This window comes from Aquitalea sp. FJL05, from assembly GCF_003852595.1.
Classification (GTDB): domain Bacteria; phylum Pseudomonadota; class Gammaproteobacteria; order Burkholderiales; family Chromobacteriaceae; genus Aquitalea; species Aquitalea aquatilis.
In genome coordinates, this window is record NZ_QAJS01000009.1 from 120,979 (window position 1) to 176,382 (window position 55,404).

A 55,404-nucleotide genomic window follows, 5' to 3' on the forward strand; every position below is an offset into this window, starting at 1 on the left:
CGCCAGCACCGATCCCCAGGCTGCGGAACAAAAATCCTCCCAGATAGGCACCAATGATGCCGACCACCATGTCACCGAGCAGGCCAAGCCCTTCGCCTTTTACCAGCAAGCTGCCCAGCCAGCCGGCGACGATGCCGACCAGTAGAAACCAGATGAGATGCATTGTTGTTCTCCCTGTGTGTTTGGGCCAGTGTGACCCGACGGCATCAGCCTAGCAGGCTGCTGGTTTAGTGGCAATGTTTGAAAACAGTTAATGTTATTTGTTTAATGTCGGAATGTAAAAAAACCGGGTAAACCCGGTTTCTCATGGCCGCAGCTATGCGCTAACAGCTTACAGTGCCGGCATGCTATAGCCTTCGATCTTGGCGGCTTGTACCAGCCCGGCCAGATACTCGTGCATGGCCTTGTTGCCGGCCATCTGGGTCAGGTACTGCTGCAGGCGTTCCTTGATGTCGTCAAAGCCGATCTGGCCGCCCTGGGTCCGTTCGTTGACCTGGATGATGTGGAAGCCAAACTGGGTTTGCACCAGGCTGGGGGTGATCTGGCCGGCTTCGGTGCTGAATACGGCTTGTTCGAATTCCGGCACCATCTGGCCACGGCCAAACTGGCCGAGGCTGCCGCCTTGCTGGCCGGACGGGCAGGTGGAGTGCTCGCGGGCCAGGTCGGCAAAGCGGGCCGGGTTGGCTTGCACTTCGGCCAGCACGCCTTCGGCCTTGGATTTGGCCAGCATATTGCCCAGCTCGTCGCCAGCGCCCAGCGGGAACAGGATGTGGCTGGCCACGGCGGATTCGCCGCTGGCAAAGCGTTCCGGGAACTCGTCGTAGAAGGCGCGGCAGGTGGCTTCGTCCACCGGCTCAACCTGGATTTCTTTTTCCAGCAGCGCACCGATGGCAGCGTTCGGATTGGCACCATCCAGGCCTTCGGCCTTGGCTTTTTGCAGCAGCAGTTCGCGCAGGATCAGTTCTTGTACGGTGGCATCGCGCGGATTGGGCGCGTCTGCGTGGTTTTCCTGTTCAGCCTGCACCATGGCTTCGGTGATTTCGACGCCGTTTACGATAATGGCCATGTGATTTTCCTGTGTGGAGGGTAAGTGAGACGCTGCAAAATGTACGGCGTAGTGAAGTAGGGCATTAAATGGGGCTGCAGGGGCGGATGTCAATAGTGGCTCGTGATTCCGGCTGCGTTTACCGCAAATTGCTAATCATTGTTAATGTTGCCGCCGGCTTATTACAAAAACACATTTAGCCCTGCTGGCTTAAGCAGCGGTTCATCTGCGGGCGTTTCAATGTCGGGTATCAATAAAAAGAAGGATACCGGGCATGAAAACATTCAGTTGGAAAACCCATCCTGTTGCCTCTGCCATGCTGCTGATGGCGCTGGCCTTTCTGTTTTGTCACGGCTTGTATATTGCCTGGCCGGACAATTACTTCGCCTGGCGGCACGAGCTGATGCTGCTCAGTGGTGTCGAGCTGATCATGCTGATGTCGCTGGGCATGCTGCTGGGCATGCGCCCGCTGTGGCTGGAAAAACTGTGGGGCGGGCTGGACAAGCTCTACGGATTGCATCGCCGCCTGGGCATTGCCGCCGGGCTGATGCTGTCGGCACACTGGCTGCTGGACCTGTCGCCGCGCTGGCTGATCCAGCTGGGGCTGATTGCCCCCAAGGTACGCCATGGCGGCCCGCATCTGTTTTCCTGGACGAGCCTGGCAAAGCAGGTGGGCGAGTGGGCGGCCTGGGCTGTGCTGGGCCTGGTCATCATCGCCTTGCTGCGCATGGTGCCATATGGCTTCTGGCGCAAGCTGCACAAGCTGTTTGCCCCGGTTTACCTGATGGGGGCCTTTCATAGCGTCATTCTGACTCCGTCTGCTTTCTGGTGGACGCCACTGGGCTGGCTGCTGGCGCTGCTGCTGCTGGCGGGTAGCTATGCCGCGATGGTTTCCCTGCGGCGCAAGGTGGGCAGCCTGCAGCGGCATGTTGGCACCATTACTGCCGTTGAGGCCTTGCCGGGCAATATGCTGGAGTTGCGTTGTGACGTGCCGCGCTGGCCCGGTCACCTGGCTGGCCAGTTTGCCTTGCTGCGACTTGATGCAGCGGAAGGCGCACATCCCTTTACCATTGCATCAGCCTGGCAGGGGCAGGGTGAGTTACGTTTTGTCATCAAGGCACTGGGCGATTACACCCGCAGCTTGCCCGGCCGCCTGCAGCCGGGAGGCGAGGTGGTCGTCGAGGGGCCGTATGGCGGTTTTACCGGTGGGCAGGAAGGGCTGGCTCCGCAAGGCTCACAAGTATGGGTGGCTGGTGGGGTGGGCGTGACGCCCTTTCTTGCCTGGCTGCAGGCGCAGTGGCAGCCACTGCGTGCGCCGGTGGATTTCTTTTATTGCGTGCGCCATGCCGGTGAGGCGGTCAGGCTGGATGAGTTACGCCATGCGTGTGAGCGTCTGGGGGTAAGGCTGCATCTGCTGGAGAGTGATCATGGCCAGCGGCTGACTGCACAGGCCTTGCCGTCGACTGCTGCGGATGTGTGGTTTTGCGGGCCGGAGGGATTGGGGCAGAGCCTGCAGCGCCAGTTGGCCAGTCGCTCGCAGCCGCCGCGTTTTCACCACGAGGCTTTCTCGCTGCGCTAAGCGTGGTGGTAGCGGCTAGAACAGGTCGATATCGCCGCTGGCGACTGCTACCTCGTTGACGAAGCCTTGCTGTTGCAGGGCTTCAAACTGGTTGACCTGATTGCGGCCATTGGTTTTCGAGTGGTACAGCGCCTTGTCGGCCCGGTCGATGACCTGGGAGGGCACAAAACTCTGGTCGAGCCGGGTAAAGCCTATGCTGACCGTGACCTGACCTACCTGCGGGAAGGGCTGATTGGAGATGCGTTCACAAAAGCCCTCCAGGATGGCCTGGGCCTTTTCTGCGCTGACCGCACGGAACAGGATGGCGAACTCCTCGCCACCATAGCGGTACAGGCCGTCTTCTTCACCAAAAAACTGCTGCATGCGCTGAGCCAGCATCAGCAGTACCTCGTCGCCGATGATATGGCCGTAGTTATCGTTGACCCGTTTGAAATGATCGATATCCAGCAGGGCGAGAAAGGGTAGCCGGGGTAGTTCGGCATGCTGGCTGGCGACCAGGGTATAGAGCTGGGAGTCGAACTTGCGGCGGTTGTTAAGCCCGGTCAGGGTGTCACTATCCGAGGCGTGCAGCAGGTTGAGGAAGTTTTCGTGAATGCGTGCCAGTGCCAGCAGCAGGGTGTGGTCGATGTCGGTATCGTGGTTCGGCGTCACCATCAGCACCGCCACCACCTGGTTGATCTGATAGAGCGGTACGCACAGGCCGGTTTCGGTTTGGTAAACCGGCTGGCGCTCATCCTGCTGCTGCAGAATGCGCAGTATTTTTCTGTTGGGTAATGTCCAGGGCTGGTTCGGGAGTGGTTCTTGGTCGGGATGATCAAGCTGGATGCGCCACCAGGGATGGCCATCGATCCAGCGGCAGTTGTATAGCGCCACGGTGCAGTTGGGCATCAATTCGCGCAGCGTGGTCAGCAGACTGATTTCCAGTGTCTTGCGTTCGCGCTGGGCAGTCAGCTCGACCAGGCTGTCCAGTATTTCCGGGAGAGGATAGTCTGGGGGCATGGTATCCGGGGTGGTCCTGCTTATTTCCATGGTGGTGATGTCCAGCGCGGATGCTGCATTCATGACAAGGTGATGAATGCAGTATATGCAGCACGGATGGGTTTTTCCACGTCGGGACGGACCAGGCTTTCAGCCTGGCCGTCCCGGTTTGCTTCAACTGCGGCCGGTGCTGCCGAAGCCGCCTTCGCCCCGTTCCGACTGGCTGAAATCATCGACCAGATTGAACTGCACCTGTACCACCGGCACGATGATCATCTGGGCGATGCGTTCCAGCGGTGCCAGCCGGAAGGCGGTATGGCCACGGTTCCACACCGAAACAAACAGCTGTCCCTGGTAGTCGGAATCGATCAGCCCCACCAGATTGCCCAGCACGATGCCGTGCTTGTGACCCAGGCCGGAGCGCGGCAGGATCATGGCGGCCAGTTTGGGGTCGGCAATGTGGATGGCCATGCCGGTGGGGACCAGCTGGGTTTCACCCGGGGCAATCAGCAGGTCCTTGTCGATGGCGGCGCGCAGGTCCAGGCCGGCAGAGCCGGGCGTGGCGTAGTCGGGGAGGTTGTCGTGCAGGCGCGGGTCCAGCACTTTGACGTCTACAACAGGTTTCATGATGGTTTTCCTGCAATAAGGAGTGGGCAGGCAGGCGCGCTGGCCTGCCTTGTCTAGGCATGTCGTCTGGAGGTTGCGACTCAGCGGTTGAGCATGGCGGCCAGGTGCTCAACGATGGCCTTGGCCACGGCGGGCTTGGGCATTTCCGGTAGCGCGTGCTCACCGGCATCGTCCAGCAGTACCACCTGGTTGCTATCCGCACCCATGGCGTGTTGCGCCAGATTGGCCACCAGCAGCGGCAGCCGTTTTTTCTTGCGTTTGCGCTCGGCAAACTCCAGCAGATTCTGGCTTTCGGCGGCAAAACCGACACAGAAGGGCGCTGCCGGCAGGCTGGCGACGCTGGCCAGGATGTCCGGGTTTTCTTCCAGTTCGATCACCGGCAGGCCGGCTTCTTTCTTGATCTTGTGTGCGGAGCGGTTTTTCACCCGGTAGTCCGCCACGGCGGCCACCGCGATGAAGATATCGGCCCGGCCCACTTCCAGCATCACGCTATCGTGCATCTGGCGTGCGCTGTCAACATTGATGCGCGTCATGCCGATGGGGGCTGGCATGCCGGTCGGGCCGGAAATCAGCGTGACTTCGGCACCGGCATCACGACAGGCACGCGCCAGGGCATAGCCCATCTTGCCGGAGCTGATATTGGTGATGCCGCGTACGGTATCGATGGCTTCATAAGTGGGGCCGGCGGTCAGCACCACTTTTTTGCCGGCCAGGTTTTTGGCCGCGAAGAAACCTTCCAGCATTTCGGCGAGGTCTTCCGGCTCCAGCATGCGGCCTTCGCCCACTTCACCACAGGCCTGTTCGCCGGAGGCCGGCCCCCAAACCGCTACGCCGTCGGCCCGCAGTTGGGCGACATTGCGCTGGGTGGGCGGGTTCTGCCACATCTGGCGGTTCATGGCCGGGGCTACGATCAGCGGACAGGTACGGGCGGCCGCCAGGGTGGAAATGAGGTCGTCGCTGACGCCATGCGCCAGCTTGTAGAGCAGATTGGTACTGGCCGGGGCGATCAGAAACACATCGGCGCGGCGGGACAGTTCGATGTGCGCCATGGCGTTGTCCGGGCGCGGGTCCCACAAATCGCTGTAGACGGCATGGCCGGACAGGGCCTGAAAGGTAAGCGGGGTAACGAAACGGGTGGCTACATCGGTCATCACCACCTCGACCTTGTGGCCGGCCTTGACCAGCAGGCGGGTCAGTTCGGCGGCCTTGTAGGCGGCAATGCCACCGCTCACGCCAAGCAGGATGCGTCTGGCTGTCATGGGGCTTCTCAACGTGCTGTGCAGTAAAGGCGAAAGTGTACCGGATTTTGTCCAGCGTCGTGCTGCGGCTTGCAACTGGCCCTTGGCAAGGCGGGTGGTGCACAGGGCGGTGGATATGATGATTGCCGACTGCCTGCAAACAGGCTATAGCCAGAGTAAGGGTGACACATTCATGTCCATCAATGATTGGCCGCTGGCGGAGCGGCCACGCGAAAAACTGTTGGCACAGGGTGCTGCCGCCCTGTCAGATGCCGAGTTGCTGGCCATTTTCCTGCGTACCGGCATCCGCGGTATGACAGCGGTGGATATGGCACGGCAGTTGCTAGGGCAGTTTGGTTCGCTGGCGGCGCTGCTGGGCTGTCGGCTGGACGATTTCGAACGCTGTCCGGGGCTGGGTGCGGCGAAATACGCCCAACTGATGGCATGCAAGGAGCTGGCGCGGCGCGCACTGGCTGAGGAGATGAATCTCAGCGATGCGCTGCAAAACCCGGCGGCAGTGAAGGATTACCTGCGCTGGGTGATTGGGCGGCGCGATGTCGAGGTGTTCGTGGTGCTGTTCCTGACCGCACAGCACCGGGTGATTACGGTGGAAGAGGTATTCAGCGGCACCCTGACCGAAACCAGGGTCTATCCACGGGAAGTGGCGCGGCGCTGTTTGCAGCACAATGCCGCTGGGGTGATCGTGGCGCACAACCACCCCTCGGGCGTGGCAGAGCCGTCGGCGGCGGACCGCAGTCTCACCGACAGCCTGCGGGCGACGCTGGCGCTGGTGGATTGCCGCCTGCTGGATCATTTTGTGGTGACGGGCAGCCAGGCGGTGTCGTTTGCCGAACTGGGCTGGTTGTGAAGGAGGGTGCGGATCGGTGTTGCGGCGGCCTGACAGTGCTGCGGTAGCTGACGGGCGCATCGGGTGGATGACTGTCGGCTGTGATCTTGTCTCTCAACTGCATCACAAGGAGCTTGCCATGAACATCCTGCGCTTGCTGAATGAGTCGGATTACATTCAGGTCAACAACCAGTTTATCAAGCCGGACCAGCACGGTGCCTCGGAAGAATTCGCCGATGAGGACGATGTCGTGCTGGAGGCCCATGTCGATGGCCAGGATCTGGTGCTGACGCTGGGCGATCTGGAAGACGCCACGCCGCTGGCCGATGGCGGCTTCTGGCTGGAGGGGGTGGGCTATCTACGCTTTCTGTCGCGCCAGAGCCTGCATTGAAGCCAGCCGCTCAGCCATGGCTGCCTGCCATTCCAACCCGGACTGTTCCGGGTTTTTTGTTGCCTGCCGCCCGGTTTGGCTGCGGTATTTTGCCCTGGGCCGGGTGCTGGCTGCATGCAGTTTGATTTGTCTCAAATCTGCGCAGGCTGGTGGCTGTTAGAGTGTCGGATCTTATTCTAAAGGCATAATCTGCCGCATCGAGGGTGACATGGAAAAATTCAGGATCGGCATGATAGGCGCGGGTGTAACTGGTGCCCCGCTGCTCCGGCAACTGCTGGATGCCCCGTTTGTCGAGATGGTTGGGGTGGCTGATCTGGATTTGCGTCTGCCCGGCATCGAACTGGCCCGCGAACGCGGTGTGCCGGTGACCAGCAACTTCATCGAGATCGCCGAGCAGGGCGACCAGGTCGACATCATCATCGACGTGACCGGCTCGCGCAAGGTGCGCGAAGACCTGCGCCGTTTCATGCAGTTTTCCGGCAACAGCCACACTGTGATCGTGCATGAGCGCATCGCCTTGCTGATGATGTCGCTGGGTGCGGGGGCGCAGGTGGAGACCCAGCACGAGGAATTGGGCTACTAAGACCCGCAGACAAAAGCCCCGCGCCTGCGTTGCGCCTCCTTGCCGTACGCCTTGTACTGCTTGTGTCGGCGCGCCTTGGCCCGGGTTCTCAGCGAGATTCTGTTAGCGGCCGCAGTGTGTAGTAAACCGAAAACCCGGCCGCGGCCGGGTTTTTGCATGGCATGACCAGCTAGTGCCTCAGCCGAACCCGCGCTGTTGCAGGCTCAGGTACAGCATGCCGGCGGTGATGGCATCGTTGAGTGCATCATGGCGCGGCAAGGCGGGGATGTGCAGGTCTTCGTTCAGCACTGACAGCCGCAGGTCGATGTAGGCACCGGGGTTCTGCTTGAACTTGTAATCGTAATAGCGGCCGGAGATTTCGATCTGGCGATTGGGCAGGCCAATACCGGTGATGGCGCGCACGTATTTGTTGAGCACCGCGACATCGTATTCCAGGTAATAACCGACCAGTGGCCGGCCGCCGATGAAATCCAGCAGCTGTCGTACTGCCTCGTCGGCATCCAGTCCCTCGGACACGTCCATCGGGCGCAGGCCGTGGATGCTGATATTGCGGCTTTCCAGCTTGCGCGTGGGCTTGACCAGCACATAAAAGGCCTGGCTGGACAGGATGCGGTTGCCACGCAGCCGCACGGCACCGATGGAAAGCAGCTCTGCTTCCTGCACTTTCAGGCTGGTGGTTTCACAGTCCACGCTGACTACTTCTTCATCCAGCTCTTCGAACAGCGCTGCATAGCGCGGGTCTTTCAACTGGCGCTGCTGCCATTGCCGCTTTAACCGGGCCAGCATCAGAAGCTCCCCAGGCGGAAGTGATGGCGTAGCTGGGCGCGGAATTTCTTCACTACCCCCAGTGCATCTTTCAGCAAGTCACGTTCCAGCGTGGAGAGCTGGTCCGGTTCTATCTGGTTGCCCGGCAGCTTGCCCAGCGACAATTGCTGCAGGCCCTGACTGAGCTTGAGGGTGAGCAGGAAGGACAGCGATTCGGCAATTTCGTTGGCCAGTTCCTTGTCCAGATGACCGGCTTCGGCCAGAGCGTGCAGGCGGTCGAAGGTGTTGCACTGGGTCAGGCCATGTTCCAGCGCCAGCGAGCGCACGCCATGGACCAGCGGGAAAATGCCGCCTTTTTTCAGGTCGAGCACGGCCTTGCCATTGCGCTCCTTGGTGAGCAGGTGGGAGAACAGCCCCAGCGGGGTGTCGAACTGCTCGATGGCGCGGGCGAAGCGGGAAAAGAAGCTGGCATCGTCACGCAACTGGCGCATGAGGTAGTCGTGGCTGCTCTGCAGCAGGCTGCTGTCGCCGGCCACGGCCTCGGCATCCACGTAAATGGCCAGATTCATCAGCGCGTGGCCATCCGGCTGATAGACCCATTGGTGAATCTGTTGCTGCAGCTGGCTTTCGGTCAGCCGCCATGCAGCATTGTTGACCATGATCTGCCCCTGGCAGGGCGGGTAGCCAAAGCGGGCCAGCGCGGCGGAAAAGGCCTCGCAGATGGCGGGCAATTCGGGGTGGTTGAAGCCGTTGCGCAGGATGAGGGCGTTGTCCTGATCGGTTTTCAGTATCTGCTCGCCACGGCCTTCTGAGCCCATGACCAGCAGGCAGCTGTTCTGTTGCAGCGCGGGCGGAGCCAGTAATTGCCAGGTGCGGGCGAACAGCCGCGCGTTGAGGGTTTGCACCAGCCGGCCCAGTTGCGGGGCCTTGACGCCGTGGCTGGACAGGATTTGTACCAGCCGGGTGATCTGACCCGCGATGTCGGCCAGTTCGTCCAGGGTGTCGGCCCGTTCCAGGCGTTGGGCAATCAGGTGCGAGTGGTTGGAGAAGTAAGACAGGATGTCCACTTGCGACAGTATGCCGATGGCCTCGCTATTCTCGGTCACCACCAGGCGGCGGATATTGCGCCGGGTCATGATCAACAGGGCGTTGAACAGGAAGTCGCCTACATCCACGGTTAGGAGTTCGAAGCGGCACAGCGTGGCCAGCGCCGTGCTGCCCGGTATCTCGTTGAGTACGATGTCGCGAAAATCGGTGGTGGTGAAAATGCCCAGCTTGCCGTCGTGCCGCACCAGCACCGATTTGACCTTTTTTTCCTTCATCACACGCGCGGCGTCACGCACGCTGGTGTGGCCATCGACAAACACCGGGGTGCGGCTGCCCACGTCGCGCACGGTGGCGGTGAGCAGGGTTTGCAGCTCGCGGTTGCCGGCACGCTGCGCCATGCTGCCGAATTTTTCCGACACGCTGGCATAAAAATACGCCCCAAAGCGCGGATTCTGCTCGGTCAGTGCCAGTACTACATCACGCGGCAGGGTGTAGACCAGCGCTTCCTCGTGTACCACGAAGCGGTGTGGGGTCTGGCCCGCCACCATGGCGCGGGCGTCGAAGGTATCGCGCTCGCGGTACAGGGTGATGACTTCGTCGCCGGCCATTTCACGCACGCTGCCTTTGAGCACCACATAGAGCGCTTCCACCCGCTCGCTGGGGCTGAGCAGGCATTCTTCGTCAGCAAAAAACTGGATGTCGGCGTTTTTTTCCAGCGTTTGCTGCTCGCTGGGGCTGAGGGTGTCGAATGGCGGATGGCTGAAATCGAATCGGCTCATGTGGTCTTCCTGTGGCGCTATTGTTATCCATGGCTGCGAGAGGGGCTTTGCCAGCAGCATAACGCGGAAGTGGCGGGGCGCAAATGTGAAAAAGCCGTTTCTGCTGAGAAACGGCGATGACGGTGTGGCGCGTGGTTGCGGGCGCGGCTCAGCTGTTGCCGGAGCTGACCAGCAAAGGCGCACCGTCGCGGAACAGCAGCAACTGGCCGGCTTCCAGCTGGGTCCAGCTTTCATTGTCGGTCAGCGGCTGGGTGGCCACCACGGCCACGCGGTCGTGGGGTGTGGTGACGGTGGAGAAATCCACGGTGACGTCGTCGTCCACCAGATGGGCCTTGTTGAACGGTGCCTGGCGAATGATGTAGTGCAGATGGGTGGCGCAATGGGCAAACAGCACCTCGCCATTGCTCAGCATGAAGTTGAACACGCCATGCTGGCGGATCTCGGCGGCCAGGCGGTCGACCTCGGCAAACAGCTCGTCCAGCTGCGGTGCGCTGCACCATTTGCGGCGCAGCTGTTCCAGCAGGTAGCAGAAAGCGCGTTCCGAATCGGTGCTGCCTACCGGATTGAAGTGGCAGCCGGCTTCCGGCTGGAAGGTTTTCAGATCGCCGTTGTGGGCAAAAATCCAGTACTGGCCCCACATCTCGCGCATGAAGGGGTGGGTATTGGCCAGATTGACCTCGCCCTGGGTGGCTTTACGGATGTGGGCGATGACGTTTTGCGACTTGATCGGGTAGTTGCGCACCAGATGGGCGACCGCGGATTCTACGGACGGTTTGTCGTCCAGAAAGATGCGGCAGCCCTTGCCCTCGAAAAAGGCGATGCCCCAGCCATCGGCGTGGTGATCGGTCAGGCCGCCACGGCGGTGAAAGCCTTCGAAGGAAAACAGGATGTCGGTCGGGGTATTGCAGTTCATGCCTAGTAGCTGGCACATGAGGTCATTGCTCGCAAATAGGGGTGTATCGGGTGTGACAGCCAGTCTGGGCGCGCCATCTGGCCTGATCCGAGCATAGTCGATTCGGGCAGGTGCGACAATTGGCGGGCGCGAAATCAATGCGTGCACATTTGATAGAAAATATTAATTCACAATTTAAAACTTGATTATGCGGTGACCGGGATATACGATTTTACTAAATACTATTTAAATAAATTATTTAATATAGAGCGTGGCGACAATGAAGCGATACTGCATGTCCAGCCTGCTGCTTGGCCTGTGTGTGGCCAGCAGCAGCCTGATGGCGGAAACTCCCCTGTGGCAGCAAGCTGACTATGCGGCTGCCATTCTCAAGGCCCGTGCTGGCGAACCGGCCCCGGCGCTGGCGATGCTGGAAAGCCAGCGCGCCCGCGCTCCCCTGCAAGGCAGCCTGCTCGACGATTACCTGACCCTGTTGTGCTGGAGTGGCCGGCCGGATGATGCCTTGGCCAGCCTGCCATCGGCGCGCGCTGGCTTGCGTAGCGACACCCTGGCCTTGCTGGCCCGTGCTGCCCGCGACACCAAGCACTATCCACTGGCGGTCGAGCTTTACCAGACGCTGTTGCAGCGTGAGGCCCGTGCCGACTGGACCGCCGGCTTGGCCATGGCCCAGGCCGAGGCCGGGCTGCTGGCTGATGCGCGCCATACGCTGGACCAGGCTGAGCTGACCGCGCCGGCCGGCGACGTGCGCGAACTGCTGCGGGCGCGGGGCTATGTGCTGATTCAGGCCGGCCAGTTGACCGAGGCGCTGGCTTATCTGCAGCGCCGGCAAGCCGAGTATCCGGACGATGTGCCGCTGCAAAGCCTGCTGGTGGAGGTGCAACTGCGGCTGAGCATGCCACAGCAAGCGCTGGCCACGGCGCGGCGCGGCGGTGCGGCAGATGCTGTTTTGCTGCGGCAGGCCGAGTTTGACCGTATCGCCACCCTGAGCCGCTGGGGCCGGGTGCAGGAGAGTTTGCAAAACGGCATGGAGCGGCATGCGCAAACCGATGCTGCTCTGGCACAGAACCAGCAATGGCTGGATGCGCTGCCCGCCACGGAAACCCGCTTTACCACACTGGCACTGGATGACCGCTTGCAGATGCTGACCCAGCGCGGCCGCTTTGCCGACACGCTGCAGCTCTACCAGGCGCATCCCGGGCTGCCCTGGTCTCCCTATGCGCGTGCCGCCGTGGCCGATGCCTATCTGGCACAGCGCCAGCCTGAGTTGGCCGCTGCTTTGTATCGTGCGGCGCTGCAGGCGAAGCCGGCAGCGGATGAAGCGCTGGATTGGCGCAGCGGGCTGGTGTACGCCTTGCTGGAGAGCAACGACTTTGCCGGCGTCTGCGCCGAGCTGGCCGCCATGCGCGCGACCACGCCGCGTGTGCGCAGCAATGCCGCCGGCCAGCGCAGTTTTAATCCGGACTATCAGCGGGTGATGTTGCTGGATGCCATGCTGGCGGCCTATCAAGACCAGACCCGTGCCGCCTGGCTGCAAGTGGAACAGCTGCTGCGCGATGCCCCCTTCAATGCCGAACTACGCCAGAACCAGGCCGCGCTGGCCTTGCTGCGCGGCTGGCCGCGTCGTGCCGGTGACATTTACCGCCGCTTGCAGGTGGACGATCCGGCCTCGCTCGAGGCCCGGGCCGGGCTGGCCAGTGTGGCGCTGGATACCTGGGAATATCCGCAGGCAGCAGCCCTGCTGGGCGAACTGCGGCAACAGCGACCGGACTGGAAAGAGCTGGACAGGTTGCAGCGCAGCTATGACTGGTCGCAACGGCCGGAGCTGACCGTGGAGGCCGGGCGTGACTTGTCCGGTGGCCAGGGCAGCAGCGAGCAAAATGCCTGGGATACGCTGTCCCGGCTCTATTCCGCAGCTGTCGGCCACTGGCGGCTGTTTGCCCAGCATCAGCTGCAGCGTGCCAGTTATGTGGATCAGCCTGAACCGGCCCGTTATGAAAGTGGCGGCTTGGGGCTGCAATACCGCAGCGTGCAGGGCAGTGGCGAGTTTGGCGTGCTGGCCGGTCTGGATGGCCAGAGTCAGGCTGGCGCTTTTGCTGGCTACAACTGGACGCCGGATGACCAGTGGAGTCTGGGTGCGCGCTACGAGCAGAACAGTGCCGACACTCCGCTCAAGGCGCGGCTGAGCCAGATCCGTGGCAACAAGGCCGAGCTGCATGCCGGCTACCGGGTGGACGACTACCGCCAGTTTTCCCTGCAACTGAGCCAACTGTCGTTGTCCGACGGCAATCTGCGCCAGTCGCTGGGCGGCGGCTGGACCGAACGCTGGTATAGCGGCCCGCTCTACAAGCTGGACAGCACGCTGTGGCTGGCTGCCAGCCACAATCGCGATACCCCTTCCGCACTGTATTTCAATCCGCAGAGCGATAGCGAAGCCGATCTCACCATCACCCAGGACTGGCGCTTGTGGGGTCGTTACGACAACAGCCTGCATCAGCGGCTGGGGCTGACGGTTGGCACATACCAGCAGCAAGGCTATGGCAGCGGTGGAGTGTGGGGGCTGATGCTGGAGCAGGAGTGGCGCTGGGGTGAGCGTGCCAGCCTGCGCTATGGCTATAGCCGGGTGCGTCACCCTTATGACGGCAAGGCTGATTTTGGCAGCAAGGTCTATCTGAATATCGATTGGCGGTTCTGATGAAAACGAAACAATGGTTTTTGGTCGTGTGGCTGGCCCTGTGCACACTGTTTGCGCTGGCCGCACCGGTGCAGGCCGGTTCCGGGCTGATCATCCTGTGTTACCACGAAGTGGGGCAGCCGGATGCGCGCAGCAACGACCCCTTTGCCGTGGATGCCCGCAGCCTGGTGCGGCAGATGGAATGGATGCGCGGGCAGGGCTATCAGTTTGTCAGCGTGGAGGATGTGCTGGCCGACCGCGCCGGCAAGAAGCCGCTGCCGGACAAGGCCGTGCTGCTGACCTTTGATGATGGCTACCGCAGCGTCTACACCCAGGTCTACCCGGTACTGCGCAGCTTGCATGCGCCGGCGCTGATCGCGCTGGTGGGCAGTTGGCTGGAACAGCCGGATAACGGCCAGGTGCGTTATGGCGACGGCCTGGTTCCGCGTAGCACCTTTCTGAGCTGGGAGCAGATCCGCGAAATGCAGGCCAGCGGCCTGGTGGAAGTGGCCAGCCATAGCTATGCCGAGCATTTTGGCCAGCTCGCCAATCCGCAGGGCAATAGCGAACCGGCCTTCACCTCGCTGGCCTGGAAGTCCGGCAGCTATGAAACCCCGGAAGCCTACCGGGCACGTGTCCGTGCCGATTTGCTGCGCAACAGCGAACTGCTCAAGGCCAGGCTGGGACAGGCCCCGCGTGTGATGGTCTGGCCCTATGGCAGCTATACCCGCGAAACGGCGGCCATCGCCGGTGAAGTGGGCATGCCGCTGGCCATGAGCCTGGACGAGGGCATCAACACGCGCCAGACCCCCCTGGCAGGGCTGCGCCGGCTGCTGCTGGACGCCAATATGAGCCTGCCTGATCTGGCCTGGCAGTTCCAGCAACTGGAAACCTGGCCGGACGGCATACGGCCGGAGCCCAGCCGCATCATGCATGTCGACCTCGACTATATCTACGACCCCGATCCGGCGCGGCAGGAGGAAAACCTGGGCCGTCTGCTGGACCGGGTCAAGGCCATGGGGGCCAGCACGGTCTATCTGCAAGCCTTTGCCAATCCCGAGGGCGATGGCGTGGCGCGCTCACTGTATTTCCCCAACCGCCACCTGCCGATGCGGGCCGATCTGTTCAACCGCGCCGTCTGGCAATTGCGCACCCGCGCCGGCGTGCGCGTCTACGCCTGGATGCCGCTGCTGGCTTTCGACTTGCCGCGTGAAAACCCGCTGCGTCAGCAAAGAGTGCTGGCACTGGGGCGGCAGGGGCTGCCGGAGCAGCAGGGCTATATCCGGCTGACGCCGTATTCGGCCGAGGCGCGCCAGACCATACGCGAGATTTACCAGGACCTGGCGCGCACGGTGCAGTTCGACGGCCTGCTATTCCATGACGACGCCACCCTGTCGGATGTGGAAGACATCAGTGGTGCCGCCATGGCGGCCAACCGTGCCATGGGCCTGCCGGATTCGCTGCCGGCCTTGCAACAGGACGAGGCAGCCCTGCAGCGCTGGAACGACAGCAAGACCAAGCTGCTGGACGACTTCACGCTCGAGCTGGCGCAAGTGGTGCGTACCTGGCAGCCCACGTTGAAAACCGCCCGCAATCTCTATGCCGGCGTGGTGATGAATCCGGCGACGGAAAGCTGGTTTGCCCAGTCCTATGTCACGGCACTGCAGCACTACGACCGGGTGGCCATCATGGCCATGCCCTATATGGAGAACGCCGCGCAGCCACGGCAATGGCTGCACCAGCTGTTTGACAAGGTAAAGGCCGTGCCCGGTGCGCTGGATCGCACGGTGTTCGAACTGCAGGCGCGGGACTGGCGCAACGGCAAGCCGATTCCCACCCGGGAAATGGCCGAAGTGGTGGATGAGCTGCATACCCGTGGTGCGCGCCATATCGCCTACTACCCGGACGACCTGTTCCAGGATCAGCCACGGCTGGCCGATTTCAAGGCGGCCTTTTCCATGCGCAGCCGCCCCGAACAGTAATTAAGTGCTACCGGCCGCGTGCCGGCTACCTGTCCCCAGCCCGGCGGCTGCATTTGCCGCCGTCGCTGCACTCATGCAAGGAGTCAGATCATGACCACCGCTCTGGCACTGCTATTGGGCTATGCTTTTTTCTACCCGCTGTTCATGGCGTATTTATGGATGGTGGGGGCCGTGCATTACTATTTTCATTACGAACGCAAAGACCCGCCGCTGGATCAACCCCCGTCGCTGGCCTACCCGCCCATCAGCGTGGTGGTGCCCTGTTACAACGAAGAAGACAATGTGCGCGAAACCCTGCACTACGCGCTGTCGCTGGACTACCCGGAATACGAGGTGATTGCCGTCAACGATGGCAGCAAGGATGCCACCGCCGCCATCCTGGATGAGCTGGCCGCCGTGCATCCGCAGTTGCGCGTGCTGCATCAGGCCAGCAACCAGGGCAAGGCGGTGGGGCTGAACACGGCGCTGACCATGGCCCGCCACGAATACCTGCTGTGCATAGACGGCGATGCGCTGCTCGATCCCTATTCGGCCAAATGGCTGATGCGCCACTTTCATGGTTCGCCCCGGGTGGGGGCGGTCACCGGCAATCCGCGCATCCGCAACCGCACCACCTTGCTGGGGCGGCTGCAGGTGGGCGAGTTCACCGCCATCATCGGGCTGATCAAGCGCGCCCAGCGCACTTATGGCCGGCTGTTTACCGTGTCCGGGGTGATTACCGCCTTTCGCAAGACCGCAGTGGTGCAGGCTGGCTACTGGAGCGACGACATGCTGACCGAAGACATCGACATCAGCTGGAAAATCCAGCTGCAGCACTGGGATGTGCGCTTCGAGCCGCGGGCGCTGGTATGGATACTGATGCCGGAAACCCTGCGCGGCCTGTGGAAGCAGCGGCTGCGCTGGGCCAAGGGCGGCACCCAGGCGCTGATGCGCAATGCCTGGATTGTCGGCCACTGGAAGCACCGCCGCATGTGGCCGGTATATGCCGAGTATTTCCTCAGCGTGGTGTGGTCGTACGTGATGGCCTTCATCATCGTCAGCTGGCTGCTCAGCCTGTTGTTGCCTGGCATCGTGCCGCCGATGGAGTCGCCCTTCCTGCCCGGCTGGCACGGCGTGGTACTGGGCGTGACCTGCATGCTGCAGTTTGCCACCAGCAAGCTGATGGACAGTCAGTATGACGTTGATCTGGGCAAGAACTATTTCTGGATGATCTGGTATCCGCTGGCCTACTGGCTGCTGAATATCGGCACCACCGTGGTGGCCTTTCCACAGGGCGTGCTGCGGCGCAAGGGCAAGCGGGCGCGCTGGGTCAGTCCGGACCGGGGAGTACGCGCATGAAAAAACTGGCTGATGTCCTGATCATCCGTGCCGCCCACAATATGAGCTGGCTGCAGCGGCTGGTGTCACGCTTGCTGACCGTGCTGTGGTGGCTGTTGTGGGTGTATCTGTGGCTGCCGGCGCTGGCCTTTGCCTGCCTGCTGATCTGGGGCGAACAGCTGCTGCCGGTGACGGTACGGATCGACCAACTGCCCGATCACCTGGCGGTGCTGGGGCGCTATGCCTTGCTGGTCTGCCTGTTTGGTGGCGGGCTGCTGCTGTGGTCGCGCATCAACTACTGGCGTTTTTCCGGTGAGGAGCAGCGCGGCGAAATCGACAATGTCACGCTGGAAGAGATGGCGGCCGATCTGGGGCTGGCACCACAGCTGCTGCGCGCAGGCCAGGCCGGCAAGGTGGTGGTGGTGCATCACAATCCGGAAGGCGGAATTCATCATCTGGATATCCTGCTGCCCTTGCCGGCCAGCACGGTGGCTCTGACTGAGCCTGCCGTGGCCATGCCGGCGAGCTTGCCGCTGTCAGTCGGTCAGCCCGGCAAGACCTGAGTCACCCATGCCCGAGGCCAGCTCGCCCACCCGCACCAGCGCCCGCTCGTAGGCCTCGTTCCAGGGGTAACAGCAGGACAGTCGCAGGCAGTTGCGATAACGGCCACGCGCCGAGTACATCACCCCCGGTACCACGGTGATGCGCTCGGCCAGGGCGGCGTGAAACAGCTCCAGCGTGTCCACGCCGGAAGGCAGCTCCACCCACAGCAGGCAGCCGCCAGAGGGCAGGGTGGCACGGGTGCCCTGCGGAAAACGGCTGGCCACCGTGCCGCGCAGCCGCTCCATCTGGCTCATGAAATGGCGGCGGATCAGCCGCAGGTGGTGGTCGTAGCCGCCGCTTTCCAGATACTCGGCCAGGGTTTCCTCCAGCAGCCGGGGTTGGCCCAGCGAGCTGGCACACTTCAGTTGCAATACTTCGCGGGCAAAGCGGCCGGCGGCAATCCAGCCTATACGGAATCCCGGCGCCAACGTCTTGCTGTAGCTGGAGCACAGCAGCACCCAGCCATCGCGGTCGAAGGCCTTGACCGCATCCGGCGTTTGCACGCCGTAGTGCAGGTCGGCATGCGGGGCGTCCTCAATCAGCGGGATGCGGTAGTCGTTGACCAGCTGTGCCAGCCTGCGCTTGGCCTCGGGCGGCATGGTGCTGCCCAGCGGATTGTGCACCGTGGGCATGGCCACGATGGCTTGCAGCCGTTTTTCCGACAGCAGCAGTTCCAGCGCATCCAGCGACAGCCCGCTATTGGGGTGGGTGGGGATTTCGATCACCGACAAGCCCAGGCTTTTCAGCAGCGGCAGCAGGTAGAAATAAGTCGGCGATTCCAGCCCTACCGTGTCACCCGGCTTGCATACGGCACGCAAGGCCAGCTGCAGTGCTTCGGAGCAGCCATTGGTGATGACGATATCGTCCATGGCCAGCACACAGCCCCAGCTGACGGCGCGCTGGGCAATCTGCCGGCGTAGTCGCTCGGAACCGGGCGGGAAGGGGTAGTCGGTGGTCAGCTCGGGATGCTGGCGCAGCAGCCGGCCCATGATGTGCTTGAAACGGGTGGTGGGGTAGAAATCGCTGCCGCGCGGGCTGGCCAGCGACAGGTCGATGAAATCGGCGGCGGTCTGCACCCGCATCACCGTTTCGATATGGTCCACCACCTCGCCGGTGGGTGCGGCTTCGCTCTGGCGCCGCATGCGCGGCAGCGGCAGGCTGGCGGCGGCTTTTACATAGAAGCCGGATTGCGGCCGGGCCTCGATAAAACCACGGTCTTCCAGCGTGCGATAAGTCAGCAGGATGGTGGAGGGGCTGACCTTGTGCATGGTGCAGGCCTTGCGCACCGAGGGCAGGCGTTCGCCAGCACGCACCACACCGTTCTGGATCAGGGTGATCCACTCGTTGACCAGCTGTTGATACAGCGGCTCCTGGCTCATTGCACGTCTCCTGCAGGCAGTTGGATGGCCCGCCCGGCACAATTTTGCCTGGATCAGACCATAACAGTTTTGTATATTGCCAACTGTTACGGTCTCAATTGTATTTTTCTGAATCTGTTATTGTCCAGCCCCTTTGCGTACCATGAGCACATCAAAAACCGATAGTGCTGCCGCGTCTGTCCGGCTGGCCACAAGCCGGTCGCTGCAGGTGCTGCCGCCTCAGCCCTACCCTGGAGTTGTCATGAATCTTGTTGCACTGGTCACCTATCTGTTGGTGATGTCCATCACCCCCGGTCCCAATAATCTGGTGCTGGCCTCGTCCGGCGTCAATTACGGCTTTAGCCGCACCATGCCGGCGATGATGGGCATGGCGCTGGGGCTGGCGGTGCAGGTGGGGGTGCTGACGGTGTTTCTGGGTAATCTGGTGGGGCTGATCAGCAGCGTGCAGCTGTATCTGGCGCTGGCCGGCTGCAGCTATCTGCTGTGGCTGTCCTGGGGCATGGCCCGCGCCGGTGCTGCCGGTGAGCAGGCCGATCAAGGCCAGCCCATGGGCTTTGTCGGCGGCCTGCTGTTCAACTGGCTTAACCCCAAGGTGTGGCTGATGGGCTTCAATATTGCCGTGGTGTTCCTGCCGCAGCACATGCCGCCGCTGACTGCCGGCCTGCTGTTTGCCGCCATTACCTTTGTGGTTGGCCTGCCCTGCATTGCCCTGTGGGCGGGCAGTGGCGTGGCCATCCGCCGCTGGCTGGCCTCGCCGCGCCGGCTGCGTGCCTTCAACTGCGGCATGGCGGCCATGCTGGCCGGCACGGCGTTCTGGCTGCTGGCGCAGATGTTGCCGGCTGATGTGCTGCCAGCCGTTGGCGGGCTGATTTGAGCCAAGATAATTCTGCTGGTGGATGAGGCGTACCAGGCCCGCATTTGCGGGCTGTTTTGTTGGCGGCGTACAATAGCGCCTTTCTTCATCCGGCTGGACCCATCCCATCATGATCCGTACCCGTTTTGCCCCCAGCCCCACCGGCTATCTGCATATCGGTGGCGTGCGCACCGCTCTCTTTTCCTGGGCCTATGCCCGCAAGAACAATGGCGTTTTCGTGCTGCGTATCGAAGACACCGACCTTGAGCGCTCCACGCCGGAGTCGGTCAAGGCCATCATGGACGGCATGCACTGGGTAGGTCTGGATTATGACGAAGGCCCCTTCTATCAGACCCAGCGTTTCGACCGCTACAAGGAAGTGATCCAGCAACTGCTGGAGTCCGGCCATGCCTATCGCTGCTACTGCAGCAAGGACGAGCTGGAAGCCATGCGTGCCGAGCAGGAAGCCAATGGCGAAAAGCCGCGCTACGACCGCCGCTGGCGTCCGGAAGAGGGCAAGACCCTGCCGGCCATTCCGGCCAACGTGGAGCCGGTGATCCGCTTCCGCACCCCGCTGGACGGCACGGTGGCCTGGGACGACGCGGTCAAGGGCCGTATCGAATTCTCCAACACCGAGCTGGACGACCTGATCATCGCCCGCCCGGACGGCAGCCCCACCTACAACTTCTGCGTGGTGGTGGACGACTGGGACATGCAGATCACCCATGTGATTCGCGGTGACGACCATGTCAACAATACCCCGCGCCAGATCAACATCCTGCAGGCGCTGAACGCACCGTTGCCGGTGTACGGCCACCTGCCGATGATCCTGAATGAAGACGGCCAGAAAATGTCCAAGCGCCGCGATGCGGTGAGCGTGGTGGACTACGCCGACAAGGGCATTCTGCCGGAAGCGCTGCTCAACTATCTGGCCCGTCTGGGCTGGGGCCATGGAGATGACGAATTCTTCGACATGAAGCAGTTTGTCGAATGGTTCAGCCTGGAAGCGGTCAGCGCCTCGGCCAGCCGTTTCAACCAGGAAAAATTCCTGTGGCTGAACGCCCAGCACATCAAGGCCGCCGACAACAGCCGCCTGGCTGCGCTGATTGCGCCGCGTCTGGCGACTGCCGGAGTGGATGCCAGCACCGGTCCGGCCATCGAAGACGTGATTGCCCTGGTCAAGGAGCGTGTGCAAGACCTGAACGCGCTGGCGGTGGAAGTGGATTACTTCTACAAGAAACGTGAAGCCGCCGCTGCCGACGTGGAAAAGCACCTGGCTGGCGACGCCGTCGCCCGCATGGGCCGCTTTGCCGACAAGCTGGCCGCACTGGACAGCTGGACCGCAGAAAGCATCCATGAGCTGTTCAAGCCCTTCTGCGCCGAAGAAGGCATCAAGATGGGCCAGCTGGGCATGCCGCTGCGCGTGCTGGTGTGCGGCACCACCCAGACCCCGTCGGTAGACGCGGTCCTGGCCGTGATCGGCAAGGAAGAAGTGCTGCGCCGCCTGCGCGGCTGATTTTGCCTGTCTGACCAGACAAAGCCACCCCGCGGGGTGGCTTTTTGCATTCTGCTGTGGCGGCCTTGCGATTTAGCCCGGCCGACAAGATGGCGTAGCGTCGCTGGGGCAAGGCGCTACGCCGCAGCAGGGTTTTGCTTAGCGGCTCTTATGACGGGCTGGCTGGTCTGCGCGGCCGGACAAAGCGGTACAGCACAATCAGCAGCAGCAGGAAGGGCAGGCCGAAGGCCAGCGTCAGACGGAAGACATCGGTCAGCGCCGTGGTCAGCAGGATGGCCAGCATCAGCCCCAGGCCCAGCAGGGTGGAAACGGGGAAAAAGGGCAGGCGGAAAGCCAGCGGTTTGGTGCCGTGGCGCTGGTGATGACGGCGGAAATACCAGTGGGTGAGGAAGATCATCATCCAGGTAAACAGCGCGCCAAACATCGACAGCGACATCATCAGCGTGAAGGCCTGGCCGGGGAACAGCACAAACAGCAGGGTAGCCAGCGCAATGCCGCTGGTGGACAGCAGCAGGGCGTTGAGCGGAATGCCGTTGTGGTTGAGCTTGCCCAGGCTGGCCGGGGCATCGCCGGCGCGCGACAGGCTGAACATCATGCGGGTGGTGATGTAGAGCTGGCTGTTCATGGCCGACAGCGCCGCGATGATGACGACGAAGTTGAGGATGCCGGCCGCGTAGGGAATGCCCAGCACCTGCATCACGGTGACAAAGGGGCTGCTGCCCTTGCCCAGACCATCCCAGGGCACGATGGCCAGAATCAGGGTCAGCGACAAGACGTAAAACACCAGCAGGCGCACGATGGTGGCGCGAAAGGCGTGGCGCACCGCCTGTTCCGGGTGTTCTGCTTCACCCGCTGCCACCGCGATCATTTCCACGCTCAGATAGCTGAAGATGGAGATCACCACCGCCACCCACATTCCCCACCAGCCGTGCGGGAAAAAGCCGCCATGGTTGGTGAAGTTCTGCGTGCCATAGGCCGGGTTGCCGCTGCCCCACACCACATAGCCACCCAGCAGGATGAAGCCGACGATGGCAAAAATCTTGATGGCGGAAAACCAGTATTCCACCGTGCCAAAGGCTTTGACACTCATGGCATTGACGCCGATCAGCACGCCGGAGAACAGTACGATCCAGATCCACGATGGTGCGTGGGGGAACCAGTACTGCATGTATTCGGCCACTGCGGTGACTTCGGTACCCACCGCCATGACAATGCAGGTCCAGTAGCTGTAGCGCACCAGAAAGCCCGCCAGCGGGCTGATGTAATGCTCGGCAAAAGCACCAAACGAACCGGATGTGGCGTGGGCGATGGTCATTTCCGCCAGGCAGCCCATCAGCAGCAGGGTGATCAGCCCGCCGATGGCATAGCTGAGCAAGACGCTGGGGCCGGCAAAGCCGATGGCAAACTTGCTGCCCAGAAACAGGCCGGTGCCAATGGCACCGCCGATGGCGATCATGCTCATCTGCCGGCCGCTCAGCCGGCGTTGCAGTCCGCTTTCGCGCTGCTGGATTTGGTCAAAACTCATGTCTTCTCCTTTACCTTCCTTGGTGGAGCTGCGCATTTCTCTTGGCCATGGCGCGGCCTGGATGCGCTCGGCTCCCGTGATGGTGTGTTACCGGGTGACAACCGCCAGCCGGGCGGCTGGCGGGGTGTGGCTCAGGTCACGGCGTGACGCTGCTTGAAGCGCGGCTGGTCCCAGCTGGCGCTGTCCAGAATGTCGCGCAGGATTTCCACGGCATCCCAGATGTCGGTATGGCTCAGATAGAGCGGGGTAATGCCAAAGCGCAGCACTTCCGGCTCGCGGTAATCACCGATGACGCCACGGTCGATCAGCGCCTGCATCACGGCATAGCCCTCGGGATGGCGATAGCTGACATGGCTGCCACGGCGGCCATGTTCGCGCGGGGTGATCAGCGTTAGCGGATGGTGGCTGCAGCGCTCCTCCACTAGTTGGATGAACAGGTCGGTCAAGGCCAGCGATTTCTCGCGCAGTGCCGCCATGCTGGTTTGCAGGGTGGCGTCCAGCCCGCACTCCACCAGCGACATCGACAGGATGGGCTGGGTGCCGCACAGAAAGCGGCGGATGCCCTGGGCCGGCTGGTAATCCACAGCCATGTCAAACGGGCGCGAGTGGCCCCACCAACCGGACAAGGGTTGCCAGAAACCATCCTGATGGCGGGCCGCTACCCAGATGAAGGCGGGTGAGCCGGGGCCGCCATTGAGGTATTTGTAGGTGCAGCCGACGGCAAAGTCGGCCTTGCTGCCATTGAGGTCCACCGGTACTGCCCCGGCGGCATGGGCCAGGTCCCAGATAGTGAGCGCACCTTGCTGATGGGCCTGTGCGGTGACGGCGGCCATGTCATACATGGCACCGGTACGGTAATTGACGTGCGACAGCAGCAACACGGCCACGTCTTCGTCCAGTGCCTGTTCCAGCGACAGGGTGTCGTCGATCAGTCGCATCTCGTAGCCCTGCTGCAGCAGGTCGATCATGCCCTGGATCATGTACAGGTCGGTGGGGAAGTTGTCGCGCTCGGACACGATCACCTTGCGCGCCGGTGCGGCGTGCTGCTGGATGCGGATGGCGGCGGCCAGTGCCTTGAAGATATTGAGCGAGGTGGTGTCGGTAATCACCACTTCATCCGTGCCGGCACCGATCAGCCCGGCCAGCTTGTTGCCCAGCCGGCGCGGCAGTTCGAACCAGCCGGCAGTATTCCAGCTGCGGATCAGGCCCACGCCCCATTCCTGGCGCAATACTTCCAGGCTGCGTGCCTCGGCGCTGTTGGGCAGTACGCCCAATGAATTGCCATCCAGATAGAGCACACCCGGCGGCAGGTCGAATTGCTGGCGCAGGCCGGCCAGTTGATCCTGGCGGTCGGCGGCCAGGCAGTGTTCACGAGTCAGCATCAGTTTCTCCTTTGTGGTGCTGTGTTTGTTATCGGGGCAGGGGGCTGCGCAGTACGGCGCGGACCGGACTGGCATCCAGATTGATCAGTTTCAGTGGCAGGGCGATCAGCTCGTAGTCACCGGGTGGAATCTCGTCCAGCCACAGGTTTTCCAGAATCGCCATGCCGTGGTGGGCGACGGCGTGGTGGGCGTCCAGCGTCTTGCTGTCTGCCGCATCCAGCGAGGCGGTATCCACGCCGATCAGCCGCACGCCTTGCTGGCCCAGCCAGTGGATGAGTGCCGGGTCCATGGCGCAGAAGTCGGCATCCCATTGCTGCGGAAACTGCCGATAGCAGCGGATCAGCAGCCGTGGTGGCAGCGGGTCCGGCTGGCCTGCCAGTGCCTGCTGCAGCCGGGGCAGGGTGAGTAGCGGTGCGGCGTCCAGGCTGTGCACCACGCGACAGGGGCCAAGATAGGCATCCAGATCGACCAGGCCGATGGGCAGGCCGTCCGCCTGGTAATGCAGCGGGGCATCGGCATGCGCGCCACTGTGCGGCGACAAGGTCAGCCGGGCGACATTGACCGGGCAATGTGCATCCAGCTGCCAGGCCGGGCTTTCCTGTAGCGCGGTATCTCCCGGCCACACTGGCATGCCGGCATAGAGCGGTGGGCTGATGTCATACAGCATGGTGCTCTCCATGGATTGGACAATTCATGTTAGCACCGTGATTGTTTTGAAAAATTGCAAGTTCAACTTGTGGAGTGTTGATATTTCGCAGAATATTCAACAAATTTCATTGAGGAAGAAAGGAAGTTGCAAATGCAGCTGGATGCCATTGATGTGCGGATTCTTTCTGCATTGCAGCACAACGGCCGGCTCAGCAATCAGGATCTGGCCGACCAGGTGGCGCTGTCGCCATCTGCCTGTTTGCGTCGGGTACGCACGCTGGAGGAGGGGGGGCTGATTCGTGGCTACCACGCCGAACTGGACGCGGTGGCGCTGGGCTTCGAGCTGGAGGCCATCGTGCAGGTCACGCTGGATCGCAGCCGGGATGACTGGCATGGCGAGTTCTTGCAGCAGATGGAGGCTTTCGAGGAGGTGACCGCAGCCTATGTGGTGACCGGGCCCTGCAATTACATTCTGCATGTACGCTGTCGCAGCTTGCCGGCGTTTTCCGATTTCATCGTCGAGAAGCTGAACAAGGTGCCCGGCATGCGTGATTTCAGTTCCTTCATCGTGCTGAAAACCGTGAAGGACACCCGAGACCGGCTGCCCCTGGCCATGCGCTGAGCCTGGCGCACCACGGTAACAAAGGCCTTGTATGCTTGAGTGGAGGCCGCTGGCACCCGCTGGTCCGCCTGACTTACCTTGGCTGCGAGCAAAAACTCTAAAAAAATGGATTTTGTGTAAAGGGATGGGGGATAATGCCGCCCAGCCAAACTGAGGTTCATCAAAATGAAGTGTGTTGACGATTTCCGCCTGCGTCTGGGCAAGCAAGAGCTGGTTCCCATCATGGTCGGTGGCATGGGTGTGGACATCTCCACCGTTGCCCTGTCGCTGGAGGCGGCCCGTCTGGGCGGCATCGGTCATATTTCCGATGCCATGGTGCCGACGGTAACCGACCGCCGCTTCAATACCAAGTTCGTCAAGGACAAGCTCAAACAGTACAAATTCAACGTGGAAAACGCCGATAAATCCGTGGTCAAGTTTGACCTGGATATTCTGGCCGAAGCCACCAGAATGCACGTTGGCTCCGCCATGGAAGCCAAAAAGGGCGACGGGCTGATTTTCATCAACTGTATGGAAAAGCTCACCATGAATGCGCCCAAGGAAACCTTGCGCGTACGCATGCAAACCGCCATGGATGCCGGCATCGACGGCATCACCCTGGCTGCGGGCCTGCATCTGGGCTCGTTTGCACTGATCGAAGACCATCCGCGTTTTCGTGATGTGAAGCTGGGCATCATTGTTTCGTCCTTGCGCGCCTTGCAGCTGTTCCTGAAAAAATCCGCCCGTACCGGCCGTCTGCCGGACTACGTGGTGGTGGAAGGCCCGCTGGCTGGCGGTCACCTGGGTTTCGGCATGGACTGGGCGCAGTATGATCTGGCGACCATCGTGGCCGAGATTCACGCCTGGATGCAGGCCGAGCAGCTGGATATTCCGCTGATTCCGGCTGGCGGCATCTTTACCGGCAGCGATGCCACGGCCTTTCTGGAAAACGGTGCTGGTGCTGTGCAGGTGGCCACCCGCTTTACTGTCACCCGCGAATGCGGCCTGCCGGAAAAGGTGCAGCAGGAGTATTTCAAGGCGACGGAAGACGATATCGAAGTCAACCAGCTGTCGCCGACCGGCTACCCGATGCGCATGATCAAGTCCTGCCCGGCCATTGGCGACGGCATTCGCCCCAATTGCGAGGCTTACGGCTATCTGCTGGACGCCAGCGGCGGCTGTGCCTACATCCAGGCCTATAACCGCGAAGTGGCCGCCCATCCGGGCGAGCGCCGCATCAAGGTGATGGACAAGACCTGTCTGTGTACGCATATGCGCAACTTCGATTGCTGGACCTGCGGTCAATACACCTATCGTCTGAAGGACACCACCCGTCGCAACGAGGATGGCAGCTACCAGATCCTCAGCGCCGAACACGTGTTCAAGGACTACCAGTTCAGCAAGGATGGCAAGGTCGCCCTGCCGGATTGATGTCGTACCCGCACCTGGTCTGGCTGGACCGGTAGTGGAACATGGCGAAACGCTGCGGCGTTTCGCCATTTTTCTTGTTGAAGCGGCGCTGGCAGTAGTATCGTCGGAGCCTGTCTTGTCACTGTTTGAGGACTGCCATGCCGGACCGTTTTGATCCCGCCACCACCGCCCTGATCCTGGTCGATCTGCAGCAGGGCGTTCTCGGTTTTGCCAAACAACCCTATGACACCGAACAGGTGCTGGAACGCTCGGCCACGCTGGCGCGGGCGTTTCGCGCAGCTGGTGCGCCGGTGGTGCTGGTGCGAGTGGGCTGGTCGGCCGATGGAGGGGATGCACTGAAGCTGCCCACCGACCTGCAGCCGCCAGCCACGCAGGTGCCGGACAACTGGCTGCAACAGCCAGCAGAGCTGGAGGTGGCGGCCAGCGACATCCAGATCATCAAGCGACAGTGGAATGCCTTTTATGGCACCGAGCTGGATTTGCAACTGCGCCGGCGCGGTGTGCGCACCGTGGTGCTGGCGGGCATCTCCACCCATATCGGGGTGGATTCGACGGCGCGTGCCGCCTGGGAGCGTGGCTATGCCGTGGTGCTGGCAGAAGATGCCATGAGCTGCCCGCAGCTGGAGTGTCACCAGTTTTCCGTGCAGCATATCTTTCCGCGGCTGGGTCGGGTGCGCAGTACCGCCGAGGTGCTGCAGGCACTGGCCGTCTAGCCGCATGGCTCGCGAAGATTGCCGCATCGACCCGCAACAGGTAGAGCTGACGGCCATCCGCGCCCAGGGCGCGGGTGGCCAGAACGTCAACAAGGTCTCGTCTGCCATTCACTTGCGTTTCGATGTCATGGCTTCCAGCCTGCCCGAGCGCGTCAAACTGCGGCTATTGGCCCTGGGGGATGCCCGCCTGAGCAAGGAGGGCGTCATCATCATCAAGGCGCAGCAACACCGCACGCAGGAGCTGAACCGGGCCGATGCACTGGCGCGGCTGCAGGCCATGGTGGATGCGGCAGCGCATGTGCCCAAGGCCAGGCATGCCACCCGGCCTACTTATGGCTCGAAACAGCGCAGGCTGGAGGGCAAGTCGCGGCGCAGCGGCATCAAGGCCTTGCGCGGCAAGATCCCAGATTGATGCGGCGGGGCGGTGGGGCGCTCAGGCGCGCCGGCTGAACTGACAGCTGGGGAAGATGTGCTTGCCCAGTTCTTCGGCCGGTACGGGCCGGCATAGCAGAAAGCCTTGTAGCTCGATGTCCGGATGCTGTGTGCACAGGTAGTCCAGATCATCGGTGTTGTCTATGCCTTCTGCCACCATGCGCAGGCCCAGTTCGCGGGCAATATTGGCCATGCCGGAAATGATGCTCTGGCTGCGGGCATCGCGGTGGATGTCCTTGATCAGGATGCGGTCGAACTTCAGCTCGGTCAGCGGCAGGTTCTTGATGTGTTCCAGCGTGGTATGGCCAGTGCCAAAATCATCCAGCGACAATTCGAAGCCACGCATGCGCAGCCGCAGCAGGGTAGCCAGGGTGTGGCCGAAATTGGTGAAGGCCATGGTTTCGGTGATTTCCAGCACGATGCGGTCAAACGCCAGTCCGCGTGATGCCACCTGTTCGACCAGCCAGTCGAGAAACTCGCGGTCATCCAGCAGGCGGCGCGACAGATTGATCGACAGCCGCAGCTGTTGCATGTTCGGCTCGCGGATCAGCATGTCCAGGCTGGTTTGCACGATGCGGTTGGTCAGTAGCGAGATAAAGCCTTCGTGCTCCAGCATGCCGATGAACTGGTTGGGCCCCAGTATGCCTTGCTGCGGATGCCGCCAGCGCGCCAGCGCCTCGATCTGCACGGCGCGGCCCTGGCACAAATCGTAAATCGGCTGATAGAAGGCGCAAAACTGGTTGTGTGCCAGCCCGGTAATGATGTCGATCAGCGGCAGGCTGCTCTTGCTGTCGCTGATGTCCTGATGCACATCGAGCAGGCGGGTGATTTCGGTCAGAAACAGGTCATCATCGATTGGTTTGGCCAGATGACCGATGCCGGTAAAACCCAGCTCCTGGGCGGCGCGCACGCTGTTGGACAGCAGTTCCGGCGAGTGGCCGCTGATCAGCAGCAGCGAGGGAATATGCGGCTGGCGCGACAGCTGCTCCACCAGCTCGATACCATCCATGCCGGGCATGTTCAGATCGGTGATGACCAGGTCCAGTTTGGGAATCTTGCGACTGAGCTGAAACGCCCAGCTGCCGTCGGCAGCTTCGTGCACCACGGTATTGGGTATTTGCAGGCAGAGCGCCTTGAGCAGGCTGCGCTGACTGCTGCTGTCTTCAGCGAGCAGGATCTGTCTTGGAATCTGGCTGGTCATGGCTGACGCACTGTTCAGAAGAGTATGTCTCAATCTAAGCAGGTGTCATGCCTTCTTGCCAGTAGAAAAATCGATAAATCAGTGATTTGTAAATTTTTGCTAGAAATTTTACCGGATTTCACGGTGAAGAGATTGCGATTCGACGGCAGAATGGCGCAAGGGCAAAAGCAGGCGGCTGAAGGCCGGGACTAGGGTCCGGCGGCCGGGCAGCCGTCAAGCGGTCACCTGCCGCAAAGCGATGGACCATATGGTCATCACTTCCGGGGCAGTGTGCTGCGATATGATGCCGGGCAGAATAGCCGGCGGGCAAGGCAGGAACTGACTACGCGACCCACAGGTGGGCTGAGTGGCCGCGAGGGGACTCAGCTTATCAACGACGCTTGAAGTGGTGCGGTGCGCCGCCGCCAACCGGTGCGGTCGGGTGACGGAAGTTGATGCGACCCTTGGTCAGGTCGTAGGGAGACATTTCCACGGTAACGCGGTCGCCAACCAGGACGCGGATGCGGTGCATCTTCATCTTGCCCGAGCCATAGGCCAGGATTTCCACGTTGTTGTCCAGACGCACGCGGAAGCGCGATTCCGGCAGCATTTCAATGACAACGCCTTGCAGCTCGATCATGTCTTCTTTGGACATTAACGATTCCTTTCAGTGTAACGGGTGGGCCAATAGCCCATGCGGCAGTCCCTCACGGAGCGCCGCACGATCTGTGATAACAGATTGCTTCTATCGATAACCAAGCAGGTAAGACAGGTAGCACACAGTAAAAATGTGCCGTTACCAAGGCAAGGCAGACGGATTGAACCCCGTGCTGGGGAACGGTCCGGAAGGAGGCAGGGCGCATTATACGGCTAAATGGCTGATTTGTCAGTAGAAATGTAGGCGGAATTGGCTTGGTCCCTTGCCGTGCTGTTGCAATGGCTAAAAACACTTATGCATCCGCAGCTTAGCGAAGGTGCCATCTGTTGCAAGACGCGCAGTCCGGCACGCGATTGGCGCTGGATTGCCCGTGCCGGCCGTGGTGGATGCTCGCTTGCGCGTGCCGGCTACTCCGGGTGCTGCGGCCTGAGTCATCGGCAAGTCAGGCGGGGGGCAGTGTTCGGGCTCTTGGTGATGAGCTGGGTGTGGGTGCCGGCATGGCCCATTTGCCTTGTGCGCCGCCCTGTGGCGCGGGCCACAAGTGACAATTGCTTGATTTTTGTCATTAAAAGAAAATTCATCATTCATATTCTTACAATTCAATACAAAATTTGGCTGGATTATTCCGTGGCCTGCTGACATCCTGTACGGTTTCGATCATTACCCTTTGCTGATGTTTATTGCCGGCAAGGGGGGTAACAGTTGGAAACTCTGCAGTGGGACAGACTATGGAAAATAATAGAGAAGGCGAAGGACTACGGCGCAGCCTGCAGGCGCGTCACCTGTCCATGATCGCCATTGGCGGCTCCATCGGCACCGGCTTGTTTCTGGCCTCGGGGGCCACGGTAGCCACTTCCGGACCGGGCGGTGCCTTGCTGTCCTATGCCCTGATCGGGCTGATGGTGTATTTCCTGATGACCAGCCTGGGCGAGATGGCGGCTTTCATGCCGGTGTCCGGTTCTTTTCAGGTATATGGTTCGCGTTTCGTTGATCACTCCTTTGGTTTCGCCCAGGGCTGGAACTATTGGTATAACTGGGCGGTAACCATTGCCGTGGAACTGGCGGCAGCCTCCATCGTGATGCATTACTGGTTTCCGCATGTGCCTGGCGTGGTGTGGAGTGCTGTGTTCCTGGCCATCATCTTTGCCCTCAATTATTTCTCGGTGAAGGGTTTTGGCGAGGCGGAGTTCTGGTGTTCCATGCTCAAGGTCATCACCATCATCGCCTTCATCATCATCGGTTTCATGATGATCTGGGGCATCATGTTCCATCCGGACAACAGTCGTTATGCGCCGGGCTTGAGCGTATTCACGCATGGTGACGGCCCCTTTGTCGGCGGTATGGCGGCCTTTGTCAGCGTGTCGATGATTGTCGGTTTCTCTTTCCAGGGCACTGAGCTGATCGGTGTGGCGGCAGGCGAGTCCAGTCATCCGGCCAAGACCATTCCGCGCGCGGTGAAGCAGATTTTCTGGCGCATCCTGATGTTCTACATGCTGTCCATCCTGATCATCGGCTTCATCCTGCCGTATAACGATCCGATGCTGCTGAAGAACGACGTGCAGGATGTGGGGGCCAGTCCCTTCACCCTGGTGTTCAGTCGCGCCGGTCTGGCGCTGTCGGCCAGCCTGATGAACGCGGTTATCCTGTCGGCCATCCTGTCGGCCGGTAATTCCGGCATGTATGCCTCTACCCGCATGCTGTATGTGATGGCCAAGAACAAGATGGCACCGGCCTGGTTCGGCCAGCTGTCGAGCAGTGGCGTACCGCGCAATGCACTGTATGCCACCACGGTGATTGCCGCGCTGTGCTTCCTGACTTCGCTGTTCGAGAGCAATGCCGTCTATCTGTGGCTGCTGAATTCTTCCGGCATGACCGGTTTCATCGCCTGGCTGGGGATTGCCATCTGCCATTACCGCTTCCGCCGTGCCTATGTGAAGCAGGGATATGATCTGGCCGATCTGCCCTACAAGGCGCGCTGGTTCCCGCTGGGGCCGCTGTTTGCCTTCGCGCTGTGCATGCTGATCATGCTGGGTCAGAACTATGCCGCCTTCACCAGTGCCAAGGTGGACTGGAACGGCATCATTGCCACCTATATTGGCATTCCGCTGTTCCTGTTGCTGTGGCTGGGCTACAAATGGAAGCACGGCAGCAAGCTGATTGCGCTGGACAAGATCGCACTGGCCGAGGCGCACGCCCAGCTCAAGCGCGATGAGCTGGCTGACGGCCAACTGGCGCAGCAAACCACCGGCTGATTGCTCGTCTGAACTGCCATGCAACGGCCCGGTTTGACCGGGCCGTTGTCGTGTGTGCTGACAGCGCGATCACGTGCTGTTCAGCAATGGTGTATCTGTGCCGCCGGCAGGCTACAATCGCCGCACTCAGCCGACGTTGGCAGACCCCACCACCGCATTGCGGGTGCATACCCGGAGAACAATAATATGGCCTTGATGTCGCTTTTTTTCAGCAAGTATCTATTTGTGCTGGCAGCCTTGCTGCCCATCATCAATCCCCCCGGACTGGTGCCCATTTTCATTTCCATGACGGCGCGCAACAGCAAGCAGCAGCGTGCCTTCCTGGCGCGGCGTATTGCCATGTACTGCTTCCTGTTGCTGTTGGGCAGCATGTATGTGGGCAGTTTTGTGCTGGAATTTTTCGGGGTGTCGTTGCCGGTGGTGCAGTTGTCCGGCGGCCTGCTGATTTCGCTGGCGGCGTGGCGCATGCTGAATGACAACCCGGCCGAGAGTACCCAGCCCTCCAGCGAGCCGGTGCGGCAGGAAAACCGCGATGAACTCAAGCAGCGGGCGTTTTACCCGCTGACCTTTCCGCTGACGGTGGGGCCGGGTTCGATTTCGGTCTCGATCACCGTGGGCGCATCGCTGACGGTAACCGGCAAGCCGATGATCAAGTACATGCTGGTGCCCATGGCCAGCCTGGCGGCCGTGCTGTCGCTGTCGGTGCTGGTGTATATGTGCTACCGCCATGCCGACAAGCTGCTGGGCTATCTGGGGCAGACCGGCTCGGTGGTGTTCCTGCGCCTGTCAGCCTTCATCCTGATGTGTCTGGGGGTGCAGATCATGTGGGAAGGGGTGGAGCAGCTGTTTGTCGAGCTGATTCAGAGTAATGCCAATCTGCTGCATCGCTAGCCTGCATGTCGCGCAGTGCCTGCTGCAATTGCGGGTAGAAGGCGAGGAAGTCCTGCTCCAGCGCTGCATGGTGCTGCTGTAGGTCCTCGATGCCGGCCGCGACCGGATTGGCACGCTGAATGCGGTGGCGGGAGAAACCATCCAGCACCGCCGCAATGCCGCTGTGGCTGGCATAGGACAGCAGCCAGTCTTCGGCCTGCATGCGCGGCAGTATCTCGAGCAGGCGTGGCGGCAGCCATTGGCGGTGTTGCTGTAGCTCGGCATAACTGCGGCGGGTAAATGTGGCCAGCGGCATGGCAGAAAATTGCTGCCAGTGCCGCGCCAGAAAATGATCGTAAAAAATATCCACCAGGATGCCGGCATAGCGTCGCCGTGCTGCGGCAATGCGTGCCTTGCTTTGTAATACCAGCGGGTGACTGTCGGTATAGCTGTCGATCCAGCGGTGCAGGGCCATGCCTTGTTGCAGCACCAGCGGCAGATGGCCGGCATGTGCCGGCTTGATGAAATCACCCAGCAGGTTGCCGACGCGGGCGCTGGCATCGTCCGGGGCCAGGTGCAGATGTGCCAGGTAATTCATCCGGCCGACAGCCGGTTCAGTCTCACCACAATCACCCGTACCGCCGTGCTGCTACGCAGGGTCAGGCCGATGGCCAGTTGTTGCAGCAGCGCGTCCTGTGGCTGCAGGCGACAGCTGCGGCCATCTTCGCGGCTGATTTCCAGCTCGGTGCCGGCAGCCAGCAAGACCAGCAAGATTTCATCATCGCTTTGCAGCTGGCGTTCACCGTTCAGGGTGAAGTCTTCCACTTGCTGCAGATAGCGGCCACGCCGGGTCATCACATTGAAATCGGTCACCGGGCCTTCCGTCAGCCGGCTGCTGATATTCTCCTCGCCGGCAAAGGCCAGCGGCAGGCTGAAGGCATCCAGCCGCACTTCGCTACCGTCTTCGCGTTGCAACAGCAAGGCAGCTCCCTGCAGCAGCAATAGCTGGCGGTCGATGCCGGGGAAGCGGGAGAAATCACCGTCACTGGCCACACTGGCGATGCTGATGCGGTAATCGAAGTTGTCCAGCGTGGCATCCGGCGGTGAAATCAATACCTGGCGGGTAATGCCGCCGCCGTTTTTCCAGGGCGTGGCAGGGTAGTCGCGGGCGGGCAGGATCTGCATGGCAAGCTCGGGCGGGGTAAAAAAAGCGATTATCCACCGATGGTCGCCAGCGTGCATCTTCACTGCGGCATCGGGCCGGCAAGCCCTTGTTATGCTGCGAATTTGTAGTGGCGAAACTACAAGTTGGGGCGCTTGATCTGTCGCAATATGCCATTCCACTGTCGTGCCAAGATAAAGACAAAGCTTGAACCCACCACGAGGAGATCATCATGGCCATCAGCGCATTCTTCATTCCTTCCGTCAATCTGATGGGAGCCGGCTGTCTGCAACAGGCAGTCGACAGCATGCAGGCTCAGGGTTTCAAACGCGCCCTTATCGTGACCGATGCCGGCCTGGTCAAGACCGGTCTGGCGGACAAAGTCAGCGCGCTGCTGGCGAGTGCAGATATCCAGTCCGTGGTATTTGACGGGGTGCATCCCAATCCGACCTGCGCCAACGTCAATGCCGGCCTGGCCCTGCTGCAGGAAAAACACTGCGACCTAGTCATTTCGCTGGGCGGCGGTTCGCCGCACGACTGCGCCAAGGGCATTGCGCTGGTGGCGGTGAATGGCGGCAAGATCCAGGACTACGAGGGCGTGGACAAGTCGGCCAAGCCGCAGCTGCCGCTGGTGGCCATCAATACGACGGCTGGCACCGCCAGTGAAATGACCCGCTTCTGCATCATCACTGATGAGTCGCGCCATATCAAAATGGCCATCGTCGACAAGCACACCACGCCGATTCTGTCGGTCAACGACCCGGAAACCATGGCCGGCATGCCGCCTTCGCTGACGGCCGCCACCGGCATGGATGCCTTGACCCATGCCATCGAGGCCTATGTCTCCACCATCGCCACGCCGATTACCGATGCCTGCGCGCTCAAGGCCATCAGCCTGATCGTGGCCTTCCTGCCGCGCGCCGTGGAAAACGGCCAGGACATGGAAGCACGCGAACAGATGGCCTATGCGCAGTTTTTGGCTGGCATGGCCTTCAACAATGCTTCGCTGGGCTATGTCCACGCCATGGCGCACCAGCTGGGTGGCTTCTACGACTTGCCGCACGGCGTGTGCAATGCGGTGTTGTTGCCGCATGTGCAGGTGTTCAACAGCAAGGTGGCTGCCACCCGTCTGGCTGATGTGGGCCAGGCGCTGGGGGTGAAAGCCACGGCCGAAGCGGCGATTGAAGCCATTCGTCAGCTGGCTGCCACCGTGGGTATTCCGGCCGGTCTGAAGCTGCTGGGCGTGAAGGACGAAGATATTCCGGTGCTGGCCACCAACGCGCTGAAAGACGCCTGTGGCTTTACCAATCCGCTGCAGGCCAGTCACGAAGAAATCTGTGCCATCTACCGCGCAGCCATGTAAGCAGGGTGTAGTCTGATGCAGTGAACAGGGCCGGCTATGCCGGCCCTTTGTCATGGTTTATGAGGTTGGTGGCTGCTGCCAAAGCCGGCAGCCTGGGCCGCGCTGCGGATGGCGTCGAGCACCAGCCTGGCCTTGCGCGGAATGCGCCGGCTGGCAAACACCGCATGCATTTGCGCATCTTCGCCACGGCTGGACACGATGCGGTAGTCCGGACACAGCCGCAGCAGCCGGCCACTGGCCACCAGTGGTTCGGCCAGCCAGTCGCCCATGCGCGCCACGCCCCAGCCGGCCAGGGCGGCTTGCAATACCGCATTGCCGGAACTCACCCGGTGGCTGGCATTCAGGTTGAGGCTGACCTGATGACTGTCCGAGACAAAATTCCAGGCTTTCAGGATACGCGGGGCAGCATGGATGAGAATGGCGTGTTCGGTCAGTTCTTCCGGCTGCAGCGGCAGACCATGGCTGGCGACATAGGCCGGGCTGGCATACAGCCGGCGTTGATAAGGCCATAGCGGAAAGCCGATCAGCTCGCTGGAGGTGGGGTAAGCGCCACGGATGCTGAAATCCAGCTTCTCGCGGATGGGCTCCAGAATAGTGTCGCTGTACAGGATGTCGAAGCGCAGCTGCGGGTGGAGGCTGGTCAGCTCTTGCAGCAGCGGCGGCAAAAAGTGGCTGGCCATCACCTCTGGTGCAGAAAAACGCAGCCAGCCGCGTGGCGAGCTGGCCAGCATGGCCAGATCATCCTCAACCTCCTGCTGCAATTGCAGCATCTGGCGCGCGGTATCGTAATAGGCTTCGCCGGCCATGGTCAGGCTGACCTGCTTTTGCGAGCGCGCCAGCAGGCTGGTGCCCAGGTTTTCTTCCAGCGCCTGAATGGCCCGGGTGGCCGTGCTGGGCGAGGTGCCCAGCTGACGGGCGGCCGAGACGAAGCTCTTGCGCTCCACCACGGTGCAGAACACCTGCAACTCCCATAACAGTTTCATTGATGCTGGCCTTGATTGCAGAAACTGCAATACGGTATTGCAAGCATGCGGCAAGGGCAAGCCCTACAATGGCGACATCATCAGGAGGCGGCCATGTTGTTGACTTTGGGGTTCTTGTGTTTCTTTTCTTTCATGGCGGGTTTGATTGACGCGGCGGTTGGCGGCGGCGGGCTGATCCAGACGCCGGCGCTGTTCAACTTCTTGCCGCAATACTCGGCAGCCACGCTGTTTGGCACCAACAAGATGTCATCGGCAGTGGGGACGCTGTCGGCCACCCGTTCCTATCTGCAGCGGGTGCGCCTGCCGTGGAAGCTGGTGATTCCTGCGGCGATCACCGCCTTTGTCATGTCCTTTGCCGGTGCCGCCACGGTGAATGCCATACCCAAGTCGGTCATCCGGCCGCTGGTGCTGGTACTGCTGGTGCTGATGGCGATGTACACCTTGTGGAAAAAGGACTTCGGCAAATTGCACAAGCCGGTGACGATAGGGCGGCGCGAAATGATGGTGGGCATGGCCATTGGTGGGGCCATCGGTTTTTATGATGGCTTGTTCGGTCCTGGCACCGGCAGCTTCCTGATTTTCCTGTTCATCCGCTTTTTTGCCTTTGATTTCCTGCATGCCTCGGCTGCAGCCAAGGTGGTCAATCTCACCACCAATGTGGCGGCGCTGGCGTTTTTCATTCCCACCGGTAATGTGCTGTTCCAGTACGCCATTCCCATGGCCGGTTTTAATGTACTGGGGGCGATGACGGGCTCCTGGGTGGCGATGAAAAAGGGGGCTGGCTTTGTGCGGATGTTGTTCCTGCTGCTGACCACGGTGCTGATTGGCAAGCTGGCCTGGGACATGCTGCAGCCCTGGTTGCAAGGCTGAGCCAGGCGTGCCGGCTGAATGAAAAAAGACCACGCATAATCGCGTGGTCTTTTTTGTTGGTGGGCAAGCTCAGTCGTGCTTGTCCCAGCCGCGGTGACGACCATTGTCGTGGTGGTGATGACGGTGGTGGCGACGTCCTTCATCGCGTGCCGGTCTGTCTTCGCGCTGATCCTTGGTGGTGATGGCCACGCCTGTCGCACCGCCAACTGCGCTGCCGATGATGGCACCATTGCGGCCACCTACCGCATTACCCACTGCCGCACCGGCCGCACCACCTACTGCACCACCAAGAATCGCATCTGTTGTCGAGCCAGCCTGGGCTGCACCAGCCGCCAGCGTGATGGCAATAATCGAAATCCACTTGTTCATTTGCATGATTTGCTGCTTTCACTGAGTAAGTGGTGGCAGTCTAGTAAGGGCGGGGTAAAACGGACAAGCAGTGAAATGTTAGCAAGTATTGAAAAGCGTTTGACTGATAATGATCATGGTATTTCTGTGCGCAGAAATTTCGCTAATTATCTGTTTCTAATGTGTTTTATATCCCACATTGCGAGGGTGGTTTTATAACAATCTGTTACAGAGTCGGCCCGGGTAAATGCGCAAACCCTGCAACAGCCATTGTCATGCTGCCTGGACACAGCTTGCCGGCAGCGGTGTTACTGACCGGAGCAGCCGCAACCACCGCCGCCGCCACCGCAGCCACCCGCGCTGGCTGGAGCGGCTTCCTGCTGCTGGCCCAGGCGGATCTGGAATTCGATCACAATCATCTCCGGCAAGCGGTCTACATAGCGATAGCTGATCTGCTGACCATAGCGCTGGCTAACCTGCTCCAGCAGCGGCAGCGGGTCGTGATCGTTGACGAAACGCATGGTTTCGCCATCGTGCAAGGATTCCAGTGCCGCAAAAATGGCGGCGTGGCGAAAGCGTTTGGCAATACCGCGCGCATCAAACAGATAGCTGGTATTCAGTTGGGGGGAGAGCGTAGTCATGGTGATCTTCCTGCTTGAGGGGGTGAAGCCAGGATTTTGTCGCAGCTCAAGGGGGGCGCTCCTTGAGGCAGGATAAGAAATTCCACTCGGCAAGGCCCACGCCCCGCCGCTGTCGATTTAAGATGAAAGCATTGCGCGAGGAGAACCGACATGCACCCTGCACGCTGCCCGCCAGCCAGCGAGGCCGTTGATTTGTTGCAGCTGCCGAATGTCGGACCAGCCATGGCAGCGGATTTTCACTTGCTGGGGCACGACAACCCGCAGTCGTTGCGTCAGGCAGACCCCTATTTGCTTTACCAGGCCCTGTGCCAGCAAAGCGGTAAGCGGCATGATCCTTGCGTGCTGGATGTTTTCATCGCGGTCACCCATTACCTGCAGCAGGATCAGGCCCTGCCGTGGTGGCACTTCACGGCACAGCGCAAGGCGGAGCTTGCCTCCCGGGCTGTCGGGCCTGCCTGGCCGCTTGTACAATAGGCAGTCATGATGATGAACTCTTCTGTTCCCTTGGCCGATGCGTCGGTGCTGGCCTGCCACGAATGCGATCTGCTGCAGACCGCACCTGCACATGCCGCCCATGGCGTTTGCTGTGCCCGCTGTGGTTGCCGCCTGCTGCCTGGCCCTGGCTATCAGCCTGCCACTTCGCTGGCGCTGGTCGTGGCCGGTCTGCTGGTATTCGTGCTGGCCAATGTCTTTCCCGTGGTCGGGCTGGAGGCCGGCGGCGTGCGTACCGCCACTACCTTGCTCGGCACTGCCTGGCAGCTATCCCAGCAGCAAATGCAGCCGGTGGCCTTGCTGGTCTTGCTGACTGGCGTGTTGCTGCCGGGGCTGGAGCTGCTCTGCCTGCTCTATCTGTTGCTGCCGCTATCGCTGGGGCGTGCGCCGCGTGGCTTTGCTGCCGTGATGCGGCTGGTGCGCATTCTGCATCCCTGGGGCATGGTGGAGGTCTTTCTGCTGGGCGTGCTGGTGTCGCTGGTCAAGCTGGCCCACATGGCGGCAGTGCATCCCGGCATCGGCCTGTGGTCGTTTTTCGCACTGATTCTGCTGCTGGCGGGCAGCGCCAGCCGCTTTGATGCTGGCTTGCTATGGGAGCGCTATCAGGCATGCCGCGCTACCCGCTGAAGACCGCCGCCCGCCACGGTTTGTGGAGCTGTCACGGTTGCAGTCTGTTATGCCGCCTGCCGGCTGCGGCGCAACAGGCTGCCTGGCATTGTCCGCGCTGTGGCGCAGCGTTGCACCCGCGCAAGCCGCACAGCCTGCAATACGCCTGGGCCTTCCTGATTGCCGCGGTGATCTGCTATATCCCGGCCAATCTCATGCCCATCATGCTGACCGAGATGCTGTCCGGCACCCAGCGCGACACCATCATGAGCGGGGTGGTGTATCTGTGGCAGGGCGGCTCCTGGCCGCTGGCGCTGGTGGTGTTCATTGCCAGTGTGCTGGTGCCTTTGCTGAAGATACTGTCCATGCTGCTGCTCTTGCTCACCGTGCACTGGCGCTCGCGCTGGGCACCACGCCAGCGTACCCGCTTGTACCGCTTGCTGGAGGTGGTGGGGCCGTGGTCGATGCTGGATATTTATGTTGTTGGCCTGCTGGTGGCGCTGGTGCAGTTGCAGTCGCTGGCCACCATCAAGGCCGGGCCGGGGGCGATTGCCTTTGGTGCCGTCGTGGTACTGACCATGCTGTCGGCCATGCATTTTGATCCCAGACTGATCTGGGATGTTTTCGAGGATGATGATGAGTGACAAGCACACACCGCAGACCGGGAATGACGGTCTGCCTGCCCAGGCTGATGCCGTGCCGCTGGCGGTAGCCGACAGCAGCCGCCCCAGCCGTTGGTCGCCCTCGCTGGTCTGGCTGATTCCGCTGGTGGCTGCCTTGATTGGTGGCTATCTGGCGGTACAGGCTGTCCTGTCGCGCGGCCCGACCATTACCATTACCTTCCGTAGTGGCGAAGGGCTGGAGGCCGGCAAGACCCGCATCAAGTACAAGGATGTGGAAATCGGCGAAGTGACGGCTGTGCGCATCAGCCCGGATAGCAAGAATATCGAGGCCACGGCCCAGCTGAGCAAGGAAGCCGAGCGCTTTCTGGCCCACGACAGCCGTTTCTGGATCGTGCGGCCGCGTATCGCCGGTGGCAGCGTATCCGGCCTGGGAACGCTGTTGTCCGGCGCCTATGTCGGCATGGATGCCGGCAAGAGCAGCGAGATGAGCCAGCACTTTACCGGGCTGGAAGTGCCGCCGATTCTCACCGGCGATCTGCCCGGCCGCCAGTTTGTCCTTAAGGCCACGGAGCTGGGTTCGCTGGACATTGGCGCGCCAGTCTATTTCCGGCGGGTGCCGGTGGGGCAGGTGGTGGCTTACCAGTTGGGCAAGCAGGGCCGCAATGTCGACATCACGGTATTCATCAATGCGCCGTATGATCACTTTGTCACCGAAGACAGCCGTTTCTGGCACGCCAGCGGGGTTGATCTGTCGGTCTCTGCCAATGGTCTGAAAGTGAATACCCAGTCGCTCAGCGCCATCATGCTGGGCGGGGTGGCATTCGAAACCCCGGCCAGCGTGCAAGAAGGCAAGCCGGCCGCGGCCAGTAGCGCCTTCTCCTTGTCCAATACCCGCGAACAGGCGATGCAGGCACCCGATCACGAGGTGGTGCCGCTGCGGCTGAAATTCCAGCAATCGGTACGTGGCCTCACCGTGGGTGCACCGGTGGACTTCCGTGGCATCGTGATTGGTGAGGTGACCAGCATCGGCATGGAATACGACGCGCCACGCAAAGACTTCAACATGCTGGTGGATATCCGCATCTATCCCAGCCGTTTGCTGAGCATGTCGCGCAACCTGGACGAAACCAGGCTGCATCAGCTGAAACTGGACAAGATGGTGGAGCACGGCATGCGGGCGCAATTGCGCTCCGGCAGCCTGCTGACCGGCCAGCTGTACGTGGCGCTGGATTTCTTCCGCGATGCCCGCCCGGCCCTGCTGGGCCGCAGCCAGGGCATGGATGTGCTGCCCACCATTCCGGGCGATCTGGAAGAACTGCAAGGCGTGCTGCAGCGCATTGCCCGCAAGCTGGACAAGGTACCGTTCGACAGCATCGGCAAGGAGCTGGACAGCACCATCAAGGAGCTGCATGCCACACTGACCACCACCCGCCAGCTGGGTGAAAGCCTGGATGGCAAGGTGGTCCCGCAAACCCTGCAGACCTTGCAGCAGCTGCAGCGCACGCTGGATGCCGCTGGCCAGACCTTGCAAGCCAATTCGCCTTTGCAGCAGGACGTGCGCAAGGCCGCGCAGGAAGTCAGCGACACCGCCCGCAGCTTCCGCGCGCTGAGTGATTATCTGGATCGCCACCCGGAAGCGCTGATCCGTGGCAAGCAGGAAAACAAACCATGAGCAACAACACCCTTATCCGCAGCGCAACTGGCCTGCTGTTGGCGCTGCTACTGGCTGCCTGCAGCTCGGCGCCGCTGCGTTACCACCAGTTGCAGGCCGGCCTGCCGGCACAGGGGCAGCCGCAGGCCGGAGCAGTGATCCTGGTTGAAGCGGTCAGCCTGCCCGCCAGTGTGGACCGGCCGCAATTGCTGCTGGAAGACCGTCAGGGGCAGCCGCAGATCCAGGAGCGTGACTACTGGACGGCCAGCCTGTCCCGCTTGTTGACACAGGCGCTGGCGCTCAATCTGTCGCGCCGGCTTGGCCTGTCTGGTGTCTACGCCGCGCCGCAACTCAGCCTGGCACGGGCAGATCTGACATTGCAGCTGGACGTGCGCGAGTTCCGCTTGCAGCCGGGGCAGGGCGCATTGCTGACTGCCGCCTGGCGTATTGCCCGGCATGGTCAGGCTGCACCGGTACTGCAAGGTTATTTCAGCCAGCGCCAGGCCGTGGCCGGTAGCGAACAGGCGGCCTTGGTGGCGGCACAGCAAGTATTGCTGGATGGCATGAGCAGCCAGATCGCCGAAGCCCTGGCCGCCCACCCGGACTGGTTGCGCCCGGCCGCAGGCTAGCCCTGGCGTAGCGGCGGCCGGCGCTGGAACCAGGGCTGAGCCTGTTCCAGTTGCGCTGCCAGTTGCAGCAGCAGGGCCTCCTTGCCATAAGCCGCCGCCATCTGGGTGCCGATGGGCAGATTGGCTTCATTCCAGAACAGGGGCACGCTCATCGCGGGCTGGCCGCTCATATTGAAGGGAATGGTCCAGCCGATGTACTCCATCAGCTTGCGCGAGTGCTCGGGTACCAAGCGACTCAGTTTCAGCGTCCAGTCCCAGCCCAGATGACCCAGCAGCAGGGTGGACAGTGATTGTTCAAAGCGCGAGGTGGCCAGTGCGCCGATGGCTGCCGGCGGCTGATTCAGCACCGGCGTCACCAGTACATCGTAGCGTTGATGGAATGCCTGCATGATGCGGCCCTGGCGCAAGGCAAAGTCGCGCATCCAGGCAAACTCTCCCGCCGACAGCAGCTCGCCGTAACGGGCCAGCGTCCAGCTGTCGGCTTCGACCAGACGGAAATCAGCCTTGCGCCCGCATAGCCGCTGACTGTTGCGCATCAAGCAGGCCAGTTCGCCGCAAATCATCACCAGCATGGCGTGACACATTTCATCGGCACTGCCCAGTTGCGGGTGGGCTTCTTCCACTTCATGCCCCAGATCGCGCAGCAGGTGCAGGCTGTGGCTGAGTGCAGCCTCGCCATCGGTATGCAGTTTGCCGCCCAGAAACGGCTGGCGGGTAAAGGCAATGCGCAGCTTGCCGATGGGTTGTTGCAGGCTGGCCAGAAAAGAGGATTCTGGCGGCGGACAGTGATAGGCATCGCCTGCATCAAAGCCCTTGCACAGGATGTCCAGCATGGCGGCGCTGTCGCGCACGCTGCGGGTCAGGGCGTGTTCGCTGGCATAGCCCTGCCACAACTCCGACTGGTGAGGGCCGCAAGGGGAGCGGCCACGGCTGGGTTTCAGGCCGAACAGTCCGCAATTGGATGCCGGGATGCGGATGGAGCCGCCGCCATCGCCACCATGGGCAATGGGTACCATCCCGCTGGCCACGGCTGCCGCCGAGCCACCGCTGGAGCCACCACACGTCCGGCTGGTATCCCAGGGATTGCGAGTGGCACCGCTGAGCCTGGATTCGGTATAAGGATAGAGACCGAATTCCGGCGTGGTGGTCTTGCCAGCGAAAATCAGCCCGGCCTGGCGGTAGCGACGGATCAGCTCACTATCCTGGGTGGCGACATGGTCCTGGAACAATCGGCTGCCGCTGCGGGTAGGGCAGCCCTGGATGTCTGCCTGCAAGTCCTTGATCAGGATAGGCAGACCGGCCAAGGGGCTGGCACCAGCGTGTTGCGGCTGGCTGCTGGCTTGTGCGTCCAGGCGCAGCAGCACGGCATTGACTGCTGGATTGTGCAGATCCATCCGCTCCTGGGCGGCCCGCAACAAATCAGCACTGTTGATCTCGCCCTTGGCCAGCAGGGCGGCCAGCGCGATGCCGTCGTGGTTTTCGTATTCGGGGAAAAAAGCCATGGAGATCACCGGGCTATGCAATCCCGATAGCATAGCCTCTTCTGGTGCAAGCTCCAATACGGCTTGGTAGGTGTGGATTGCGCATGAATTTATTTATGTGAAATAAAAATTCATTTATTTGAAAAAATAAGGTTTATTGAGCTTTTTAAATTATTTAATTGGCAATAATGTTTAAGTGGCTTTGGGTAAAATTTCTGCCGTCACCCATTTCGCTATGTCATCATGTCCCGTTCAAGTCCCCAGTCTTCCCGCACCGCTTATCTGCTGCTGGTACTGACCATGCTGCTGTGGTCGACCAACTTTGTCATTGCCCGCGCCATTCATGGTCAGATCGGTCCCTTCGGCTTGGCCTTTGGCCGCTGGGCGACTGCCTTGCTCTGCCTGCTGCCTTTCGGGCTACCGCGCCTGGCCCGCGCCTGGCCTCTGTTGAGGCAGCAGTGGCAAAAGCTGCTGTTGCTGGGGGTGTTCGGTATCGGGCTGACCAATACGCTGGTCTATGTTGCGGTACGTAGCACCACCGCCACCAATGCCGTCATTCTCAATAGCGCCACGCCGATGATGGTGCTGGTACTGGGCTCCCTGTATTTCCGGCAGCGGCTGAGTCGGCGTCAGTGGGGTGGCATGGGCCTGGCACTGGCAGGGGCCTTGCTGATCGTACTCAAAGGCAATCTGCTGGGCATGAGTCATTTCCAGTTCAGTAGCGGCGACCTGCTGGTGCTGGCTGCCGGGCTGTGCTGGGCGGTGTATACGCTTGGTTTGCGTACGCTATTGCCCGGGCTGGACCCGCTGGTCATGATGATGGTGCTGCTGCTGGTGGGCGAGGTGCTACTGCTGCCGGCTTTTGTGGCGGAAACCTGGCAGGCCGGCGGCTTTCATCTGCTGTCCGGCTCCGTCATGGGCTGCTTGCTGTATCTGGGCATTTTCCCTTCGGTGCTGGCCTTCCTGATGTATAACCGCGCCATTGCCCAGGTGGGTGCGGCCAAGGCCGCTGCTTTTCTCTATCTGATGCCGGCCTTCGGTGCGCTGCAGTCCATCCTGCTGCTGGGTGAGGATTTGCGCTGGTATCATGTGGCTGGCTTGGCTGCAATTTTTTCCGGCATTGTGCTTGGCTCGCTCAGCCGTCGTGCTCTTGTTGCTGCCGCTCACCAGCCGGCAAAGCTGTCGGCCGCCAAATAATGTGGTTTTGACTACGGATTTTTACGGATGGTTAAAAGTGTAAACAGCGACTAAAGTTAGCTCTGTTGGCAGTGCCCGTACTTATTGGATCTCCTGTAGTACCTGCCAACCTTATTTTTGCTTGTTGTTGAAGTACCTCTGGCTTTTGTTCCTCTTCAGTATTGGCTATAGCTCGGCCCGGTGAATCCTCCCCGACTCACCGGGCATTTTCTTGTCTGCCGTTCTCCCTGATTTTACTTTTTCACTGCCGTACTCGATGTCGGAATGACATCGCCGCCAGCGCCCTGCCGTGGCGGTAGTCGCCTGAATCCGCGTAAATCATGGTCAGTCGGCGGTCTATCCCCTACAATGGCGGCAGATCAACAGCGGCTGTGCCGATGGCGGCATGCAGCGGACGGGAATGGCCCGTGGCGGCATGACACCCGGCGCTACCCGCTTTTTTTATTACAGGATTATCCAATGGAACCCGTGCGCCTTTCCAAGCGTATGGCCGAGCTGGGCATCTGTTCCCGTCGCGAGGCGGACAGCTATATCGAGCAAGGCTGGGTCAAGGTAGACGGCGAAGTGGCCGTGCTTGGCCAGAAAGTGCTGCCGCACAACACCATCGAAGTACTGAAGAAGGCGCAGGATGCGCAATCTTCCCGTGTCACCATTCTGCTGAACAAGCCGATGGGCTATGTCTCCGGTCAGGCCGAAAAGGGTTATCAACCGGCGGTGACGCTGGTGAAGCCCGACAATCACTGGACGGAAGACCCGAGCAAGAAACGCTTCATTCCTGCCCATCTGCGCGGCCTGGCCCCGGCCGGGCGGCTGGATATCGATTCGGTCGGCCTGCTGGTGCTGACACAGGATGGTCGTGTCGCCAAGCACATCATCGGCGAGAACTCCGAGGTGGAAAAGGAATACCTGGTTCGTGTGACCGGTGAGCTGGACGAGCGTGGCCTGGCACTGCTCAATCATGGCCTGTCGCTGGATGGCGAGGCGCTGAAGCCGGCGGAAGTTGCCTGGCAGAACGAAGACCAGTTGCGCTTTGTCCTGCGCGAAGGCAAGAAGCGCCAGATCCGCCGCATGTGCGAGCTGGTGGGCTTGCGTGTGGTGGGGCTGAAGCGTATCCGTATCGGCACCATCAAGCTGGGCAATCTGCCGACCGGGCAATGGCGTTACCTGCGTGACGACGAGATGTTCTGAGCGGCGGCATGTCTCGGGCAAACACGGCGACTGATGGTCGCCGTTTTGCATGGTGGCGGCTGACTTGGATTTGTAAGGCGGGCATGACATCATCACCGTCATGAACGCCTATCTCATTCCCCTGCTGTTGTTGTTGGCCGCTGTGGTGCTGGCCTGCTGTTTTCCTTCTGCTACCGGTCAGTACATGGTCCGGGTCTATTTGCGGCTGGCCGGCTTTCGCAGCCGTCATTTGCTGCTGGAGCAGGGCGAGCTGGCCTTTCTGGAGGGCGGGCAGGGCAGCAGCGTGCTGCTGATTCACGGTTTTGGCGGTGATGGCTCGGCCAGCTGGGGGCGGGTGATGGCCGGGCTGATCCGGCGTCACCATGTGCTGGTGCCGGACTTGCTGTGGTTCGGCCGCAGCCATGCGGCTGGTGAACCTTCGTTGATGGCGCAGGCCGATGCACTGGAGGCGTTGATTCGTGCGCGCATCACCGGCCCCGTGCAACTGGTGGGCTTGTCCTACGGTGGTTTTGTTGCGTTGGAACTGGCGCGGCGTTTGCCGCAGCAGGTATCGCAGCTGGTGATCATGGCCTCGCCCGGCATGGTGTATACCCCGGAAGATCAGCAAGACTTGCTGCTACGTGCCCAGGTGGCATCGGCCGCGCAGCTGTTCGTACCGGACGACCCGCAGGGCGTGGCGCGCATGATGGCGATGGTGGGCAGTCCGCTGGCACGCGCTCCACAGTTCTTGCTCAAGGATGTCTGGCAATTCTATTACCGTGACCGCGCGCCGCAGCTGCGCGCGCTGATGCAGGAGCTGGCCACGCGCCAGCAACAGCATCTGGAGCGCTACTCCCTGCCGCTGGCGATGCCGGTTGCCGTGATTTGGGGGTCGCAAGACGAAATTTTCCCGCTGGACATTGGTCAGCGCTTGGCGCTCTTGCTGGATGCGCCACTGATTACCATCGATGGCGGCACCCATGTGTTGCCGGTGGTGTTCGCCGTGCAGACGCTAACGGCCCTGCAAGACATTTTGCAAGGCCGTTCGCCACAAGTTTGATGCTGCGCTACAGCAGGCCGGTAAAAAACGGGCATGCTGTAGCTCGGGCCTGTTAACACTATGTTTTCTGCGGCGCAGGCCCTAGGCCGTTCTGCTCGGCCTGCGGTGTTGGGTGGGCTGATTTTCTGGCTGCCAGTGCCGTTTCTTCCCGCCTTTGCCTAAGCAGGCAAACACCCTGAATGCGCGGGGCCATGAAAATAATTTGGGATAGCTGGCCATCATTGGGACTGCTGTCTTTTGTGAAGGGAGTAGGCCGATGTTCGACTGGCTATGGCAAAAACTGGAGCTGGATTCGGCATCCCGGCAGCGCAAGGCCACCTTGTTGCAGGCTATTGAAGCCGTGGTGGATGGCAGCGATGCCCGTCTGCGCCTGTTGTCTGCTTATCAGCAACGCTTGCTACCCGGCATGCAGCGCTCGCTGGATTATCTGGCAAGCCTACCCTGGCAGCGTATCGAGCCGGTGGAGTTGTCCTTGCGCGGATTTGCTACTGACCGTCGCCTTGGCCTGCTGTTTTCCAGTCCGCTCAGCCTGTTGCTGTTCCTCAAGAGTAGTGCCGCGCTGGGAGACTTCTTCCTGTCGGCCAGCAAGGGCGATGATGCCTGGGCCATGATGAGCATGAGCCGCAGCGAGACAGCCCGTTTCGGCATGGTCGAGTACAACGGCGAAGTGCGTAGCGATGTGGCACAACTGGTGGTCAGCTTTGATCAGCACCAGTTGATGGACCCGTCGGCCAGCCAGGAAGACTTGCAACAGAACGTCAGTCAGCGCGGGCTGGCGGTGCTGGTGGCCGTCATTGGCCGCCGTCTCAGGTTGCTGCAGCAGATGCGGCTGGACCTGCAAAGCGAGCTGGAGCAGATACAGCTCAAGCTGCTGACCATTGCACGGGGCGGCGGCAAGGTGATTGATGCGACTGGCAATGCCTCTTCCGGCTCGCAAGGCTTGCCGGCTGACGAGGCCGGTTTGCGCCAGCAAGAGGCGGCTTTGCAGCAGCAGTTGCAGCCGCTGGCCGGTCTGGCGGAACTGAGCGGCATACTGGACGTGGTATGCCAGGTGCTGGAGCAGCCGGCAGAGTTTTTCCGTATTGATGCCGAAACCATCTACCTCAACCGCATGGGCGTACGGCATGAGCGGCCGGATGCCGACGACGTGACCGCCCTCAGTTACGAACATGTGGTGCTGGGTCAATTGCAGCCGGTCTCGCGTGCCATCATGCCGGTGCATGTCAATCGCCAGCAATTGCGCGAGCTGGAGCTGCAGTTTGCCGACGAGTTGGCCAGCCTGCAGCAGCAACAGCAACAAAGCGGCTTATTCTGACGCCGTCGTGGCCAGACTGTTGGCAAGTGCACTGAGCAGGGGCCAGATTTCCTCGGCTTGTTCGGTGGCATAAGCCTGATGCTTGCGCTTGATGACTCCCAGCTCCGACAGCAACAGCGTGTGGTCTGCCGTGACGTCGACCCGCTGCAGGCATGCCTGCACGCAGGCCAGTCGGCAGCCATCCAGTGCCAGTATCGGCCTGCCGGATTGTGCCAGCCTGACCAGTGCGGCCACACCTCCCCCTACACCGGCGATGCAGGACATCTCGGCCAATCCTGCGCGGTCCAGACGCAGGGCAAGGTCATTGGCCATCTGCGCTGCACTGGAGCAGCCGGAACAGGCATAGACCAAGGGAAGATTCGGTTTTGTCATGCCCCATTGTGTGATGTGCTGCCCTGCCTGTGGTATTCGCCGCAGGCAGGATGGGCGCTAATCCTTCCGGGGTAGGCGCAGGATGAGCGGCACGGTCATTTCCGCCGCGGTTACCCCACCGTGCTGGCCGGGTAGATAGAGCGGTTTTTCCTGTGGCAGCGTATCGCGAATACTCCAGTCCTCCTTGGCCAGCAGGGTGACCTCACCCATGCGTTGCGCCAGTTGCGGATGCTCAGGGCCTGGGCCGAACGCGCCGCCAGCCAGCAGCTGTTCACTCTCGATCACCCAGCAGGCGTGGCCTATTTGCTGTTGTGCCAGGCTGATGAAGCGCTGCTGCAAACCGGGCTGGAGATGGCAAAACACCGCGCGCCGTTCGCCAGACAAGGGTTGGGCCAGCATGGCGTACAGCGCGGGAAATTCTTCGTCCAGGCTGATCTGCCGCTGACGTGGCGTGTCGATAAAGCCATGATCGGCCGTGGCCAGCAAGACGCAATCAGCCTGGTCGGCAATGGCGGCCAGGCTGGCAAATCCCTGGTCAATCTGCGCGAACAGCTCGCCCACCGCGCTGCTGTGCGTGCCGTGACGGTGCATCAGGCTGTCCAGTTGCGGCAGATACAGATAATGAAAATAGGGTGCTGTTTCTGTTTTCAGGCAGGCAGCCAGCAGTGTGAAAGCCTCGTCCAGGCTGCGATAGCTGCGGCGCTGGGCCGAACCGGCATGGTGCAGGCTGTAGAGGGAGTCGGCAATGTAGTGCGGCTGTAGTATCTGCACCCACCGGCCGAGTTGTGGCAGCAAGGGCGGGCAAACCAGCAGGCGACTGGCCAGTTCCTGTGGCGTAGACCTGCTATTGGCCGGGTGGCGCACGGTGAGTGGCAGTGGCGCGACAATTTCCGCTGGCGTATTGCCGCCGCCATCGCTGTACAGGTGCCAACCCACCAGGCCATGGCTGGCAGGGGACTGGCCGGTCATCAGGCTGGTAATGGCTGCTGCGGTGGTGGCCGGAAAGACTGAGGTCAGCGTGGCAAGCTGATGGTGGTACAGCTGGCTGCGCGGCCCCAGACCGGCCAGCTGCCGTGTGCCCAGCCCGTCGATCAGGATCAATACCACATGGCGGTGCCGGCCAATGCCCGCCAGCCATGGCTGGCAGAGTGCCGGGACGCCGGTTTGTGGGCCGCCCAGTTCGCTGGACAGGCTGGCGGTCAGGTTGAGCAGGCTGCCGCCGTGGTAATCGGGCCAGTGGCTGCCGGGGCAGAGGTTAGAAAGCAAGGAGGGCATGCAAGGCTCGCAAGGCTGCTGAATTTCCCCCAGCTTACAGGCATACTGTGGCCTCTTGAATTCTCTGTTTCCCGCTATGCCTTCATCCGAGCAAAACATATGTCAACGCTGCGGGGCCTGTTGCGCTGCATTCCGTGTCAGCTTTCATCATTCCGAACTGGATAGTGAACCGGGTGGTCGGGTGCCTGCGCGGCTGGCCGATGAGGAAACCCGCAGCACGGTACGCATGCGTGGCACCGATTATGCCCGCCCGCGCTGCATTGCCCTGATCGGCAAGGTGGGTGAGTCGGTTAGCTGTGGCATTTACAGTGAGCGACCATCCCCCTGCCGTGAATTCGGTGCGCGTGCCAGCATCGGCGTATATGAAGAAGCGTGTAATCGGGCGCGTGCCCAGCATGGCTTGCCGCCACTGCAACTGGACTGAAGGCCGGTTATATTGCGCTGGGAAATTTCCCGGTCCCATCTATGCTGAAGAAACCTTCCAGACAGTATTGCAGAGTGGATTGTCTGGCGGTGTGAAGTCTCCACCTCGGTCAGCCAGCAGGGCGGTTGACCGAACCTGCCCCGGCCAGAGTGCCGGGGTTTTTTTGTGGGTGGCCACCCATGAAGAAACCGGGCTGTGCGCCCGGTTTCTTGGTATGGCAAGTCAGGTTTTGCTGCTTACGGACGTTCTACCGCCAGTGCAACACCCATGCCGCCGCCGATACACAGGGTAGCCAGGCCTTTCTTGGCATCGCGACGCTGCATTTCGTGCAGCAAGGTCACCAGTACGCGGCAGCCGGAGGCACCAATCGGGTGGCCCAGTGCAATGGCGCCGCCATTGACGTTGACCTTGTCGGCAGACCAGCCCAGTTCACGGGCGACGCCCAGTGCCTGTGCGGCAAAGGCTTCGTTGGCTTCTACCAGATCCAGCTGCTCTACCGTCCAGCCGGCTTTTTCCACAGCCTTGCGGGTGGCGGCAACCGGGCCGATACCCATGATTTCCGGGGCGCAGCCGGTGAGGGCGTAGCCACGAATCACGGCCAGCGGCTTCAGGCCCAGTTGGTCGGCCTTGGCTGCAGTCATCAGCATGACGGCGGCCGCGCCATCATTGATGCCGGAGGCGTTGCCGGCGGTCACGGTGCCATCTTTCTTGAAGGCCGGGCGCAGCTTGGCCAGCGTTTCGGCCGTGGTGCCGACCTTGATGTATTCGTCGGCATCGACTGCTACCGGATCGCCCTTGCGCTGCGGCACCAGGACCGGAACGATTTCATCCTTGAACTTGCCGGCTTTCTGAGCAGCTTCAGCGCGGTTTTGCGAGGCCAGTGCCAGTGCATCCTGTTCTTCGCGGCTGATACCGTATTTTTCGGCCACGTTTTCGGCGGTGATGCCCATGTGGTACTGGTTGTAGGCATCGGTCAGGCCGTCAGCCACCATGGTGTCCACCAATTGGGCATTGCCCATGCGGAAGCCGTCACGCGAGCCCGGCAGGATGTGCGGCGACAGCGACATGCTTTCCTGGCCACCGGCAATCACGATTTCGGCATCGCCATTGGCAATGGCCTGGGCTGCCAGATGCACGGCGCGCAGGCCGGAGCCACATACCACATTGAGGGTGGACGCCGGAGTGGAGATGGGCAGGCCAGCCTTGATCAGGGCCTGGCGGGCCGGGTTCTGGCCGGCACCGGCGGTGAGTACCTGACCCAGAATCACTTCGCTGACGTCTTCCGGCTTGACGCCGGTCTGGGCCAGCAGGCCCTTGATGACGGTCGCGCCCAGTTCCGGAGCCGGAACCTTGGCCAGTGCACCACCAAAGCTGCCTACGGCAGTACGCAGGGCTGCAACAATTACGACATCTTGCATAGTTAATTCTCCGTTATGGTTTTGGGGTGGCCCCTGTCTGGAGCCAGTGCCCGGCGTTCATGCGCCGGGCATCAGGTGATTATTGCAGGCTGGCTACCGTGCTGGGCATGGCCTTGGCCAGAACGTAAGTGCCAGGTGCTGCGACCAGTGCCGGGAATTCCTTGCTGCCGGCAGTCTTGGGCGCGGCAACCTTTTTGCCGGACTGCGGGGCAAGCCAGTTGTCCCAGTCTTTCCACCAGCTACCCGGGCGGCTTTCCGCACCTTCCAGCCAGGCTTCCGGATCCTCCGGCAGGTTTTCATTCACCCAGTAGTTGCGCTTGTCCTTGGTCACCGGGTTGATGGAGCCGGCGATGTGGCCGGATGCACCCAGCACAAAGCGGCGCGAGGCGGCTCCGGTCAGGTACTTGATGCCGGAGAAGGCCGACTTCCACGGTACGATGTGGTCTTCGCGCGCAGCAAATACATAGAGCGGAATGTCCAGCTTGCTGATGTCGATGGGCACGTCGCACAGGGTGATGGCGTTTTTCTTGACCAGCGCATTGTTCAGGTAGAACTGGCGCAGGAAGAAGGTATGCATCGGCAACGGCAGGTCGACTGCGTCGTTGTTCCAGTACAAGAGGTCGAACGGTGCCGGGGTCTTGCCCATCAGGTAGTTGTTGACTACATAGTTCCACACCAGATCGTTGGCACGCAGGCTGGCAAAAGTACGGCCGATTTCCTTGCCGCTGATGATGCCGCCATGGGCCAGCTTGGCCTCGCGGCTCTGTACCAGCTTGTCATCGATGAAGACCTTGATCTCGCCCGGATCTTCGTGGTCGATCAGCGAGGTCATGAAGGTGGCACTGTCGATCAGCTTGATGCCCCTGGCCTGCATGACGCACAGCGAGGTATTGAGGATGACGCCACCGACACAGAAGCCCAGTGCGTTCATGCTGGGCTGCTTGGTGATTTTCTTCACGGTTTCCGCAGCGGCAATCACACCCTTCTCGATATAGCTTTCCCAGGTGAAATGCTTCATTTCCGGGACGGCAGAACGCCAGCTGATCAGGAATACCTTGTAACCCTGGGCGACAAAGTGACGCACCATGGAGTTGTCCGGCTGCAGGTCCATCAGGTAGTACTTGTTGATGCAGGGCGGTACGATCAGCAGCGGCTTTTCGTACACTTCGCTGGTGGTCGGCGTGTACTGGATCAGTTCGATCAGCTCATTGCGGAACACCACTTCGCCGGGGGTGGTGGCGATATTCTTGCCGATCTCGAACTTGCTTTCGTCCGACATCGAGATATGGCCCTTCTGGAAGTCATCGGCCATGTTCTTCATGCCTTCCACCAGGCTTTCGCCCTTGGTTTCCAGCGCCCGCTTGATCACTTCCGGGTTGGTCAGCATGAAGTTGGTGGGGGCCATCGCGTCCAGATACTGACGGGTGGCAAAAGCCAGTTTTTCCTTGGATTCTTCTTCCAGCTGGGATTGATCGACCAGCTCGGTCATCCATTTGGATGTCTGCAGATAGCTTTGCTTGAGGAAGCTGTAAAAGGGGTGTTCATTCCATTCCGGGGCGGCGAAGCGGCGGTCACCTGCGGGTGCGGCCGGTGCGGCCGGTGCGGCACCGGCGGCGGGGGCCTTCTGGCCCAGAAACTGCATCCACATATTCATCTGCTGCTGGTACAGATTGGTTTGCATGGCCAGCAGCTGATTGGTGTTGTTCACCATCTGGTTCCAGGCGCCGGAAATCGGATTGGCGGCCGCGTCCAGCGGCATGCCTGCGGTCATCGAATTGACAAACTGCTGCATCCACTGCTGATTGGCCTCGGAGAGGCTGGAGAAGAAGCTCTCCAGGGAAGTGGTCGTGTCCTGAGTCAAGGTAAATCTCCTTAACATGCCGTGAGAGGTGGATGGATACGTCCTGCCCGGGTCGGTCGGGGTGTGCCGCCGCCAGGGGGTACTCGCTGACTGTAACAGGACTGTATGACATTTTCACCGGGTGAAGGTAGGCCGGATGGAAAAAATCCACAGCGAGGGAAGGGCTGTTGCGGCAATGCACAAATCATGTCCATGTCCTTAACCCAATTGCCGTAAAACATAACCCCCGGTTACCGCCGCCGACTGTACCGGCAGAAACGACAAAGTGCTGCATGCTAACAGAGTACACAGCGTAAATGACAAAAGGATAGCTATTGCATTGCCCCAAGTGGGGTCACATCTGGGATAATCGACGGCCTGAATCGGGAGAATTTCACTATGGCAGTGGTCAGACTGAATGGCGTCGAACAGCGTGTCGGCAATATTTTCTGCATCGGGCGTAATTACGCCGCACATGTGGCCGAACTGGGCAATCAGCTGGAAGAAGAGCCGCTGGTGTTTCTCAAGCCCAGCTCGGCGCTGACGCTTGGTGGGCAGGCCATCAGCCTGCCGGCTTATTCGGCTGATGTGCACCATGAGTGCGAGCTGGTGCTGCTGGTGGGCCGGGGTGGGCGCGATATCGCCGAGGCTGATGCGCTGTCGCATATTGCTGCTTATGGCATCGGTCTGGACCTGACCGCCCGCGATGTGCAGAGCGAGGCCAAGCAGCACGGCAAGCCGTGGACCAAGGCCAAGGGTTTTCGCCATGCGGCCTGCGTGTCGGATTTTGTCGCGGCAGAGGCGGTTGATGCCGGCAAGCCGTTTACCTTCAGCCTGCAAGTGAATGGTGTCATTCGCCAGCGTGGCGATACCAGCCTGATGCTGTTTCCGCTGGCCACCATCATCAGCTATCTGTCGCAAGTGTATGGGCTGACCGACGGCGACCTGATCTATACCGGCACCCCGCAGGGCGTGGCAGCCCTGCAGCCGGGAGATGTCGTGCAGGCACAGCTGGATGGTCTGGTGACGGCCGACTGGACGGTGTCAGCATGAGCCGGCAAACCCAGGCGGAAGACGACGACAAGGTGCGGCTGGACAAATGGCTGTGGGCGGCGCGTTTTTATAAAACCCGCCAGCTGGCACACGAGGCGCTGGAGCTGGGGCGGGTGCTGGTGGGCGGTGAGCGGGTCAAGGCTTCGCGTATCGTGCGCGAAGGGGATGAGCTGCTGCTGCGTATCAATCAGCTGGAGTACCGCATTACCGTGCTGCAACTGGCCACCCAGCGTCGTCCGGCCAAGGAGGCGGTGCTTATGTACTGTGAAGATGAGGCGGGACGGCAGGCGCGCGAGGAGCGCATGCTGCTGCTCAAGGCCGAGCATGCCAGTTTTCCGCATGGCGATGGCCGTCCCACCAAGAAAGCCCGACGTGATATCACGCGCTTCAAGGGCACCCTGTAATCGCAAGTACACCATGCCTGGGTGGCATGGTGTGTTGCCTGTTTGATTGTGGTCTGATGTCTGCTCCATCTGCTGTGCCATCCGCTGCGGCGGCACCTTCGCTGCGACCGTTCGCGCTGTTCTACTTTGCCTATTTCGCCTTTCAGGGTTTGTTCGGGCCGTTCTGGGGCCTGTACCTGGAGTCCTTGTCCTTCTCTGCCTTGCAGATTTCCGTCCTGATGGCCC

General features: G+C 61.2%; 54 protein-coding genes and 1 pseudogene (2 of these 55 cut by a window edge). 31 read left to right on the plus strand and 24 right to left on the minus strand.

Annotated elements, in window-relative coordinates; genetic code table 11:
• Positions 1-163: the 5' portion of a GlsB/YeaQ/YmgE family stress response membrane protein gene (locus DBR44_RS08640; RefSeq protein WP_124643676.1), read on the minus strand. Its footprint begins 83 nt before the window's first position; only the first 163 of its 246 coding nucleotides appear in the window; its start codon is at positions 161-163; its stop codon lies off the left edge, out of view.
• Positions 164-331: 168 nt separating this feature from the next.
• Positions 332-1,066: a peptidylprolyl isomerase gene (locus tag DBR44_RS08645; RefSeq protein WP_124643677.1), complete on the minus strand. Its 735-nt coding sequence runs from the start codon at positions 1,064-1,066 to the stop codon at positions 332-334.
• Positions 1,067-1,319: 253 nt separating this feature from the next.
• On the opposite strand from DBR44_RS08645, the gene DBR44_RS08650 reads away from it, so the two are divergent.
• On the plus strand, positions 1,320-2,624 hold the full coding sequence (locus tag DBR44_RS08650; RefSeq protein WP_124643678.1) for a ferric reductase-like transmembrane domain-containing protein: 1,305 nt from the start codon (positions 1,320-1,322) through the stop codon (positions 2,622-2,624).
• A gap of 15 nt (positions 2,625-2,639) precedes the next feature.
• On the opposite strand, the gene DBR44_RS08655 is transcribed toward DBR44_RS08650, so the two are convergent.
• The 3 genes from DBR44_RS08655 to coaBC all read right to left on the minus strand — a co-directional run bounded on the left by DBR44_RS08655 (position 2,640) and on the right by coaBC (position 5,488).
• Positions 2,640-3,686: a GGDEF domain-containing protein gene (locus tag DBR44_RS08655; protein ID WP_124643679.1), complete on the minus strand. Its 1,047-nt coding sequence runs from the start codon at positions 3,684-3,686 to the stop codon at positions 2,640-2,642.
• Between the two features lie 90 nt (positions 3,687-3,776).
• Positions 3,777-4,229, minus strand: coding sequence for a dUTP diphosphatase (gene dut, locus DBR44_RS08660; protein WP_059286425.1), 453 nt, complete (start codon positions 4,227-4,229; stop codon positions 3,777-3,779).
• A gap of 80 nt (positions 4,230-4,309) precedes the next feature.
• Positions 4,310-5,488, minus strand: coding sequence for a bifunctional phosphopantothenoylcysteine decarboxylase/phosphopantothenate--cysteine ligase CoaBC (gene coaBC, locus DBR44_RS08665; protein ID WP_124643680.1), 1,179 nt, complete (start codon positions 5,486-5,488; stop codon positions 4,310-4,312).
• Positions 5,489-5,660: 172 nt separating this feature from the next.
• On the opposite strand from coaBC, the gene radC reads away from it, so the two are divergent.
• The 3 genes from radC to DBR44_RS08680 all read left to right on the plus strand — a co-directional run bounded on the left by radC (position 5,661) and on the right by DBR44_RS08680 (position 7,288).
• Positions 5,661-6,335: a DNA repair protein RadC gene (gene radC / locus DBR44_RS08670; RefSeq protein WP_124643681.1), complete on the plus strand. Its 675-nt coding sequence runs from the start codon at positions 5,661-5,663 to the stop codon at positions 6,333-6,335.
• 118 nt (positions 6,336-6,453) lie between these two features.
• Positions 6,454-6,705, plus strand: a complete 252-nt coding sequence (locus DBR44_RS08675) for a hypothetical protein (protein ID WP_103526209.1) — start codon at positions 6,454-6,456, stop codon at positions 6,703-6,705.
• A gap of 208 nt (positions 6,706-6,913) precedes the next feature.
• Complete coding sequence (locus DBR44_RS08680; protein ID WP_124643682.1) at positions 6,914-7,288, plus strand: oxidoreductase; 375 nt, start codon at positions 6,914-6,916, stop codon at positions 7,286-7,288.
• 177 nt (positions 7,289-7,465) lie between these two features.
• Here the strand turns inward: DBR44_RS08680 and DBR44_RS08685 are convergent, their stop codons facing one another.
• The 3 genes and pseudogenes from DBR44_RS08685 to DBR44_RS08695 form a co-directional block, all read right to left on the minus strand.
• Positions 7,466-8,074 carry a 3'-5' exonuclease gene (locus tag DBR44_RS08685; RefSeq protein WP_124643683.1) on the minus strand — a complete coding sequence of 203 codons (609 nt, stop codon included), beginning with the start codon at positions 8,072-8,074 and terminating at the stop codon, positions 7,466-7,468.
• Positions 8,074-9,879: a putative nucleotidyltransferase substrate binding domain-containing protein gene (locus DBR44_RS08690; RefSeq protein ID WP_124643684.1), complete on the minus strand. Its 1,806-nt coding sequence runs from the start codon at positions 9,877-9,879 to the stop codon at positions 8,074-8,076. Before DBR44_RS08690 ends, DBR44_RS08685 begins: the two co-directional genes overlap by 1 nt.
• A 178-nt stretch (positions 9,880-10,057) precedes the next feature.
• Positions 10,058-10,810: pseudogene (locus DBR44_RS08695) on the minus strand (class II glutamine amidotransferase); the annotation flags it as partial.
• 256 nt (positions 10,811-11,066) lie between these two features.
• Here DBR44_RS08695 and pgaA point away from each other — a divergent pair.
• The 4 genes from pgaA to pgaD all read left to right on the plus strand — a co-directional run bounded on the left by pgaA (position 11,067) and on the right by pgaD (position 17,325).
• Entirely contained in the window at positions 11,067-13,484 is a 2,418-nt protein-coding gene (gene pgaA, locus DBR44_RS08700; protein ID WP_158613581.1) for a poly-beta-1,6 N-acetyl-D-glucosamine export porin PgaA, read from the plus strand.
• Complete coding sequence (pgaB, locus tag DBR44_RS08705; RefSeq protein WP_124643687.1) at positions 13,484-15,445, plus strand: poly-beta-1,6-N-acetyl-D-glucosamine N-deacetylase PgaB; 1,962 nt, start codon at positions 13,484-13,486, stop codon at positions 15,443-15,445. Before pgaA ends, pgaB begins: the two co-directional genes overlap by 1 nt.
• 90 nt (positions 15,446-15,535) lie before the next feature.
• Entirely contained in the window at positions 15,536-16,783 is a 1,248-nt protein-coding gene (gene pgaC / locus DBR44_RS08710; protein ID WP_124643688.1) for a poly-beta-1,6-N-acetyl-D-glucosamine synthase, read from the plus strand.
• On the plus strand, positions 16,780-17,325 hold the full coding sequence (pgaD, locus tag DBR44_RS08715; protein WP_124643689.1) for a poly-beta-1,6-N-acetyl-D-glucosamine biosynthesis protein PgaD: 546 nt from the start codon (positions 16,780-16,782) through the stop codon (positions 17,323-17,325). Before pgaC ends, pgaD begins: the two co-directional genes overlap by 4 nt.
• Here the strand turns inward: pgaD and DBR44_RS08720 are convergent.
• The gene (locus tag DBR44_RS08720; protein ID WP_124643690.1) at positions 17,299-18,744 is read right to left on the minus strand and encodes a PLP-dependent aminotransferase family protein; all 1,446 of its coding nucleotides are present in this window, start codon (positions 18,742-18,744) and stop codon (positions 17,299-17,301) included. The two genes, pgaD and DBR44_RS08720, sit on opposite strands and share 27 nt — an antisense overlap.
• A gap of 241 nt (positions 18,745-18,985) precedes the next feature.
• On the opposite strand from DBR44_RS08720, the gene DBR44_RS08725 reads away from it, so the two are divergent.
• Positions 18,986-19,618, plus strand: coding sequence for a LysE family translocator (locus tag DBR44_RS08725; RefSeq protein WP_124643691.1), 633 nt, complete (start codon positions 18,986-18,988; stop codon positions 19,616-19,618).
• A gap of 109 nt (positions 19,619-19,727) precedes the next feature.
• Entirely contained in the window at positions 19,728-21,113 is a 1,386-nt protein-coding gene (gene gltX / locus DBR44_RS08730) for a glutamate--tRNA ligase (protein WP_124643692.1), read from the plus strand.
• Positions 21,114-21,261: 148 nt separating this feature from the next.
• On the opposite strand, the gene DBR44_RS08735 is transcribed toward gltX, so the two are convergent.
• The 3 genes from DBR44_RS08735 to kynB form a co-directional block, all read right to left on the minus strand.
• A complete protein-coding gene (locus DBR44_RS08735) occupies positions 21,262-22,638 on the minus strand; it encodes an amino acid permease (protein ID WP_124643693.1) in 1,377 nt (458 codons plus the stop codon).
• A gap of 131 nt (positions 22,639-22,769) precedes the next feature.
• Positions 22,770-24,020: a kynureninase gene (gene kynU / locus DBR44_RS08740; protein ID WP_124643694.1), complete on the minus strand. Its 1,251-nt coding sequence runs from the start codon at positions 24,018-24,020 to the stop codon at positions 22,770-22,772.
• A gap of 28 nt (positions 24,021-24,048) precedes the next feature.
• Positions 24,049-24,687: an arylformamidase gene (gene kynB, locus DBR44_RS08745; RefSeq protein WP_124643695.1), complete on the minus strand. Its 639-nt coding sequence runs from the start codon at positions 24,685-24,687 to the stop codon at positions 24,049-24,051.
• A 132-nt stretch (positions 24,688-24,819) separates the two neighbouring features.
• On the opposite strand from kynB, the gene DBR44_RS08750 reads away from it, so the two are divergent.
• The 4 genes from DBR44_RS08750 to arfB all read left to right on the plus strand — a co-directional run bounded on the left by DBR44_RS08750 (position 24,820) and on the right by arfB (position 27,825).
• Complete coding sequence (locus tag DBR44_RS08750) at positions 24,820-25,290, plus strand: Lrp/AsnC family transcriptional regulator (protein WP_124643696.1); 471 nt, start codon at positions 24,820-24,822, stop codon at positions 25,288-25,290.
• 165 nt (positions 25,291-25,455) lie between these two features.
• Entirely contained in the window at positions 25,456-26,700 is a 1,245-nt protein-coding gene (locus tag DBR44_RS08755) for a nitronate monooxygenase (protein WP_124643697.1), read from the plus strand.
• A gap of 137 nt (positions 26,701-26,837) precedes the next feature.
• Positions 26,838-27,413 (plus strand): hydrolase, encoded by a 576-nt coding sequence (locus tag DBR44_RS08760; protein WP_124643698.1) that lies wholly within the window; start codon positions 26,838-26,840, stop codon positions 27,411-27,413.
• A gap of 4 nt (positions 27,414-27,417) precedes the next feature.
• Positions 27,418-27,825 (plus strand): alternative ribosome rescue aminoacyl-tRNA hydrolase ArfB, encoded by a 408-nt coding sequence (gene arfB, locus DBR44_RS08765; protein ID WP_124643699.1) that lies wholly within the window; start codon positions 27,418-27,420, stop codon positions 27,823-27,825.
• Between the two features lie 21 nt (positions 27,826-27,846).
• Here the strand turns inward: arfB and DBR44_RS08770 are convergent, their stop codons facing one another.
• On the minus strand, positions 27,847-29,046 hold the full coding sequence (locus tag DBR44_RS08770; RefSeq protein WP_124643700.1) for an EAL domain-containing protein: 1,200 nt from the start codon (positions 29,044-29,046) through the stop codon (positions 27,847-27,849).
• A gap of 370 nt (positions 29,047-29,416) precedes the next feature.
• Positions 29,417-29,680 (minus strand): translation initiation factor IF-1, encoded by a 264-nt coding sequence (gene infA / locus DBR44_RS08775; RefSeq protein ID WP_059286936.1) that lies wholly within the window; start codon positions 29,678-29,680, stop codon positions 29,417-29,419.
• A 731-nt stretch (positions 29,681-30,411) separates the two neighbouring features.
• Here infA and DBR44_RS08780 point away from each other — a divergent pair.
• Both DBR44_RS08780 and DBR44_RS08785 read left to right on the plus strand, forming a co-directional pair.
• On the plus strand, positions 30,412-31,935 hold the full coding sequence (locus tag DBR44_RS08780; RefSeq protein ID WP_124643701.1) for an amino acid permease: 1,524 nt from the start codon (positions 30,412-30,414) through the stop codon (positions 31,933-31,935).
• Between the two features lie 195 nt (positions 31,936-32,130).
• Positions 32,131-32,826: a MarC family protein gene (locus DBR44_RS08785; protein WP_233578433.1), complete on the plus strand. Its 696-nt coding sequence runs from the start codon at positions 32,131-32,133 to the stop codon at positions 32,824-32,826.
• Here DBR44_RS08785 and DBR44_RS08790 read toward each other — a convergent pair.
• Positions 32,756-33,403: an ACP phosphodiesterase gene (locus DBR44_RS08790; protein ID WP_124643703.1), complete on the minus strand. Its 648-nt coding sequence runs from the start codon at positions 33,401-33,403 to the stop codon at positions 32,756-32,758. The genes DBR44_RS08785 and DBR44_RS08790 overlap by 71 nt on opposite strands.
• Positions 33,400-33,990, minus strand: coding sequence for a HutD family protein (locus tag DBR44_RS08795; protein ID WP_158613582.1), 591 nt, complete (start codon positions 33,988-33,990; stop codon positions 33,400-33,402). The genes DBR44_RS08790 and DBR44_RS08795 overlap by 4 nt, the downstream gene beginning before the upstream one ends.
• Positions 33,991-34,199: 209 nt before the next feature.
• Between DBR44_RS08795 and yiaY the strand changes: the two genes are divergently transcribed.
• Positions 34,200-35,330: an L-threonine dehydrogenase gene (yiaY, locus tag DBR44_RS08800; protein ID WP_124643705.1), complete on the plus strand. Its 1,131-nt coding sequence runs from the start codon at positions 34,200-34,202 to the stop codon at positions 35,328-35,330.
• Positions 35,331-35,380: 50 nt separating this feature from the next.
• Here the strand turns inward: yiaY and DBR44_RS08805 are convergent, their stop codons facing one another.
• Positions 35,381-36,313 carry a LysR family transcriptional regulator gene (locus DBR44_RS08805; protein ID WP_124643706.1) on the minus strand — a complete coding sequence of 311 codons (933 nt, stop codon included), beginning with the start codon at positions 36,311-36,313 and terminating at the stop codon, positions 35,381-35,383.
• Positions 36,314-36,406: 93 nt separating this feature from the next.
• On the opposite strand from DBR44_RS08805, the gene DBR44_RS08810 reads away from it, so the two are divergent.
• The gene (locus tag DBR44_RS08810) at positions 36,407-37,183 is read left to right on the plus strand and encodes a TSUP family transporter (RefSeq protein WP_199731002.1); all 777 of its coding nucleotides are present in this window, start codon (positions 36,407-36,409) and stop codon (positions 37,181-37,183) included.
• A gap of 69 nt (positions 37,184-37,252) precedes the next feature.
• Here the strand turns inward: DBR44_RS08810 and DBR44_RS08815 are convergent, their stop codons facing one another.
• Both DBR44_RS08815 and DBR44_RS08820 read right to left on the minus strand, forming a co-directional pair.
• Positions 37,253-37,558, minus strand: a complete 306-nt coding sequence (locus DBR44_RS08815) for a glycine zipper domain-containing protein (RefSeq protein WP_124643707.1) — start codon at positions 37,556-37,558, stop codon at positions 37,253-37,255.
• A gap of 281 nt (positions 37,559-37,839) precedes the next feature.
• Positions 37,840-38,172 (minus strand): DUF2249 domain-containing protein, encoded by a 333-nt coding sequence (locus DBR44_RS08820; protein WP_124643708.1) that lies wholly within the window; start codon positions 38,170-38,172, stop codon positions 37,840-37,842.
• A gap of 150 nt (positions 38,173-38,322) precedes the next feature.
• On the opposite strand from DBR44_RS08820, the gene DBR44_RS08825 reads away from it, so the two are divergent.
• The 5 genes from DBR44_RS08825 to DBR44_RS08845 are packed head-to-tail and all read left to right on the plus strand — an operon-like array spanning position 38,323 to position 42,173.
• Positions 38,323-38,646, plus strand: coding sequence for a helix-hairpin-helix domain-containing protein (locus DBR44_RS08825; protein ID WP_124643709.1), 324 nt, complete (start codon positions 38,323-38,325; stop codon positions 38,644-38,646).
• Between the two features lie 12 nt (positions 38,647-38,658).
• Positions 38,659-39,291, plus strand: coding sequence for a paraquat-inducible protein A (locus DBR44_RS08830; protein ID WP_233578436.1), 633 nt, complete (start codon positions 38,659-38,661; stop codon positions 39,289-39,291).
• Positions 39,273-39,914, plus strand: a complete 642-nt coding sequence (locus DBR44_RS08835; protein ID WP_124643711.1) for a paraquat-inducible protein A — start codon at positions 39,273-39,275, stop codon at positions 39,912-39,914. Before DBR44_RS08830 ends, DBR44_RS08835 begins: the two co-directional genes overlap by 19 nt.
• Complete coding sequence (locus DBR44_RS08840; RefSeq protein ID WP_124643712.1) at positions 39,907-41,565, plus strand: intermembrane transport protein PqiB; 1,659 nt, start codon at positions 39,907-39,909, stop codon at positions 41,563-41,565. The genes DBR44_RS08835 and DBR44_RS08840 overlap by 8 nt, the downstream gene beginning before the upstream one ends.
• On the plus strand, positions 41,562-42,173 hold the full coding sequence (locus DBR44_RS08845; RefSeq protein ID WP_124643713.1) for a membrane integrity-associated transporter subunit PqiC: 612 nt from the start codon (positions 41,562-41,564) through the stop codon (positions 42,171-42,173). Before DBR44_RS08840 ends, DBR44_RS08845 begins: the two co-directional genes overlap by 4 nt.
• Here the strand turns inward: DBR44_RS08845 and DBR44_RS08850 are convergent.
• The gene (locus DBR44_RS08850; RefSeq protein ID WP_124643714.1) at positions 42,170-43,675 is read right to left on the minus strand and encodes an amidase; all 1,506 of its coding nucleotides are present in this window, start codon (positions 43,673-43,675) and stop codon (positions 42,170-42,172) included. The genes DBR44_RS08845 and DBR44_RS08850 overlap by 4 nt on opposite strands.
• A 222-nt stretch (positions 43,676-43,897) precedes the next feature.
• Between DBR44_RS08850 and DBR44_RS08855 the strand changes: the two genes are divergently transcribed.
• The 4 genes from DBR44_RS08855 to DBR44_RS08870 all read left to right on the plus strand — a co-directional run bounded on the left by DBR44_RS08855 (position 43,898) and on the right by DBR44_RS08870 (position 48,393).
• Positions 43,898-44,851, plus strand: coding sequence for a DMT family transporter (locus DBR44_RS08855; protein WP_124643715.1), 954 nt, complete (start codon positions 43,898-43,900; stop codon positions 44,849-44,851).
• A gap of 459 nt (positions 44,852-45,310) precedes the next feature.
• Positions 45,311-46,039: a pseudouridine synthase gene (locus tag DBR44_RS08860; RefSeq protein ID WP_124643716.1), complete on the plus strand. Its 729-nt coding sequence runs from the start codon at positions 45,311-45,313 to the stop codon at positions 46,037-46,039.
• Between the two features lie 100 nt (positions 46,040-46,139).
• Positions 46,140-47,078, plus strand: coding sequence for an alpha/beta fold hydrolase (locus DBR44_RS08865; RefSeq protein WP_124643717.1), 939 nt, complete (start codon positions 46,140-46,142; stop codon positions 47,076-47,078).
• Between the two features lie 256 nt (positions 47,079-47,334).
• Positions 47,335-48,393: a hypothetical protein gene (locus DBR44_RS08870; protein ID WP_124643718.1), complete on the plus strand. Its 1,059-nt coding sequence runs from the start codon at positions 47,335-47,337 to the stop codon at positions 48,391-48,393.
• On the opposite strand, the gene DBR44_RS08875 is transcribed toward DBR44_RS08870, so the two are convergent.
• Together DBR44_RS08875 and DBR44_RS08880 are read right to left on the minus strand one after the other, a co-directional pair.
• Complete coding sequence (locus DBR44_RS08875) at positions 48,385-48,765, minus strand: putative zinc-binding protein (RefSeq protein WP_124643719.1); 381 nt, start codon at positions 48,763-48,765, stop codon at positions 48,385-48,387. The two genes, DBR44_RS08870 and DBR44_RS08875, sit on opposite strands and share 9 nt — an antisense overlap.
• A gap of 57 nt (positions 48,766-48,822) precedes the next feature.
• A complete protein-coding gene (locus tag DBR44_RS08880; RefSeq protein WP_124643720.1) occupies positions 48,823-50,040 on the minus strand; it encodes an alkaline phosphatase family protein in 1,218 nt (405 codons plus the stop codon).
• Positions 50,041-50,116: 76 nt separating this feature from the next.
• Between DBR44_RS08880 and DBR44_RS08885 the strand changes: the two genes are divergently transcribed.
• Positions 50,117-50,464: a YkgJ family cysteine cluster protein gene (locus DBR44_RS08885; protein WP_124643721.1), complete on the plus strand. Its 348-nt coding sequence runs from the start codon at positions 50,117-50,119 to the stop codon at positions 50,462-50,464.
• 236 nt (positions 50,465-50,700) lie between these two features.
• On the opposite strand, the gene DBR44_RS08890 is transcribed toward DBR44_RS08885, so the two are convergent.
• Positions 50,701-51,882: an acetyl-CoA C-acetyltransferase gene (locus DBR44_RS08890; protein ID WP_124643722.1), complete on the minus strand. Its 1,182-nt coding sequence runs from the start codon at positions 51,880-51,882 to the stop codon at positions 50,701-50,703.
• Between the two features lie 79 nt (positions 51,883-51,961).
• Positions 51,962-53,674, minus strand: coding sequence for a PHA/PHB synthase family protein (locus tag DBR44_RS08895; RefSeq protein WP_370449641.1), 1,713 nt, complete (start codon positions 53,672-53,674; stop codon positions 51,962-51,964).
• A gap of 447 nt (positions 53,675-54,121) precedes the next feature.
• On the opposite strand from DBR44_RS08895, the gene DBR44_RS08900 reads away from it, so the two are divergent.
• The 3 genes in view from DBR44_RS08900 to DBR44_RS08910 are tightly spaced (at most 56 nt apart) and all read left to right on the plus strand, a layout consistent with a single transcriptional unit that may run on beyond the window.
• Complete coding sequence (locus DBR44_RS08900; protein WP_124643724.1) at positions 54,122-54,775, plus strand: fumarylacetoacetate hydrolase family protein; 654 nt, start codon at positions 54,122-54,124, stop codon at positions 54,773-54,775.
• The gene (locus DBR44_RS08905; RefSeq protein ID WP_124643725.1) at positions 54,772-55,179 is read left to right on the plus strand and encodes an RNA-binding S4 domain-containing protein; all 408 of its coding nucleotides are present in this window, start codon (positions 54,772-54,774) and stop codon (positions 55,177-55,179) included. The genes DBR44_RS08900 and DBR44_RS08905 overlap by 4 nt, the downstream gene beginning before the upstream one ends.
• 56 nt (positions 55,180-55,235) lie before the next feature.
• Positions 55,236-55,404: the start of an MFS transporter gene (locus tag DBR44_RS08910; protein WP_124643726.1), read on the plus strand. Its footprint extends 1,025 nt past the window's final position; the window shows 169 of its 1,194 coding nt (coding positions 1-169); its start codon is at positions 55,236-55,238; its stop codon lies beyond the right edge, outside the window.

Coding starts and splice junctions, on each gene's coding strand:
- DBR44_RS08815 (WP_124643707.1), bottom strand. CDS start 37,558: ATGCAAATGAACAAGTGGATTTCGATTATTGCCATCACGCTGGCGGCT.
- DBR44_RS08880 (WP_124643720.1), bottom strand. CDS start 50,040: ATGCCCTCCTTGCTTTCTAACCTCTGCCCCGGCAGCCACTGGCCCGAT.
- DBR44_RS08890 (WP_124643722.1), bottom strand. CDS start 51,882: ATGCAAGATGTCGTAATTGTTGCAGCCCTGCGTACTGCCGTAGGCAGC.
- DBR44_RS08840 (WP_124643712.1), top strand. CDS start 39,907: ATGAGTGACAAGCACACACCGCAGACCGGGAATGACGGTCTGCCTGCC.
- DBR44_RS08685 (WP_124643683.1), bottom strand. CDS start 8,074: ATGCTGGCCCGGTTAAAGCGGCAATGGCAGCAGCGCCAGTTGAAAGAC.
- DBR44_RS08895 (WP_370449641.1), bottom strand. CDS start 53,674: ATGCAGCAGTTTGTCAATTCGATGACCGCAGGCATGCCGCTGGACGCG.
- DBR44_RS08760 (WP_124643698.1), top strand. CDS start 26,838: ATGCCGGACCGTTTTGATCCCGCCACCACCGCCCTGATCCTGGTCGAT.
- gltX (WP_124643692.1), top strand. CDS start 19,728: ATGATCCGTACCCGTTTTGCCCCCAGCCCCACCGGCTATCTGCATATC.
- DBR44_RS08810 (WP_199731002.1), top strand. CDS start 36,407: ATGTTGTTGACTTTGGGGTTCTTGTGTTTCTTTTCTTTCATGGCGGGT.
- DBR44_RS08795 (WP_158613582.1), bottom strand. CDS start 33,990: ATGCAGATCCTGCCCGCCCGCGACTACCCTGCCACGCCCTGGAAAAAC.
- DBR44_RS08780 (WP_124643701.1), top strand. CDS start 30,412: ATGGAAAATAATAGAGAAGGCGAAGGACTACGGCGCAGCCTGCAGGCG.
- pgaA (WP_158613581.1), top strand. CDS start 11,067: ATGTCCAGCCTGCTGCTTGGCCTGTGTGTGGCCAGCAGCAGCCTGATG.
- yiaY (WP_124643705.1), top strand. CDS start 34,200: ATGGCCATCAGCGCATTCTTCATTCCTTCCGTCAATCTGATGGGAGCC.
- DBR44_RS08650 (WP_124643678.1), top strand. CDS start 1,320: ATGAAAACATTCAGTTGGAAAACCCATCCTGTTGCCTCTGCCATGCTG.
- DBR44_RS08790 (WP_124643703.1), bottom strand. CDS start 33,403: ATGAATTACCTGGCACATCTGCACCTGGCCCCGGACGATGCCAGCGCC.
- kynU (WP_124643694.1), bottom strand. CDS start 24,020: ATGCTGACTCGTGAACACTGCCTGGCCGCCGACCGCCAGGATCAACTG.
- DBR44_RS08875 (WP_124643719.1), bottom strand. CDS start 48,765: ATGACAAAACCGAATCTTCCCTTGGTCTATGCCTGTTCCGGCTGCTCC.
- infA (WP_059286936.1), bottom strand. CDS start 29,680: ATGTCCAAAGAAGACATGATCGAGCTGCAAGGCGTTGTCATTGAAATG.
- DBR44_RS08885 (WP_124643721.1), top strand. CDS start 50,117: ATGCCTTCATCCGAGCAAAACATATGTCAACGCTGCGGGGCCTGTTGC.
- DBR44_RS08835 (WP_124643711.1), top strand. CDS start 39,273: ATGCCGCGCTACCCGCTGAAGACCGCCGCCCGCCACGGTTTGTGGAGC.
- DBR44_RS08735 (WP_124643693.1), bottom strand. CDS start 22,638: ATGAGTTTTGACCAAATCCAGCAGCGCGAAAGCGGACTGCAACGCCGG.
- DBR44_RS08785 (WP_233578433.1), top strand. CDS start 32,131: ATGTCGCTTTTTTTCAGCAAGTATCTATTTGTGCTGGCAGCCTTGCTG.
- pgaC (WP_124643688.1), top strand. CDS start 15,536: ATGACCACCGCTCTGGCACTGCTATTGGGCTATGCTTTTTTCTACCCG.
- DBR44_RS08820 (WP_124643708.1), bottom strand. CDS start 38,172: ATGACTACGCTCTCCCCCCAACTGAATACCAGCTATCTGTTTGATGCG.
- DBR44_RS08850 (WP_124643714.1), bottom strand. CDS start 43,675: ATGGCTTTTTTCCCCGAATACGAAAACCACGACGGCATCGCGCTGGCC.
- dut (WP_059286425.1), bottom strand. CDS start 4,229: ATGAAACCTGTTGTAGACGTCAAAGTGCTGGACCCGCGCCTGCACGAC.
- DBR44_RS08675 (WP_103526209.1), top strand. CDS start 6,454: ATGAACATCCTGCGCTTGCTGAATGAGTCGGATTACATTCAGGTCAAC.
- DBR44_RS08805 (WP_124643706.1), bottom strand. CDS start 36,313: ATGAAACTGTTATGGGAGTTGCAGGTGTTCTGCACCGTGGTGGAGCGC.
- DBR44_RS08825 (WP_124643709.1), top strand. CDS start 38,323: ATGCACCCTGCACGCTGCCCGCCAGCCAGCGAGGCCGTTGATTTGTTG.
- pgaB (WP_124643687.1), top strand. CDS start 13,484: ATGAAAACGAAACAATGGTTTTTGGTCGTGTGGCTGGCCCTGTGCACA.
- DBR44_RS08755 (WP_124643697.1), top strand. CDS start 25,456: ATGAAGTGTGTTGACGATTTCCGCCTGCGTCTGGGCAAGCAAGAGCTG.
- DBR44_RS08750 (WP_124643696.1), top strand. CDS start 24,820: ATGCAGCTGGATGCCATTGATGTGCGGATTCTTTCTGCATTGCAGCAC.
- DBR44_RS08720 (WP_124643690.1), bottom strand. CDS start 18,744: ATGAGCCAGGAGCCGCTGTATCAACAGCTGGTCAACGAGTGGATCACC.
- DBR44_RS08845 (WP_124643713.1), top strand. CDS start 41,562: ATGAGCAACAACACCCTTATCCGCAGCGCAACTGGCCTGCTGTTGGCG.
- DBR44_RS08645 (WP_124643677.1), bottom strand. CDS start 1,066: ATGGCCATTATCGTAAACGGCGTCGAAATCACCGAAGCCATGGTGCAG.
- DBR44_RS08770 (WP_124643700.1), bottom strand. CDS start 29,046: ATGACCAGCCAGATTCCAAGACAGATCCTGCTCGCTGAAGACAGCAGC.
- pgaD (WP_124643689.1), top strand. CDS start 16,780: ATGAAAAAACTGGCTGATGTCCTGATCATCCGTGCCGCCCACAATATG.
- DBR44_RS08870 (WP_124643718.1), top strand. CDS start 47,335: ATGTTCGACTGGCTATGGCAAAAACTGGAGCTGGATTCGGCATCCCGG.
- DBR44_RS08900 (WP_124643724.1), top strand. CDS start 54,122: ATGGCAGTGGTCAGACTGAATGGCGTCGAACAGCGTGTCGGCAATATT.
- radC (WP_124643681.1), top strand. CDS start 5,661: ATGTCCATCAATGATTGGCCGCTGGCGGAGCGGCCACGCGAAAAACTG.
- DBR44_RS08830 (WP_233578436.1), top strand. CDS start 38,659: ATGAACTCTTCTGTTCCCTTGGCCGATGCGTCGGTGCTGGCCTGCCAC.
- DBR44_RS08865 (WP_124643717.1), top strand. CDS start 46,140: ATGAACGCCTATCTCATTCCCCTGCTGTTGTTGTTGGCCGCTGTGGTG.
- DBR44_RS08680 (WP_124643682.1), top strand. CDS start 6,914: ATGGAAAAATTCAGGATCGGCATGATAGGCGCGGGTGTAACTGGTGCC.
- DBR44_RS08725 (WP_124643691.1), top strand. CDS start 18,986: ATGAATCTTGTTGCACTGGTCACCTATCTGTTGGTGATGTCCATCACC.
- arfB (WP_124643699.1), top strand. CDS start 27,418: ATGGCTCGCGAAGATTGCCGCATCGACCCGCAACAGGTAGAGCTGACG.
- DBR44_RS08860 (WP_124643716.1), top strand. CDS start 45,311: ATGGAACCCGTGCGCCTTTCCAAGCGTATGGCCGAGCTGGGCATCTGT.
- DBR44_RS08905 (WP_124643725.1), top strand. CDS start 54,772: ATGAGCCGGCAAACCCAGGCGGAAGACGACGACAAGGTGCGGCTGGAC.
- DBR44_RS08655 (WP_124643679.1), bottom strand. CDS start 3,686: ATGAATGCAGCATCCGCGCTGGACATCACCACCATGGAAATAAGCAGG.
- DBR44_RS08690 (WP_124643684.1), bottom strand. CDS start 9,879: ATGAGCCGATTCGATTTCAGCCATCCGCCATTCGACACCCTCAGCCCC.
- coaBC (WP_124643680.1), bottom strand. CDS start 5,488: ATGACAGCCAGACGCATCCTGCTTGGCGTGAGCGGTGGCATTGCCGCC.
- DBR44_RS08855 (WP_124643715.1), top strand. CDS start 43,898: ATGTCCCGTTCAAGTCCCCAGTCTTCCCGCACCGCTTATCTGCTGCTG.
- kynB (WP_124643695.1), bottom strand. CDS start 24,687: ATGCTGTATGACATCAGCCCACCGCTCTATGCCGGCATGCCAGTGTGG.